A 55,225-nucleotide genomic window follows, 5' to 3' on the forward strand; every position below is an offset into this window, starting at 1 on the left:
TAGCCGAGGTGAGCGTGGTCCCGGTCGGGACCGAAAAGACCGGCGTGAGCGAGTACGTCGCCGCCGCGGTGAGCGCCTTCGAGTCCTCCGGGCTCAGGTGCACGCTGGAGGCGATGGGCACGACCGTCGAGGCAGAGAGCCGGGAGGAGTTCTACCGGGCGCTGGACCGGGCGCAGGAGGCGGTCTTCGAGGCCGGGGCGCGGAGGGTCTACACGGTGGTGAAGATGGACGAGCGCCGCGACGAGACCGACCGTTCCCCGGAGGAGATGGTCCGCGCGGTGCGCGAGCGGCAGGGAAGGGCTTCCTAGCCCTTCCCTGCCGCAGCCTTTCTCCGGAGGAGCGAGAGGGCGTAGCCCAGCTCCTCGGTCCGGAGCAGGGCCGCCACCGCCAGGTAGACGGCGAGCGAGACGCCGCCGACCCCGACGAGGACGGCGGCGTGCCCGAGGAGCCCCGGGCCCGGCCCGGTCAGGGCGAGCCCCGCGCGGGCCGTGACGTACATGCCCGCCGCGGAGAGGACGATGCGCGAGAAGGAGCGCAGCATCCCCCTGCCGCCCAGGCGTTTCAGTACCCGGCGCATCGCCAGGAGCAGGGCGAGGGCCAGGATGGTGTAGGAGATAGAGAAGGCCAGCGCGACCCCGACGAGCCCGAGCCACCTCAGTAGGAGGTGTCCGAGCACGACGTACAGGACGAGGAGCCCGGCGTTGAGGGTCGCCGGAGCGCGGGTGTTCTGCCGCGAGTAGAACGAGCGGACGAGCACGAAGTAGGCTGCGTAACCGAGCAGCCCGACCGCGTACGCGGCGAGCAAAACCGAGACCGAGAGCGTATCCCGGCCGGTGAAGTTGCCGTGTTCGTAGAGCAAGCCGACGATGGGGCGGGAGAGCGCGATCATTCCTACCGCGGCCGGAGCGAGGACGAAGGTCATCGTCCTCAGGCCGAAGGAGAGGGTGGAGCGGAACGACGCCGCGTCCCGGCGGGCGTAGCTCTCGGAGAGCTCGGGCATCAGGGCGGTCGCCATGGAGACGGTGAAGATGCCGTAGGGGAGCTGGAAGATCATGAACGCGTACCAGAGGTCCGAGACGCCGCCCGCCGCCGACCCGAAGTAGTTCGCCGCGACCTGCACCCCCACCGAGCAGACGACGAAGACGAGCATCGGCCCGGCGAGCCTGGCGGCGGGCGCGAGCGAGGGATGACCGAACACCAGGCGCGGGCGGTAGCCGAGCCGCAGGACGGCCGGGAGCATCGCGAGCGCCATCGCCGCCACCCCGAGCGTGGTCCCGAAGGCGAGCACCCGCAGCGCGAGGGAGGGGTGTGCTCCGGAGAGCAGAGCGTAGCCCCCGAAGGAGGCGATGACGATCAGGTTGTTCAGGACCGGGGTGAACGCCGGGAGGAAGAAGCGCCGGTGGGCGTTGAGGATGCCCATCTCGAGCGCCGCGACGCCGTAGAAGAAGATCTGGGCGGCGAAGACCCGGAAGAGGAGCACCGCGAGCTCCGTCGTCCTCTCTGCCTCGGCGGGGGAGAGGGAGCTGGACGCCTTCCAGTCGGTTATGAAGCCGACGAGCGCGGGGGCGAAGACGATCCCGAGCAGGGTGATGAGCGCCAGGAAGGGGACGACCAGCGTGGCGAGGGCGTTCGCCAGCAGCCGGGCGTCGCGCTCCCCGTGGCGCGAGAGCCGCTCGACCAGGAGCGGGATGAAGATGGAGGAGAGTATCCCGCCCATGAACAGCTCGTAGATCTGGTTCGGCAGCGAGTTGGAGTAGGTGTAGGCCTCCGCGACGACCGTGCCGCTCCCGACGACCGCGGCCTGGGTGAACGTCCTCACGTAGCCGGTGATGCGCGAGAGGGCCGTCGCGGCCGACATCGAGAGCACCGATCTCAGGATGGCTGCCATGCGCCCGATGTTAGCAGAGAGGGAGCCGCCGACGAAGCTCTCAGCCGCCTCCCGCGAGCTGCGTGAGGGCGTGCATCGCCTCCCGGTTCGCCTCGTAGAGGGTGCGGTAGATCCGGTAGTACTCCGTGTAGAGCCTCGCCCGCTCCGGATCGGGACGTGTGACCTCCCCGCGCAGCCTCACGCGTGAGACGGCCTCCGCGACGTCCCCGTAGACCCCGGAGGCCACCCCGGCCAGGAGCGCGGCCCCATATGCCGGACCTTCGTCTGAGGTGGTGCGTACGATCTCTTCCTCGTAGATGTCCGCTTGCAGGCTCCTCCACAGCGGGCTGCGCGCCCCACCGCCGGTCGCCCGGATCTCTTCCACCCCCACCCCGAGGGAGCGCAGGATCTCCAGCGAGTCCCGCAGGCTGAAGACGACCCCCTCCATCAGCGCCCGGGTCATGTGCTCCACGCCGTGGCGGATCGTGAGCCCGACGAAGGCCCCGCGCGCCCCCGGGTCGAGGTGCGGGGTTCTCTCGCCGGAGAGGTAGGGCAGGAACAGGAGCCCCTCGGCGCCGGGCTCCACCCCCGATGCGGCCTCGACGAGCTCGTCGAAGTCCCTGCCCAGCTTTTCCCTCCACCAGGAGAGCGAGCCTCCCGCGGAGAGGGTCACGCCCATCAGGTGGTAGGCCCCGGGGACGGCGTGGCAGAAGGCGTGCACCCGCCCGGACGGGTCGGGTGTGAAGGTGCCGGTGTGGGCGAAGAGGACCCCGCTCGTCCCGACCGACGAGCTCAGGATGCCCTCGCGCACCACCCCGACCCCGACGGCCGCGGCCGCGTTGTCCCCGCCCCCGGCGGCGACGGGGATGCCGGCGGGGAGGTTCGTCTGCTCCGCGGCTTCCCTCCGCAGCGTGCCGGTCTTCTCCGGGCCCTCGAAGACCTCCGGGAGCCAGGAGCGATCTATCTCGAGGGCGTCGAGGATCTCTGGCGACCAGTCGCGCCGCTTCACGTCCAGAAGCAGGGTTCCTGAGGCGTCGGAGGCGTCGGTCGCGTACTCGCCGGTGAGCATGAGCCGGATGTAATCCTTGGGCAGCAGGATGCGGGAGAGCCTCGCGTAGTTCTCCGGCTCCTCCTCACGCAACCAGAGGATCTTCGGGGCCTGAAAGCCGGTGAGGGCGGGGTTGCCTGAGATCGCGATGAGCCGCTCCACCCCGACGCGCTCTGAGATCTCGCGGCATTGTCTCGCGGTTCTCTGGTCGTTCCACAGCAGGGCGGGACGGATGACGTGGTCGGCGCCGTCCAGAAACACCGAGCCGTGCATCTGGCCGGTTAGCCCGATCCCCAGGATCTCGTCCTCGACCCGCGCGGCGAGGGCACGCAGCGCATCTGTGGTCGCGTGCCACCAGTCCCCAGGGTCTTGCTCGCTCCATCCGGGACGGGGGCTCGCGAGCGGGTAGCCGGAACCCGCCTCGGCCACCACCTCTCCGGAGTCCGCATCCACCGCCAGCGCCCGCACGCCGCCGGTGCCGACGTCAACACCGATCAGAACGCCCAAGGTTTCAGCCCCTCCTTCTTCAGGTTCGTCCCCGGCATTCTACGGCACGACGGCGACCTTTATCCCCTCACCGCTCGCGGATTTCTCTATGGCCTCCTTCGCCTCCGCGAGCGGGAAGCGGTGGGTCACCATCCCGTCGACCCGCACCCGACCGCTCTCGATCAGGCGCAGCGCGCTCTCGAAGTCCACCCGCCGGGAGTTGGAAGAGCCGGTGACCTCGAGCTCGTTGTAGTGGATCAGGTTCGCCTCGACCTCCGAGAGCCCCCTGCCGGCGAGCCCGGCGAAGACGTTGACCCTCCCTCCGGGCCGCGCGAGGCGCAGCGCGTCGTTCACCAGCTCGGGGATGCCGATGCAGACGATCACCGAGTCCGCCCCGAAGCCGTCGGTCGCCTGCGAGACCACCTCTTCGAGCTCTTCCCTGGTCGGGTCCACGGTGACGTGCGCCCCGAGGTCGGCGGCGAAGCGGCGGCGGGCTTCGGAGGGTTCGCTGACGATGACGGTGCGTGCCCCGGCGAGGAGGGCGAGCTGCAGGTGGAGCATGCCGATCGGACCGCTGCCGAGGATGACGACGACGTCGTCCACGCCTATCCGCGAGCGGCGGTGCCCGTTCACGCAGCAGGCGAGGGGTTCGGCGAGCGAGAGGTGCTCCGGAGGGACGTCCGCGCTCGCGGGGAAGAGGTTGCCTGCGGCGACGGCCTCGGCCGGGATGCGCACGTACTCGGCGAGCCCGCCGTCGGTGTCGTAGCCGAAGATGCGCGGCGAGAGGCAGGCGTTCTCCATCCCCCGCCTGCAGCAGGCGCAGCGGCCGCAGGAGATCACCGGGGCGAGGGCGGCGGGCTGCCCCTCCTCGTAGCCCCTGACGTTCCTCCCGACGCGCGCTATGCGGCCTGCGATCTCGTGCCCTATCACCGTGCCGGGCTTGACGCCTCGCTTCTTCTCGCCGCGCAGGATCCTCACGTCCGTCCCGCACACGGTGTTGGCCCCCACCTCGAGCAGTACCTCGTCGGGGCCTATCTCGGGGTTCTCCACCTCTTTGACTTCGAGCCTGCCCGGTCCTTCGAAGACCGCCGCGATCATTCTCTCTTTCCTCCCTTCTGCCGCCGTTTCGCCATCCGAAGCGCTCCCTGCCTTGTGGGGTCCATCCCCGTCCTGCATCACGCCCGGGCGGTCAGCCACCGGGGAGCAGCCGGTCTATCCTGTCGAGGACGTAGGTCGGGCGTTCGTGTTCCGGCGCCCGCTGCACGTCCTCGATGCCGCTGTCGCCGGTCAGGACGAGGGCGGAGTCCATGCCCGCGTCGGTGGCCATCTTTATGTCGGTGTAGAGCCGGTCCCCGACCACCAGGCATTCTCCCTGCTCGAGCCCCAGGGCGTCGAGCGCGGCCTCGAGCATCACCCTCGAAGGCTTGCCCGCGTTCAGCGTACACCTGGCCCCGGTCGACGCCTCTATCGCGGCGACGATGGCCGCGGCGTCCGGCTCGCCCCTCCCTCCCGGCAATGGACAGTAGCGGTCAGGGTTGGTGGTGACGAGCTCCGCCCGACCGTGGTACCAGATCGCGTCGAAGGCTATCCTGAGCTTGCGGTAGTCGAAGGTGCGGTCGTAGGAGGCGACGACGACCTCTATCTCTTCGGGGTTCTCGGAGAGGTGCACCCCGGCTTCGCGCAGCGCCCGCCGGAGCGGCTCCTCGGCTATGGGGAAGACGGCCGCTCCGGGGCGGTTCTCGACCAGCCAGCGGGTCATGGTCACGACGGTGTTCACTATCTCACGCTCCGGCGTCGGCAGCCCGAGGCGGGTGAGCTTCCCGGCGTACATCGCCGGGTCCCTGGTGGGGTTGTTCGAGAGGAAGACGAGGCGCCTCCCGAGCTCCCTGAGCCTCTCGACCAGCTCCTTTGCCCCCGGGAGCAGCTCGTCGCCGAGGTAGATCGTCCCGTCGAGGTCGAAGATGTAGCCCTCGTAGAGCTTCTCCGGCGGGTGCGGTGAGCCCCCTGCGCTCACCCGCTCACCCCTTACGGATGGCTGTCGTTCGTGATCGCACTTCTTCAGGAGGATACAGCCTCAAGCGGTGAAAGTGTAGGAGGCGCCCGGCGAGGAAGAAGAATATGCCATATGGGGGAGGCGCCTGATCCGGCAGGGATATATGATGCACTTGTCGCGCGAAAAGGGGTGTGCATGGTCCTCCAACCCCATCGGCCGGGGGAGGGAGCCGGTAACGAGGCGCCCATCCTGATCCGGCTTCTCGGCGGGTTCGAAGTCGCCGTCGGTGGGCAGCCCGTCGATGACGGGGCCTGGCGGCTGCGCAAGGCGGCGAACCTCGTCAAGCTGCTCGCGCTCGCGTCGAGGCACCGGCTGCACCGGGATCAGGTGACGGAGGTCCTCTGGACGGAATTTGACGTGAGATCCCAGGCCAACAACTTCCACCGCGCACTGTACTTCGCCCGCCGGGCGCTCGGGAGCGCCGGGGAGCGATCTTCCCGGTACCTGCAGTTGCGAGGAGGGGTGATCTCACTGTGTCCGGACGGTTCGCTACGGGTCGATGTCGAGGCGTTCGAGGGTGCTGCCGCCGTCGCCCGCCGCCTCCGGGAGCCCGCCGCCTACCGCCCGGCGCTCGACCTCTACGCGGGAGATCTCCTGCCGGAAGACCGCTACGAAGCCTGGACGGAGGAGAGGCGGGATGCTCTGCGCCGGCTGCGGGTCGAGCTGCTGATGGAACTCGCTGCGCTGCACGAGGAGCGTGCGGAGTACGGCGACCAGATCGAGGCGCTCGAACTGGTGCTCCGCGAGGTGCCATACGAGGAGGAGGCCCACGCGGGGCTCATGCGTGCGTACGCGGCGGAGGGACGGCGCGGTGAGGCGCTCCTCCAGTATGAACGGCTCAGGCGGGTGCTCGCGGAGGGCCCCGGTATGTCTCCAGAGCCCACGACCCGGCTGCTCTACGAGAGGATAAGGTCCGGCGGGATACCCGCTCCGTTGCTGCACGGCCGCCACCGGAGATCGCAGGGTGGGAATCGTGCGGCTCCCGTGCGGCACAACCTGCCGGCCTCCCTGACCAGCTTCATCGGCCGTGGGGCGGAAGTGCGGGAGATCGAGCGTCTCCTCGCGATGAGCCGCCTCCTGACCCTGACGGGGGCCGGTGGTTCGGGTAAGACGCGGCTCGCGTTGGAGGTGGCCGGGCGGGTGGCTCCCCTCTACCCGGATGGGGTGTGGATGGTGGAGCTGGCCTCGCTCTCCCACCCTGCTTTCGTCGTGCAGGCGGTGGCGACGGCGCTTGGCGTGTCGGAGCGGGCCGGCCGTCCGGTGGAAGGGTTGCTCGAAGAACACCTGCGCGGGAAAGCCGTCCTCATCCTGCTGGACAACTGCGAGCATCTGGTGGAGGAGGCGGCCCGCCTGTCGAATGTCCTGCTGCGTGCCGGGGCGCGGGCCAGGATTCTGGCGACCAGCCGGGAACCTCTGGGTATCCCCGGAGAGACTGTCTGGTCGGTGCCCACCCTCTCCCTACCCTCTGCCGGTGAGGAGGTAACCGTGGGGGAGCTCATGACCTCGGAGGCCGCACAGCTCTTCGTCGAACGGGCTCGCTCCCGGTTGACCTCCTTCGAACCAACTCAGCACAACGCCCCCGCCGTAGCGAAGATCTGCCGTCGGCTCGACGGCCTGCCGCTCGCCATCGAGCTCGCCGCCGCCCGGGTGGGGTCGCTCCCTCTGGAGAAGGTCGCCGGGCGGCTCGAGCAGAGCCTCGAGATTCTCCCCTCCGGGATGGACCGGGACGCCGACCCGCGCCACCGCACGCTGCGGGCGACGCTGGACTGGAGCCACGAGATGCTCGACGGGGATGAACGGGCGCTGTTCCGGCGGCTCTCGGTCTTCGCCGGACCCTTCCCGCTGGAGGCGGCGGAACTGACGTGCGGGGGTGGAGAGCCGGAGGTACTTGAGGTGCTCCCGCGGTTGGTGGACCGCTCGCTGGTCCTTATGCTGCGCGACGCCACGCTCCGCTACAGGATGCTCGAGCCGGTGAGACGCTACGCCGCCGGGAAGCTCCGGGAGAGCGAGGAGGAGGAGCGGATACGCGGTCTACACGCCCGCTATTACCTCGCCCTGGCCGAGAGGGCGGAGCCCGGGCTGATCGGTGCGGGGCAGGCCGCATGGCTCGGGCGGTTGGAAGGAGAGTACGGAAACCTGCGGGCCGCCCTCGGCTGGTGCCTGGACGGGGGGGACACGGAGCGTGCCGCGATGGGCCTGCGGATGGCGGTCGCGCTGGACCGTTTCTGGGACGCCCATGGTCCGGGTGAGGGGCGCCGGTGGATGGAGAGGGGGCTCGCCGGGTGCTCTCCTCCGGCCGCCTTGCGGGCCGGGGCGCTGGTAGAAGCCGGGTTCATCGCCGTCTACCAGCTCGACTCCCGGGCGGTGGGGATGCTCGAGGAGGCTCTAGGGATCTACAGAGAGCTCGGCGATGAGGTCGGACAGGCGCTCGCGATCAACTACCTGGCGCACGCCGCGGGGATCCTGGGCAACCTCGGGCGGGTGGAGACGCTGCGTGTGGAGGCGGAGGGGTTGCTCGAGCGTACGGAGGATCCCCGCGCCGCCGCTCACCTGTTGCTCACGCTTGGTATGCTCGCCACGCTCGATGCGGACCACGCGCAGGTTCTGGCCAGGACCGGAGAGAGCCTCGCGCTGTTCCGGGAGGTGGGGGACCTCCGCAGCTGCGCCCAGTGCCTCACGATCATGGGTCTCAACGCGCTCGCCCGGCGAGACGCCGGGCATGCCGCCCGGATCTTCCGGGATGATGTCCTGCTCCTGCGGGACCTCGGGGACAAGGTCGGCACCGTGGTCGGGCTGCTCGGGCTGGCCGGGGTGGCTGCCCTGGAGGGGCGCCACGTTCGTTCGGCGCGCCTCTTCGGGGCCGCGGGCGCCCTGGGGGAGTCCATCGGCCATCCCCCCGTCCCCCTCGTCCGGACGCACTACGACTACGAGGGCTACATCGCCGCGGTGCGGGGGGCTCTCGGCCATACGACCTTCGAGGCGGCTTACGACGAGGGGAGGAGCATGTCCCCGGATCGGGCCATCGAGTACGGGCTCTCCGCGGAGGAGCCCGCTCCTTCGGAGGCTCTCCTCACCCCCCGCCAGCGGGAGGTGGCGCTCCTGGTCGCCCAGGGCCTTGCGAACCGTCAGATCGCCTCGGAGCTCGGGATCTCCGAGAACACCGTAGCCAACCACGTCGCCGCGATCATCCGCAGGCTTGACGTACCCGCCAGGTCCGGGATAGCCGCCTGGGTGGCCGGACAGAACCCGCGTGAAACGAAAAATGGCCAGAAATACCTGCGCCTGACACACCCCAGGTAAGAGCCTGGTAAGAGGCACCCTCTACCGTTCTAGTTGGTAGAAGGGTCGACGTATTGAGGCGAGCGCGGCGGCGCGTGATACGGACGCTCGCGGTACCCGCCCTCAAGGAAGGAGGAAAACGATGGTAAAGACCGTGCTCTCCAAAGTGTTGCAGGTAGGGCGGATAACCGCCCTTGCTCTGGGCGTGGCAGTTATGCTTGCCCTGGTTGTGGGCATGGCTTCGGCGGCCCTGGCTGGTACAGGCATCGGTGCCACGTTCAACCTGGGCAAGGTCAACAGCGTCAACAAGATAAGCGCGCTCGTCGGCTCGACGAAGAGCCCGATGCTCGGCGTTGCGAACAAGGGCAATGGTACTGCGCTGAACCTGCGCGTGAAGAGCGGCAAGCCGCCTATGACGGTCAATTCTGGCAGGAAGGTAAAGAATCTCAACGCGGACAAGCTCGACGGTCAGGACTCCAGTGCGTTCGTGCAGACGAATACGAATGCTTTCGTGAGGAACGACATCTACAAAACGGAGAGTGCGATAGGCCCGGGAACGCAGATCGGCGACGGCACCTTCGTCGCCAACGAAGCGTGTGATCCCGGAGACATCCTCCTCTCCGGAGGTCCGGCTAACATCAACGCCACCTCGACCCTTCTTGAGAGCTTCCCGACACCGGGTACCACGAACTCTTGGTCGGTACGGATAAACAAGAATGGTCAGGCGGACAACTTCAACGTGGTGGTTCTCTGCGCTAACCAGTAGGAGAGCAGGAAGATGGTTGTCGAGCAGGGACCGTTCGTCGTGCGGTCCCTGCTCTTCATCTTCGGGGGGTTGCGTGCCGGCGAACCGGCTGCCAGAAGTCTGCGGGACGTCCAGGTGCTGGCCCGGACCGGATTGACGCTTGAGCTCAAAGAAACGAAAGGACCAACCAATGGTGTGGATGAAATCAAAAACAGCAGCGGGGCAGAGAATTCTCGCCTGCTTGCCACTGGTGGCCGTCTGCCTGGCGATGCCTGTGTTCGCTACCCCGGCCTTCGCCGACACCTACACGGTGAGCCGGACGGACGATCCCACCCCGGGCGGCTGCCAGCAGTGGGATTGCTCGCTCAGGGAGGCCGTGATCGCGGCGAACGGGCACCCGGGAACGGATGAGATCGACCTGCCCGGCGGCACCTACACGCTCGCGATCCCCGGTCCCGGCGGCGCCTCGCAGGGCGATCTCGACGTCACCGAGAGCCTCGTCATCGACGACACCGGCCAGGGCGCGGCCGTTGTCAACGGCAACGGGGCCGCGACCCACGACCGGGTCTTCGAGGTCGCGGGAGGGGTGCTCGAGCTGCACGGGATCACGGTTGAAGGGGGCGTCGCACCCGTCGACGCGGACGGGGTGGCCCGCGGCGGCGGCATCCGGGTCGACTCCTCCGCCGGGGGCCTCTACATGTTCGGCGGCAGTGTCATCGGGAACTCGGTGCCGGGCACGGGCCACCTCGGCGGCGGCATCTACAACGAGAGCCACGCGGTGCTGCAGCGCGTCGAGGTCTCGGGCAACACCGCGACCGGCCCGCCCAACGGGCTCGGCGGCTTCGGCGGCGGGATCTACACGCTCAGCCCGGGGCTGACCGAGGTCTACAACTCCAGGTTCTTCGACAACCAGGCGTTCGCCGGCGCGGCCATGGCCGCGTCCACCGCCTCCGGGAGCAACACGAGCGTTATCGTCGTGGGCTCTCAGCTGGCCCGCAACGTCGCAAGCTCCTTCGGTGGCGGCGCCTACCTCACGGGTAGCCAGCAGGGCACAGGGAGCTATCGCTTCACCAACACGACGATCAACGGCAACGCGGCCGGTGAGCTGGGCGGCGCCATACGCGTCCGCGACGCGGCGCTCACGCTCAAGAACGACACGATCACCGCCAACAACTCCGGCGACGGCGGCGGGATCGCAGCCCAGGACGATGGCCAGGGCATAACCTCGGCCACGCTGGCCGACACGATCCTGGCCGGCAACCACGACACCGACGCCTCGGGGCTGGGCACGTTCGACGACTGTCTGGACCAGAACCTGAACAACGGCGGCGTGGTGCGCTCGTCGGGCTACAACCTCGTCGGCGAGAACGGCAACCCGACCAGCGCCTGCATCAACGACCCGGCGACCGGCGACCAGCTCGGCACACCTGCCTCGCCGATCAACCCGCTGCTCGACCCGTCCGACCACTTCAACGGTGGCCCCTTCATTCGTATCTTCACCTACACCTTGCTGCCCGGCAGCCCGGCCATCAACCGCGGAGATCCCGCCTCCGGCGGCTGTGAGCTGGTCGACCAGCGCGGCGTCCCCCGGGCTCTCGGCGGCCGCTGCGACAGCGGGGCCTACGAACGCGTCAGGGTCCACGGCACCGTAGTCAACCGCGTCGGCACTTTTGGGGCTGACAGCTCCACCAAACCCGAGCTTACGCCGACGGCCGGCGCGGATGGGTTCCTGGGCCTCGACGGAGACGACTCGCTGCGGGGTGCCGGCGGCAACGACGCCCTCTCCGGCGGCAAGGGTAATGACACCCTCTTTGGAGGCTGGGGCGCGGACTTCCTCGGCGGTGGCAGGGGCAACGACGCCCTGAACGGCGGCCCGGGAGGCGACGTGCTGAGCGGCGGTCCGGGGACCGATCACCTGAACGGCGGTGACGGAAACGACGACATCAACGCCCGCGACCACCACCGCGACGTCATCACCTGCGGCAAGGGTGCCGACCATGTGTCCGCCGACCGCGTGGATAAGGTCGCGAGCAGCTGCGAGAAGGTGAAGCGCGGTTGACCACCTTACAAGAAGGGGGCAGAACCGGCGAGACGTATCGGAACGAGCAGGGGATCGGGACGCGGAACCCTCGTCCTGAGCTTCCTGGTTTCTATCGGGGCGGTGGACTGCCAGCCCTTCACCGTAAGGCCCGACGGCTCAAGCCCCGGGCAGCTTACGGCCACAACCTCCGGATACGATTACTGGCCGGCCTACTCCGCCAGGGGCGGCAGGATCGTCTACGATCACGAAGACACAGGCAGCGTGATATCTGCTCGATCTCCGCTGCAGGAGGCGTGCCAACCCAGATCACCGCTGGCACCAGCTACAACTACGGTCCCGACTGGCAGCCCAACTTCCCGCCCGCGGTAACGAAGCCTTCTCCAAAGCCCGGCAGGTCGGTGCGCGACCGCACACCCACCATCGCGGCCATCGTGCGCGACGGGCAGCAGTACCTCGGGAAGAAGAGCGTGAGGCTCAGGCTCGACGGGCGCAAGGTCACCACCTTCTCCTGCGATCGCTCGACCGGGCGGCTCGGCTTCACCCCCGAGAGCAACTTCTCCTTCGGCACCCACCGCGTGAGGGTCGGTGCCGGAGACGGGTTCGGACTGACGACCTCGCGCTTCGTGGAGCTTCGAGGTGTTGCGCAGCCAGCGTGCTCGAGACCGGGCTTAAGCGGTGCCGGGCGTGACGCAGACCTTGAGCCCGGCTCCTGCCCGGTGCACCTCCCACGCCTCGTCGAAGCGGTCGAGCGGCAGCCGGTGGGTTATGACCTTCCGCCAGTCGATCCGTCCGGAGGCGAGCAGGGCGAGCGAGCGCTCCATCGTGAACGGGTTGGTGTAGGTGCCGCGGATGGTGAGCTCCCGACGGAAGATATCGTAGGGTCGGATGGATACCTCGGCCTGAGGCGGGGCCACCCCGACCCAGACGATCGTACCTCCCGCTCTGGCCGACTCCACCGCCTGGCGCATCGTCTCCGGACGCCCGACGCACTCCAGCACGACGCCGAAGTCTCCCTGTCCGTCCAGCTCTTCGGGGGAGATGGGCGTGGCCCCGAACTCCCGGACGCGTTCGCGGCGGTCGGGGTCCGGCTCGCTCACGAGTACCCCGGATGAGCCGGCGGCGACGAGCAGCGCGGCGGCGAGCACCCCGATTGGACCCGCCCCGAGGACCAGAGCCCTCTCGCCCGGTAGTATCCCCGAGAGATCGACCGCGTGCAGCACGCACGCCAGAGGCTCGGTGAGCGCGGCGGCCTCGGGGGGCAGGCCCTCCGGCACCCGGTAGAGCTGGGAGGCCGGGACGGTCACCGCCTCCGAGAGCCCGCCGTCGCGGGTCACGCCTATCGCCTGCGGGTGCTCGCAGAGGTGGGGGCGACCGCCCTGGCAGTGGGGGCAGGAGCGGCACGGGATGTTCGGGTCCACCACCACCCGATCTCCGGTGGAGACGTTCTCCACGCCCTCACCGACCTGCGCGACGGTGCCGCAGAACTCGTGCCCGAGCACGACACGGGGGCGGGCGAGCGGGTATTCACCCGAGGCTATGTGCAGATCGGTGCCGCACAGCCCGCACGCCTCGACCGCCAGACGCACCTCTCCGGGGCCTGGGGGTGGAGCCTCCCGGGAGGTGCGCTCGATGCCCTGCGCCCCGTTCCAGACGATGCTCGTACCCATCTCCCTAAGCCCCCGGTCTCACGACCGGCTTGACGTTCGCCGGGTCCCTGCGTGGAGCCTGAAGAGCGGCCTCTGTCTCCGCGAGGCCGTAGTGGCCGGTCACGATCGCCTCCACGTCCACCCTCCCCGTCGCGGCGAGCTCTATCGCCGCCGGGTAGGTGTTCGCGTAGCGGAAGGTTCCGGTCAGCCAGATCTCACGGTTCTGGATCAAAGCGAGCGGCACCGTAGCCTCCTCTCCCGGACCCATCCCCACGACCACGGCGGTCCCGGCGGGCCTCAGGCAGCGGATGCCGCCGGCGAGAGCCCGCTCGTTGCCGGAGCATTCGATCAGGGCGTCGACCTCGAGCCCATTCCCTTCGAGCGGCTCCTCCGAGACGTTTATGGCGCGGGTCGCTCCGGTCTTCTTCGCCAGCTCGAGCCGCTCGGGGACGACGTCGGTGATGGTGACTTCGGTCGCGCCGTTGGCCAGGGCGACCTGCATCGCCAGGAGCCCTATCGGGCCGGCCCCGGTGATGAGGACGTGGTCTCCGGCCTCGACGCCTGCCTTGCGGCACGCCCAGATCCCGACCGAGAGTGGCTCCATCAGAGCCCCGGCGTCGTCGGAGAGGGAGTCGGGCAGCCTGAAGGCGAAGTCCTCGTGGATCGTGACGTAGCTGGCGAACGCCCCGTCGATGGGCGGGGTGGCGAAGAAGCGGACGTTCGGGCACAGGTTGTAGCGCCCGGCGCGGCATTCCCGGCAGGTCCCGTCGGGCACCCCCGGCTCCAGCGCGACCCGCTCCCCGATCTCGTGTTTTGTCACCCCTTCACCCAGGCCGACGATCACACCGGATGACTCGTGCCCCAGGACCAGGGGTTCCTCCACCACGTGCGAGCCTATCCTGCCGTGCTCGTAGTAGTGGATGTCCGAGCCGCAGACCCCTACGGATCTTATCTCGACCAGGACCTCCTTCGGTCCCGGCTCGGGCATCGGCCGCTCCTCCAGCCGTACGTCGTGGGGAGCGTACATCACGGCGGCCTGGTTGCCGTCTCTCATCGCTTCTCACCTCCGAAGAAAGTCTCCCAGGGCATCTCGAGCGGGTGGTCCAGGGTGACCACCTCATGCAGATGGCGCATCAGCGGAAAGTCATCTGAAGAGACGATTCCGCGTCCGGTGAGTTTGGAGAGCGCACCGCCCATCACCTGGATGGCCGCAACCCCTTCCAGCGTCACGCCCTGCATCAGTTCGTCCCTCACCTTCGAAAACGGTACCCCGGCTCCGACGTACCGGCCAGCCCTCACGTTGCGGCCGCCCATGCTGGTCACGAACATGTCCCCGACTCCGGCCAGCCCGTAGGGTGTCTCCGGCCTGCCTCCGAGAAGCTCCATCCACCTCCCCAGCTCTCGCGTGGCCTGCCCGAAGAGTGCCGCTCCGTAGTTGTAGTTGCGGTAGCGCCCCCCGGACTCGCCCCTGCCGTCCAGTATGCCTTCCATGAAGCCCGCCCCGAAGGCGTAGCAGTTCTTCGCCGCCGCGCACACCTCCACCCCGGTGAAATCGGTGTCCGTCCAGACGTGGAAGTAGGGGGTGCGGAAGAGCGAGGCGAGATATTCCAGTACCCTGGCGTCACGGCCGGTGAAGATCACGCAGGTGTCTCTTCTGACTGCCACCTCACCGGCTATGGAAGGCCCGGCTATCGCGGACCACGAGACCCGGTCCCGCAGGCTCTTTGGAACCTCCTCTGCCAGCACTTCGGGCAGGATGCGCAGATCCCCCTCCCCGTTGGCCTCCATGCCCTTGGTTATGGAGAGCACGTGCATCCCCGGTTCTAGCAGGGAGGCGAGTTGTCGCCCCGCCCAGCGCACCCCGAAGGAGTTGACCCCGCTCATCGCGACCTCCGCTCCTTCGAAGGCTTCTTTCGCCTCCTCGAGCTGGTAGGTACGCACGGTCTCCGGGATCTTGAGGCCCAGGTTCGGGTGGACTCCACTCTCGCGGATGGAGTCGATGATCTCGCGGTCGAGATGGGTGCCGACGAGCCTGACCTCATGTCCGTTGTCCGTCAGCGGGAAGGTCAGGGCCGTTGCCATGACGCCCGATCCCAGGATGGTCACTCGCGCCAAGTCTACCTCCAGGACAGAGTTGCTCGTCCTACGGTCTGCATTCTTCCGGTCTCCTGACCGATTCCCGGCCAGTCTTGTCCGGTCACCTGTCTCCTTTCGGTTGGATGCCGTGGAGAGCGTACATCATGGCCTCCGCTCAGGACATCCTGCCCTAGTCCCAGACGATCACCGTCTTTCCGGACTTGCCGCTGTCAAAGATCCTGTATGCCTCTGCCGCTTCGGTGAGAGGGTACCGGTGGGTCACTATGTTCTCGGGATGCAGGTCCCTGCGTGCCAGAAATCCCAGCAGGTCTTCCATCTGCGCCAGCCCGCACACCCAGGATCCCATCAGCGTGAGCTGTTTGTGCAGCAACAGGGGACTCGGCTCGAACGTCAGGCTGCCACCTTCGCCGACGTAGACGACCCGCCCCCAGTCGCGGGCGGCCTCAAGGCACAGGTGTCGGCCGGCTTCGCTGCCCGAACAGTCTATGCCGACCTCCGCGCCCTGACCGGCTGTGAGCTCCAGGATGGCTCCTTTGGTGTGCTCGTCCGGGACGAGCAGATGTGATGCGCCCACCTGCCCGGCCAGCTCCAACCGCTCGGGCCTCGGATCTACACCTATCACCTCGGCGCCGCTGGCGGCCGAAAGCTGGGTGACGCCCAGCCCCACCGGTCCCAGCCCTACGACGAGGACGCGGTCGCGTCCCGAGACCCCGGCACGCAGTACCGCCTGGTAGGCGGTGCCGTAGCTGCAGGCTGCGAGCGCTCCGTCGGTATAGCTCAGCTCGCCGGGGAGGTGGATGAGGGTGCGTTCCTCGGCGAGCATGTAATCCGCGTGTCCGCCGTCGCGCTGCCAGCCGTAGGCTGCGCGCTCCGGCGAGGTGCAGCCGATCATGAACCCCATCCGGCAGTTGCGGCAGCATCCGCAGCCCACGATGTGGTAGATGGCGACCCTATCGCCCTCGCTGAAGCCGCGCACGCCCGGTCCGACCGACTCCACGATGCCACACGGCTCGTGGCCTGCTATGCAACTCTGGTAACGCTCCGCACCTTCGCCGGCATGCTCGTGGTATATGGCCCGCAGGTCGCTGCCGCACAGCGCCGAAGCCTTCATCCTCACCAGCACCTGTCCGTGTCCAGGCTCCGGCGTGGGAAACTCTTTGAGCTCTACTCGCTCCTGCCCGGGCAAGACAGCTCCCAGCATAACGAAGCACCCTCCCTTGCTATTTGACCGCTCCGCTGGTAAGCCCGCGCACGAGCTGCTTCTGGGTCAGCCAGCCCACGACGACCGGCACTGCTATCGCCAGGGTGGTGAACGCGGAGAGCTGCGCCCAGAACTGCCCCCGGGAGGTCTGCTGGGCTGCGACGGCCACCGAGAGAGGCTCCCACTTGATCGCCGTGAACGAGACGCTGAAGAGGAACTCGTTCCAGGCGAAGATCACGCACAACATCGCCGTCGCCGCGAGCCCGGACCGCGTGAGCGGGATGACTATCCGCCAGAGCATGCCCCAGAGGCGCACCCCGTCCACCTGGGCGGCCTCTATGATCCCGGGTGGCAGATCCTTTATGAACTGGTACATCATCCAGACCACTATCGGCGTGTTCATGCCGGTGAAGACGATGATCAGGGCCCACGGCGTGTCCAAAAGTCGCAGCTCCCTGAAGATGACGAACAGCGGGATCATGACCGCTACCGGCGGCAGCGCCTTGGTGGTGATGAACCAGAAGACTATGCTCTCGTTACGCCTGCTCTGATAATGGCTGAGGGCGAAGGCTGCCGGAACGCCGAGTATCAGGCTCAGTATCGTCGAGATCCCCACCATGAACACGGAGTGGAAGAACGGGGCCCAGAAGCTTTCGAGCGCTCCATGGTACTCGACCAGCGTGGGTGAGAAAAAGACCTTCGGCGGCATCGCGTAGGCGTCGGCCTCGGTCTTGAAGCTGGTCACGATGAGCCAGAAGATCGGACCGAAGATTACGATGACTGCCAGGTACAGAATGAGGTTCTGTACGTGGTGGCTCCATCTCACGCCACGCCTGCTTTTGGCTCTCGTGGTAGTTGCGCTGTTCACGTCACTCCTCCCTGGCTACGGCGTTCATCGTCCTGAGCAGTACCATCAGGATGACGAGGGTGATGATCAGGGTGGCCACCCCTATCGCCGAGGCGGCACCCACCTGCCAGCCCACGAGCCCGGTCTGGTATACCAGGTAGGGCAGGTTCATAGAGCTGTTGCCCGGCCCTCCGGCGGTGGAGACGTAGATCTCACCGAAGATCTGCAGGATGAAGAGGCTGCCGAGCAGGATGACCACCCGGTAATAGGGCATCAGATGTGGCAGTTCGATGTGGCGGAAGATGCCCAGCCTGCTGCACCCATCGAGCTGGGCTGCCTCTATCTCCTCCTCGTTTATCGCCTGCAGTCCGGCCAGCAGCACCAGCATGAAGAGCGGTTCCCACTCCCAGGCGACCATCGTCGCGATCATGACGAGCGAGTGCTGGTCCATCGGATCGAAGTGCTCTACCCCGAGGAGCCTGGCGAAGTAGGTGATCAGCCCGAAGCTCGGGTTGAACAGCTCATTCTTCCATATGAGGCCGGTTACCGTGGGCATTATGAAGAAGGGCGTGACGAGCAGCGTCTGGATGAGCCCTTTCCCCCGGAAATCCCGGTTGAGAAGGAGCGCGAGCCCCAGCCCGATGAGACAACACAGAGCGAGCGCTACGAACGAGAGGATGAGCGTCTGGACCAGGATGATTCCGAACCCACCGGAGAAAACCTGTTCCGCGTAGTTCCTGAAGCCCACGAAGTTCCTGCCGAGGTCGGGGCGTATGAGCGTCCACGACTGGGTGCTCAGGTATATGGTGAGCAGGAAAGGCACCTGCGTTATTATGCCCACCGCTACCAGTGCGGGATACAGTAGCGTGCGTCTGTCTCTCGCCGGAGATCCTGGCATCCTGCGTGGTCTGAATACGCCCGCCCGGCTTGCTGCCTGTTCTGAAACTCTGGTGTCCACGGACCCCCTTTCCAGCATGTCTGCGTTACTTCTTCAGGTATCCACCCTGCCTTACGGCAGTGAGTACCTCCTGCTGTGCCTCTTTTACGAACTGGTCGACGCTGATCTTCCCGGCGATCAGCGCCGCCAGGTACCTGCCGACCGCATCGCCGAAGTCCTGAAACTCTGGTATCTCGACATATTGGATTCCGGTGTACGGCACGGGTTGCTTGGTCGGATGTTGGGGGTCGGCGGTGTTGATGGAGTTGAGTTCTATCTCGGCCCAGGGTTTGTGCCTGTACGGAGTGCTGCGATACGTGTAATACCGGGTACCGGGCGGAACCCGCTCCCACCCGAGTTTCCTGCCGACGAGATCCAGGTACTCCTTGCTCGTCGCCCACTTGATGAACTCGAAGGCTGCGTCTTTGTGTCTGCTGGAAGACTCTATCGCCAGCGCCCACGACCACAGCCAGTGCGCACCGTGCGGGGTGACCGCAGTCGGACCGTAGGCGAAACCGAGCCTGTCGGCCACCTTGGAAGACTTGGGATCGCTGAGATAACCCGCGGCGGAGGTCGCATCGTACCACATCGCCCCGTTGCCGCCGGCGAACGCGGTCTCACACTCGGGGAAGTTGTCCGAGGTGGCACCGGGCTGGCCATACTTCTGCAGGAGCGTGGAGTAGACCTGGGCTGCTTTTTTGACCTGCGGGGAAGTGAGCTGTGGCTCCCAGTTCATGTTGAACCAGCGCCCGCCGTAGGTGTTGATGAACGTGTCGAAGGGGGCCATGTTCGCTCCCCACCCGGGCTCTCCACGCAGGATGATGCCGTGCACGCCGGCGCTGATACCGTTCAGCTTTCTGGCGAAGCCCATAACCTCTTCCCACTTCGGATGATCTGGCATCTTCAGCTTCGCCTTCTCGAAGAGATCCCTGCGGTAGAAGAGCATCGAGCTCTCGCCATAGAAGGGGAGCGCGAAGAGACGCCCGTTGCGCGAGAGGAGGGACCGGATGGGCTTGAGCAGATCCTTCAGGTCATACCTCTGCCGTTCTGTCCCGCTCATCCGCGAGAAGAAGGGATCGAGCGGGACGATCCACTTGTACTTGGCCCAGATCGGTGTGTCGTAGCTGCCGATGGTCACCACGTCGAAGTCCCCGGCGTTCATCGCCACGTCCTGAGTCACCTTTTGCCTCAGGTTGTTCTCTGGTAGCGTCAGAAACCTCACCTTTATGCCGGTTTGCTTCGTGAAGCGCCCGACAAGGCTCTCCATGTCGGTCATCTGGGAGTTGCTGACCGTTGCGACGGTGACCGTGGTCCCCGCGAGATCCCCTTTTGAGATCTTGCCTGATGCACCGCTGCCACAGCCGGAGAGCAGGGACGGTGCCGCCGCGCCCGCGCCTGCCAAACCCCCGAGCTTCAGAAATTCTCCCCGGGTGAGACCACACTTCTCCCTTTTATCCCCGGTGGGCCTGGTGCTTTTCCCACCCATCGATGTCCTCCTTCTTGAAACCACCCTGAGTCTAGACCGGTCCAGATGTTTGTGTCAAGGGTGAAAAGCTTGCACATTTGTGCAGAGTATGTAAAATAGTGCTCATGATGTGGGAAATCTGTCTGGTATTCGACGGGACGAGCGGGAGGTAAGGACTGGTGGGACGTAGCGTGAGGAGTACGGTGGGGGACCGGGTGTTGCTTCTGTCTGAGGTGGCGCGTCTCTATTACGTGGAGGATCTCACCCAGGCGGCGATAGCACGGCGGATGGGGGTGTCACGTTCCAACGTCTCACGCATGCTCAAGGAGGCGCGCAAAAGAGGGCTGGTCGAGATACGGGTGCGTTCGCCGTTCAGAATGGTGGACAAGCTACAAAATGCACTCAAGGAGAGCCTCAATTTACAGGATTGTCTTGTACTTGCTCATATGGAATATGACGGGGGTGAAAACGAGCCATCCGGTTATGAGTATGGGATCGGAGCGCTGGCGGCTCAGTATCTGCAGGATAATCTAGCCGAGGGTGGCACCATAGGCGTGGGGTGGAGCAATGCCGTTTATAGGGTAGTAACCAGCAAGCGCTGGAGGCCACGGAAAGACGTCACGGTGGTACAGCTCATGGGTAGTATCGGAGGTACTATCCCTGAGCTCAACGGAGTACACATTGCTGCACAGCTGGCAAGCGCCCTGGGAGCGAAGGTTCATTACTTGCACGCGCCGATGGTGGTGGCTGATACGGGAGTGCGCAACGGGCTGTTACGTGACCAGCACATCTCCAGAACTCTGGAGATGGCACGCCGCGCTGACATCATGGTGGTAGGGATTGGAGCTATAAACCGGGATTCTGGTCAGTATCGGGCTGGATACCTTAACGACGCTGACCTCGAGTATATCCGAGGAAACGGAGTGGTGGGTGATGTATGCGGAGCCTATTTCTCGCTCGGTGGTGAGGTGTTGCATCTCGAGATGAACGATAGAACTGTGGCGCTGGATCCCGAGAGCGTGAAAGGCATCCCCATACGGGTGGGGGTAAGCTGGGGGGAGAAGAAGGTCGTTCCCAACATCGGAGCTGCGCGCGCCGGGCTCATCAACGTCCTCATCACCGACGAAGAGACCGCCTCCGGGATGCTGCGATTTCTGGAGCGAGAAAAGCGGGTGTAAGATAGCCCTGCTGATGGGCCAAAGTTCCAGGGAGGTGTTTTGAACGGAGCAGAGATGAGGCTGGGCAGGCTGTTCGACCGGCAGAGCGGCAACGCGTTCGTCGCCGCCTTCGACCACGGGCTCACGCTCAGGGTGTCGCCGGAGAACCCCGTCAGTGTGGTCGAGAGGATCGTCTCCACCTGCGAACCCGAGGGGGTCCTGCTCTCGCCGGGGATGCTGAAACGAACCGCCCACCTCTTCGCCCACCGCGGCGCCCCGGTCCCGCTCGTGCGATGCGACTTCGCGCTCCTGGACGACGACCTCAAGGCGAGCGGGGAGAGCTACCGCGTGATCTGTAGCCCGGAGGAGGCTGCCTCTTTGGGGGCCGGATGCGCGGTGATGTTCCTGATCCTCGGTGTCGAAGAAGGCGACCTCTTCGCCGAGAACGCCGCCGCCGTGGCCGAGGCTGCCTCCGCCTCCCAACGGGTGGGTATCCCGCTCATGGTCGAGGCCACCCTCTGGGGCTCCCGGATAGATGATAAGCGTGATCCCGAGCTCCTCGCCTTCGCCTGCCGGATGGCCGCCGAGCTCGGGGCCGACGTCATAAAGACAGAGTACACCGGGAGCGTGGAGACGATGCGGCGGGTCATCGAGGGCTGCCCGGTCCCCATCCTGACGCTCGGCGGGCCAAAGACCGACTCCGAGGATGCGCTCATCGAGGCGACCCGCGGCGCGATCCTGGCCGGTGCCCGCGGGGTCGTCTACGGCAGGAACATCTGGCAGGCCGACGACCCGCGTAGGATCTCCTCCGCGGTCCGCGAGGCCGTCCACGGCGTCTACGCCGGGAAGTAGCGTTTTGGAGATGTTCGCGGTCGGGCGCGAGAGGCTCGCCCGCGCCTGTAAGCTCTGCATCGCCCTCGCCGGGGCGATAGAGCCCCTGTGGCCATGTCTGGAGGGCGAGGTGTGATCCTCTTTTGCGGTGGGACCCCGGCGATGCAGCGCACGCTGCGCCTCCGCTCCCTCGTACCCGGTGCGGTCAACCGCGCCTACGAGGTCCGCGTCACCGCCTCCGGAAAGGTCTCGAACGCGGCCCGCATCGCCACGACCCTCGGCGGCGAGGCGCTGGCGGTGACTTTCCTGGGTGGTGATCCCGGACGCTTCGTCTCCGATGCTCTCGCGAAGAACGGCGTGCGGTGCGAGCCGGTCTGGGTGGAGGAGGCGCCGACCCGCACCTGCGTCACGCTCGTGCCGGACGAGGGGCCGGTGACCGAACTCGTCGAGGAGGCTCCGCGCGTCCCGAAACGGGCCGCACGCGAGCTGGAGGAATCGGTGGCCGCCCGTCTCCCTGACGCTTCTGCTCTCTGCCTGATCGGGACGATGCCCCCAGGTGTACCGGAGGACATCTACGCCCGGCTCGTGTGCGAAGCGAGAGAACGCGGCGTCCCCATCCTCCTCGACGCGCAGAAAGACCTGCTCACACGCGCCCTCCGGGAGCGACCATTCCTCGCCAAACCGAACCTGGATGAGGCGGCATCGGCGCTCGATCTCTCGCGCACGGACGACCCCCTGCGGGACGCCGGGAAGGCGGCGCGGGCTCTGCTCTCGGCCGGGGCGGTGTGGGCGCTGGTGACGGTGGGGGAGAGGGGGGCCGTGCTCGCCGGACCCGAAGGTGGACCCTGGCGCATCCAGCCCCCCCGCATCGAGGCCGTAAACCCCATCGGCTCCGGCGACGCCCTCGCCGCCGGGCTCCTGCTCTCCATGACGCGCGGGGCCACCCTCCCCGAAGCCGCGGCCTACGGGACCGCCTGCGCCGCCGCCAACGCCCTCACGCTCACCGCCGGGGTGGTGCATCCCGACGACGTGGAGAGGCTGCTGCCGCAGGTTCGTATCGAAGAGTTGCGACGATGAGACGTTAGGTCGTTTTCTGCTCTCCCGAGCGCAGCTCGCGGTGGCGCCTTGCGACCTCCTCTTCGAAGGAGCGATCCAGGCCCAAAGAGGCGTAGACCGCCTTCTGGGCGGAGAGGGCGTCCGCGTTAAGCTTGGCCTCCTTGAGCGCGGCGCGGTCTATCTTCTTCGCCAGCTCCCAGATGAACTCCCAGTGCAGGATGGCGCGGCGGACGGCGGCCACCTGGTCTTCGGTGTAGGGGTAGAGGTCGAAGCCGACCCGCTCTCCGTTCTCGCCGTAGCCCACGTCCTGCAGGGTCTGGGCGAGCTCGAGGGTCTGCATGAAGAAGTTGGTGCCGACCACGTTGTCGTCGTCGAAGGAACCCCAGCCGTCGTTTCCGTGCTGGTGGCCGAGCTTGTTCTCCGAGGCGAGAAGGGCCGCGTACTCGGCCAGATTCTCTCCGTTCATGATCAGGTGCTGCCAGTCCATGTTCACGAGCAGGTTCCGGGTGTCGACCCCTAAAGCCTTCACCTTCTGGATGGTGAAGAGCGTCATCCCGATGTTCTGCATCAGGATCTTCATCGCCGGCTCAGAGTTCTTGTGTTCGAGGAAGACCTTGATGCCCCGCTCGTTGGCGTGGTCCGTCAGCTCGGCTATGGCTTCGACGAACGCCCGCCAGGTCTCGGCGTAGGGCCGCTGGAAGGGGTAGTTGTACCCCTCGGCGCCGGGCCAGATGATGAAGTTCGCCCCCACCTCAGAAGCGAGGTCTATCCCTCGCTTGAGGGTGTCTATGCCCTTGCGGCGCAGCGAGGGGTCGGGGTTTATGAAGGCGCCCAGAGAGTAGGTGGGGTCGGTGTGCAGCCCGGCGGCCACGGCCGGCAGGTCCATGCCGTGGTCCTCGAGGATGCCGGTCACCTCCTCTGCGTTATCCTCGTTGATCTCGCCGGGGTAGTGGTATTCCAGCCCGTCGAGGATGTCCGAGAGCCCCTCGCAGACCCTTTTTGTCTTCTCCTGCATCGACTCCCTGGCAGCCTCGGGGTGGTAGCCCGGGGGGACGAAGCGGGTAACCGCCGGGCCGAACGCCCAGATCCCCACGCTGTTCTTGAGCATGCCTTGGCTCCTTTCCATCTCGGACGGTTTTCCCGGTTTGTTGTCCCTATTGTCCCGCAGCGGGAAGCTTCGCGTGGCGGGAGAGTATCTCCGCGAGCCGGGTGCGCTGCACGCAGTTCTCGAAGCGGAACGACTGCATTATTTCGTCTATCTCCTCTTCGGAGATGCCTCGGAAGCGCTCGGCGAACTCCGGGACCAAAGGTTCGGAGATGAGGATGTGGCGCACGAGCTGCTCTATGTCCCGCTGGGCGCCGAAGGGGAAGGGGGAGTAGTCCGGGAACTCCCGCTCGAAGAGGCGTTCGATCGGCTCCATCACGTCCCGGATGTGCTCGTCGGTCGTGCCCCAGGAGTCGGCGCCGAGGCGGATCTTCTTCTCCAGGACGGGCCTTATACGCTCCAGGTAGGGGGAGTCAGGGGCGGCGTAGACGATGCCCTGCAGCCCGATGTCCTTGTAGAGCCAGATCGACCAGCTCACCTCGTGGCGGTCGTAGATCTCGAGCTGGTCCTCGAGCACCCGGTAGCGCGACTCGTGGCTCTCGGGGTCCCACTGCGGGTAGACGGGCCCGAACTCGCCCACCCAGATATGGGTCCCGTGCTCGAGCATGTAGCGGCTCCTTCTCAGGAAGGTCTCCTCGAGCACCTTCCTGTCCACGTACTCGCCGCGGGAGACGCCGGGGTAGGGACCGCCGTCGACGAAGCCTGGCAGCGCGTAGTCGTGGTTGGTGTAGATTACGCCCTCCCACGGCTCATCGAACATGTGGAAATCCTGCGAGTAGCGGTTGCCCTCCAGGAAGATCAGGTGGTTCGGGTCCGCCGAGCGGATCGTCTCGTAGAGCCTCCGGTAGACCGGAAGGATCATCTCCTCCGTGGGATCCGCCGGTTCGTTGATCGGGTTGTAGCCCGCGACCCACCGGTTGTCCTTGTAGCGGTCGGCGATGACCTCCCACAGGTGCGCCGCCCTGTCCTGGAAGTGCCGGTGCTTCCAGAAGAAGGCCTTGTGGGTCGGGTTGTCCGAGTGCCAGTGCTGGTTCTGGTAGCCGGGTAGCGCGTGCAGGTCGATGATCGTGTAGATGTTGTGCCGGGCACAGAGGTCTATCACCCGGTCGAGGTGCCGGAAGCCCTCCTCCTTTATCTCGAAGGGGGCCAGGTCGTCCTCGAAGTGGCGGTAGTTGATGGGTATCCTCAGGCAGTTGAGGCCGAGCGAGGCGATGAAGCGGGCGTCCTCCTCCTCGAAGAAGTACTGTAGGAAGCGGTCGAAGAAGAGCTCGTACTTCTCTTCCCCGAGTACCCCGCGGATCGCCTCGCGCTGCGCCTCCTCGTTCGCCGGGTAGCCGGTGATGAAGTTCTCCATGTTCATCCAGCCGCCAAGCCCGAACCCGCGCAGCAGGACGGGGTTGCCCTCCCCGTCGAGTATCTGTCGACCCCGGATGCTCAGGAAACCGTCGGACAACGTCGTTGCCTCCTTCTAGCCGTTTTGGATCTACTTGCCGAAGCCAGCGGTGAGCCCGCCGAGCAGCTGGCGGCGTGCGACCACGTAGAGCACGATGATCGGCAGCACCGAGAGGAAGACCGCTGCCATGAGCCCCGGCACGTTCACGCCGTACTGACCCTGGAACTGCTGCAGCGCCAGCGGCAGGGTCTGGACGTTGGAGCTCTGCGTCAGGATGAGGGGGAAGAGGAAGTTGTTCCACACCTGAAGCGCGTTGTATATGACGACCGTGATAAGGGCGGGACGGGAGAGGGGGAAGACCAGGTTCCACAGTATGCGGAAGTGCCCGCTGCCGTCGAGGACCATCGAGTCGTAGAGCTCGTTCGGGATGTCGCGGATGAAGTTCACCAGGATCAGGACCGTAAGCGGTATCCCGAAGGCGACCTGCGGCGGGATCAGACCGTAGAGCGTGTCGTAGAGCCCGATGCGGACGATGAGCACGTAGATCGGGATGATCGCCGCCTGCAACGGGATCGCGAGCCCCAGAAGAAACATCCTGAAGGTGAACTGGACCACCCTGCTCCTGATCCTGGCTATCGCGTAGGCCGCGAGCAGCGAGACCGCCACGATGAGCACCACGCTTATCACCGTGACGAAGGCGCTGTTCAGGAAGTAGAGGCCTATCCCGTTCTGGATGACGCCCAGGTAGTTCTCTATCGTCGGGTTCGAGGGCGGCAGCCACAGGCTCCCGCTCAGAAACCCCGCCTGGGTCCTGAGGCTGGTGATGAACATGTAGTAGACGGGGTAGAACGCTATGACGAACCACACCAGCCCCAGGACGAGCGGGATGGGGTTGGGGAGCATGCGCCTCAACCGCGCCGGTTTTGCCGCCTCCCTCCGGGCCGTGCTCTGCCCTACGGCCATCCTAGAGGCCCTCCGCCTGGCTCTCCATCCTGCCGAAGCCGGTGAGACGGATCATGATCAGCGAGAGGAGCACACCGACCACGGCCAGGATCACGGCGATCGCGCTCCCGTAGCCTATCTGGGCGTCCTGGAAGGCGGTTATGTACATCTGCAGCGGGAGGGTGCGGGTGGCATAGCCGGGCCCGCCTCCGGTCATGACGTAGATCACGTCGAAATAGGTGAGAGATCCGGTGAGGATCAGGATGGTCGAGGTCACGACCGTGTACTTGAGCTGCGGAAGCGTTATGTAGAAGAACTGCTGCAGCGTCCCGGCCCCGTCTATGCGCGCCGCCTCGTAGAGGACCTGCGGGATCTGACGGGTCCCGGCCTGGTAGAGCAGCGTGTGGAACGGGATGAACTGCCAGGCGATGACGGCTATCACGGCGTAGAGCGCTATGTTCGGGTTGCCGAGCCAGTCGTTGGTCAGGGAAGAGGCGCCTATGGCCTGAAGGAAAGAGTTCAGCGCCCCGTTCGCCGAGAGCATCGAGGAGGCCCAGATGAGCCCTATCGCCACCGCCGAGAAGAGCAGCGGCAGGAAGTAGAAGACCCCGAGCAGCGCCCGGTAGCGCTGCCTGCCGGCGAGGAATACCCCGAGCAACAGGCTGATCGGGGTCTGCACGATCCAGGAGAGGACCATCACCTGCACCGTGAGAAAGATCGAATGCAGCGTCACCGAGTCGGTGAAGGCTTTCGCCCAGTTGCCAAAGCCCACCCAGTGCGGGGTGGATATGCCGTTCCAGTCCAAAAGGCTGATGTAGACCGCGGCGATCATCGGCCCCAAGGCGAAAACCACGAAGAACGCGACCGCCGGCAGGAGCATCAGCGAGATTGACCAGCTCAGTCTCCCAGACATGGCCTTTCTACAACCCCATGGCTTTGTTCATGTTCTTCGAGAACTGCTGCGGTGTGATCTTCTTCAAGAACAGCAGATCCAGGTTGGTGAGCAGCGCCTGTGCCGCTCGCGCCGGGAGCGCCTGGTCCCAAGAGAGGTCGTAGTAGGGGGCGTTCTGCGCCAGGTCGTAGACGAAGAGCAGCCAGTCGGAATCTTTCTGCTGCTTGAGTTTGGACTGGATGCCCTTTACGGGCGGTACGAGGCCTATCTTGATCAGCCCGTTTATCTCGTAGTCGTTCATTATCCCTTTGCTGAGGAAGGTTACGGCCGCCTTCTTGGCCTTGGAGGCCTGGGTGACCGAGTAGTAGTTCGTGAGGTTGCCGGCGACGTTTTGGGGGTTACCCTTGCCACCCTCGACCTTCGGGAACGGGAACCATCCCAGTTTGCCGCTCTTGATGAACTGCGGGGCGTTGGAGAGTATCGCCTGGTAGTCCCAGGCTCCCATGAGCTGCATCGCGGCTTTGCCGGTGTAAAGAAGCTGGGTGGACTGGCCCGTGTCGTAGTTCAGAGAAGCGAAGTTCGAGGGGAACGCCTTCATGGAGACGAGCTGCTGGATCATGGTGTTGGCCTTTATGAAGGCCGGGTCCGACCACGCCTTGGGCTTCTTGTCCAGCACGTTCTGGAAGGGTTTGGGGCCGCCGATCCTGTTTACCAGGTACTCCTCGTACATGAGATCGGGCCACTTGTTCTGCCCGGCGAGCGATATAGGGGTTATGCCCTTCTGGCTTAAGGTCTTTACTATGCTGAGAAGCTCCGACCAGGTCTTCGGCGGTTTGAGGTTGTATTTGCCGAAGATCTCCTTGTTGTAGTAGAAGAGCACCGGCTGGGTCCCCAGCATCGGGACGCCGTAGACTTTGCCGTTGAAGGTGACCGGGCGCATCACCGAAGGGAAGAACTTGTTGGTGTCGATGGAACCCTGCGGGAGTGCGTACACCTTGCCCGCATCCACGTAGGACTTGAGGATGCCGCCGCCCCACCCGAAAAAGATGTCCGGCGGGTTGCCGGCGCCCATGGCGGTCCTGAGCTTGTTCTTGTACGGGTCGTTCTGGAAGAACTGTACCGAGACCGAGATGTCCTTGTGGGTGGAGTCGAAGCGGGCCACCGTGTTCTTGATGAGCTTCTGCTGGTCGCCGGTGCTGATGTCCCAGATGGTTACGCTCTTGCTCCCCCCGGAACCGGCGGCCTTCTGCTGGCCGGTTCCGAAACTGCACCCCGCCGCCAGAGCGGCCACCGAGGCCGTCCCGCCCGCCGCCAGAAAGTCGCGCCGCGTCAGCTTCTTCATCTTTCTCTGCTCCTTTCCCGGTTCACGAAGGTGACCATCGACCTTGCAGGAATGGTCGTCCTGAAAGTTCCTCTCCTCACCGCAAGCGGTTTCTTTTTGCTCAGGCTGTTGAGCCCGTTGGTCAGGTAGGGTGTGATCCATCTGCCAACCCCGGCGTGACGTACCTCCACCTCCACCACAGCATCCGAACCCGAGGTGTTGATGGCCTGCACGCTCAGCCGCTCTCCCCTGCCGCGGAAGGCGGTCACCTTGAGGTTGGGGTTGCGGACATGGCTCTCGAGCCTCACGTCACCGGGCCTCACGGAGCGGATGTAGCCAGCGAACGCCCAGAGCCTTTTGGAGACGCTGTAGGAGTCGCCTTGTAGCCGTATGAGGCCCTCGTTGTCGTCTTTCTCGTGCGCCCCCCACCAATAGAAGAAGGCGTTGACGCTGGCCTCCGAGAGCGCGGTGCTGATGCGCGAGGCCCATGATAGTCCTGAGCTCTCCGATCCATCATCCCATGATGTGTTCCAGGAGTCGAAGGTAGACCACTCTGACTGCCATACAGGTCTCCCGTCGGACTCGATAGGGAAGCTCGGCCCGTCCGCGTAGCCATGTCCCGTAACGAGCGAGAGATGCTCCGCGGCCTCAGGATCGGAGAGTATTTGCTGCGCCATCTTGTCTGCTTCCTTCCACCCCACAGAGTCGCTGCAGGATATCTTCGTCCCAAGCCCGGAACGCTCCAGGGTGGGCCCCAAAACCTTTATGAAGTCAGCAGCCTGTTTCCCATCGGAGAGCATGCTGGCATACGAGGTAGCGAGCTCCGGCTCGTTCAGAAACCCTACATAGGTTATCTCTATGCCTTCCTGCTCGTAGAACCTCAGATACTGCACCAGGTAGTTCGCGTACGCCTGCCTCCAGTCATACGGGCAGGAGGTTCCCGGTACCCCGCAGAGGTAGCCCCCGTCCTTGTAGGAGCCGTTTGTCTTCATGTAGCCCGGAGCGCTCCAGGCGTCGGCGTAGATGGTCCTTACCCCGTATCTCATGGCTTCTTTGGAGAGCCACACCTGGCTGTTGTCCGAGCCGTCCCAGACGTAGTGCGGCTTTGCGGTGGGGCTTCCGGGGCTTGTCGGTTCGATGGACCTCATGTGGTCGAAGGTGTTGTCTGGGGCGGAGCCGATCTGGTTGCGCAATATGCTGAATCCCGCTCCCTTTTCTGTGTCGAAGAGCAGGTCCAGCACCTCCCGTTGTTTCTCCTGGGAGAGCCCTTCAGAGCCGTGCAGGATGTTTGCCCTCTGGAAGGCTTCGGAGAAGCCGAAGCCATCGATTCTCTGCAGACGGCTCGCGCCATCGACGAGGATGTCTGCTTTTGAGGTTCTGAGTGGTTTTGCCGAGGCATAGGGGCCCGAGCCGAGGGCGACCGAGGCTCCTGCCGCGGCCCCGAGTTTCAGGAACTCCCTGCGTGCGAGCTTTTTCTCTCCCATCTATACCTCCCCCGAGTCTGCTGTTTCCGTGACCAACTGTTCCGCAGTAGACGGCTCCATCCGCGTGACGGAGACGGCGAAGAGCTCCCTCAAGACCAGAGCGGCCGCCCCTATTGCCCCGGCATCCTCCCCCAGCGTCCCCCTCACAACTCGCACCCTGTTCGCCGCATGCTCCAGGGCATGCTTGCTGACCATCTCCCGGGCTGGCTCGAGCAGCAGTTCCCCGGCTTCCGCCGTAGAGCCTCCGACGACGACCAGCTCCGGGTCGAAGGCGTTCACCGCGTTTGCTATCCCCACACCCAGATACCGTCCGCTCTCCCGGATCACTTCCTGTGCCAGGGCATCTCCTTCGAGCGCCGCCCTCACCACGTCCTGGGCTTTGATCTCTTCGGGGGGCTTCCCCCCAAGCTCCTCCCTCCCGGAGAGCTTCATGAGCTTTCTCGCCCTCCTGGCTATCGCAGCCCGCCCCACGAACGCCTCGAGACACCCGTACCTGCCACACCCACACCTCGGACCATCGGGGTCTATCATGGTGTGGCCTATCTCCCCGGCTCCTCCGCGCGCCCCCCTCCTCATGTCTCCATCCATGATGATCGCCCCGCCAACACCCCTGTGGCAGATCACGTAGAGCATCTCACCGATCCCCTGCCCCACCCCGAAAAGATGCTCGCCTATGGCCCGGGCGTTGGCGTCGTTGTCCACCAGCACCGGCAGCCCATACTCCTTCTCGAGTCGCCCCCCCACATCGAGCTCACCCCACCCGGGAAAACTCGGTGGGCTGAAGCGCGCCCCGGAGGAACCCACGACAGGAGCAGGCACCGCAACCCCTATCCCCAGGATGAGCCCCCGTTTTGCCAGCGACCCCTCGTTCATCTCCTCGAGAGCCAGCCGCAGCTGCTCATAAGTAGCCTCAGGCCCCTCCGCCATCCTCGAAGGAACCAGAACCCGATGCTTCACCCGCGCCCTCAGGTCGGTGAGAACAGCGCTGAGCGTCCTGGTGCCCACCTCCACCCCGAGCGCATACCTCGCATCGTCGACCAGCTCCAGAAGCCTCGGAGGCCTCCCCCCCGTAGAAGGCCCCCACCCACCCTCCCGGATCAAACCCTCCTCGCAAAGCCTGCCGGTGATCTCCATGATCGCAGCAGCACTCAAGCCCGTCCTTCTCGCCAGCTCAGCCCGCGAGATGGGACCTTCCGTCCTGATCAACTCCAGAACAACCGCCCGGTTGTGCCGCCTCACATCCCCAGACGCTCTTCCTACCGAATTGTTCGCTGCTCGGATCTCCACCTTTACCCCATTACTTAAAACAGTAAATTAAGTAACCGGCCAATATGTACCAGATCTCGCCGGGTGATGCAATGTTTGCGCGGTGTGTTCGCCGACTTTTTTAAGCGAAAGTATTTAGTTTCGCGTAAAACTCATCGATTGACAGTCAGTCAGTAAGCGGGGTATCATTGGTTCGGAGTTCGTTGGATACGAAGGAGGGGAGATGGCCGGTTACTCGTCGGCGCGGGAGTACTTCGAGCGGATGCGGGACGAGATCACCGAGGAGCAGGCCAGGCAGCTCGCTGGCGTCTACGAGTTCGACATCAGGGACGCGGGCAGGTTCCGTGTGCGGTTCAACGAGGACGGGACGCTCGACGTTCTGGACGAGAACGACGAGACGAAGCCCGAGTGCACCCTGATGGCGAACGAGAAGGACTGGCTCTCGATAGTCTCCGGCGAAACCAAGCCGATGAGTGCCTTCATGCGGGGCAAGCTCAAGGTGAAGGGGAGCACCGGGAAGGCGATGAAGCTGCAGAAGGTGCTCCTTTAGGCGCGTCGTCTTCTGCGCGGGCCGCCCCGCTTTTCCTGCGGGGCGGCCTCTTTGTCAGGCGTAGATCTTCTGGACGAGGTCCTGGTTCTTCGAGAGGATCGCCTTACGCTTGAGCTTGAGGCTCGGGGTGAGCTCTCCGCTCTCTTCGGTCCACTCGTGCGGCACGAGCTCGAATTTCTTCGGGCGCTCGTGCTCCTGGAAGTCGCGGCAGGCTTCTTCGATCTCGGAGGAGATCAGGTCCCTCGCGCGCCGGTCGGAGCAGAGCTTCTCATCCGGGAGGTCTTCACCGAGCGTCCTGCGTAGGGCGTCGAAGTCCGGGACGAGGAGGGCGGAGACGAACTTCTTCCCCTCGCCGACGAGCATCGCCTGGGAGATGTGGGCGGTGTTGGCGAGGGCGGTTTCTATCGGCTGGGGGGCGACGTTCTTGCCGGTGTCGAGGACCATGATGTCCTTGGCGCGGTCGGTTATCTTCAGCCTCCCGCCCTCGTCGAACTCTCCGACGTCTCCGGTGTGGAACCAGCCGTCCTCGAAGGCGGCCTCGTTCTCGTCCGGGAGGTTGTGGTAACCGCGGGTGACGCTGGGGCCCCGCACCAGGATCTCCCCGTCCTCCGCCAGACGCACCTCGACGTTGGGCAGCGGCGGTCCGACGGTGCCGAACTTCAGATCCTCGAAACGGTTCACGGCGATGACCGGGGAGGTCTCGGTGAGGCCGTAGCCCTCGGCGACCGGGATGCCGGCTCCGTAGAAGAACTCACCGAGCCAGGGCTCCAGGCGTGCGCCGCCGCTGACGCAGAACTTTATCCTCCCGCCGAGTCCCTGGCGCACCTTGCGGTAGACGAGCAGATCGTAGAGGCGGAACATCGCCTGCTCTCTTGGTCCCATCTGGCGTTCTCCGGCGTCGGCGAGATACCTGTTCCGGGCGGTGCGTACGGCGCTCTCGAAGATCCTGGCCCGCACCGGGTTCGCGGTGCCCTGGGCGCGTATGACGCCGAAGATGCGCTCGAAGACCCGGGGGACGGCGAGCAGGACGGTGGGTCTGACCTCCTGCAGGTTCTGCTGCACCCTGTCCACCGACTCGGCGATGTAGTTGGTCCCGCCGCCGACGAGGTTCAGAAACTGGCTGCAGGTCCTCTCGAGCACGTGCGAGAGGGGGAGGATCGAGAGCCCCACGTCGTCGTCCGAGATCGGGACGACCTCTATTATCGCTTCGAGGTTGGAGAGAATGTTGCCGTGGGTCAGGATCGCCCCCTTCTGCCTGCCGGATGTCCCGGAGGTGTAGATGATGGTCGCTACCTGATCCCGCCCGAGACCGCGCCAGGCCTCCTCCCACCCGGCATACTTCTCCCGCCTCCCACGCTCCTCGACCTCGGAGAATCGCAGCGTACCCTTCCCGGCCGCACCCTCGTCCAGAACTATCGTGTGAGCCACCTCGACCCCGGAACCCCGCACCGCCTCGAGCTGCTCCCCGCCTTCCACGATGACGATGCGGGCCCCACAGTCTCGCAGTATGTGTTCCACCTGCCCGGGGCCCAGCGTGGGGAAGATCGGCGCCGCCGCGGCCCCGAGGCTCATGATCGCGAGGTCCGCTACCGTCCAGCCCACCCGGTTGGTCGACATGATCGCAACCCGTTCCCCCTCCCGAACCCCGAGCCCCCGCAGACCCGCCGCGAAATCCTCCACCCTCCGGTAGAGCTCCCGGAACGAGTACTCCCTCCACCGGCCGCCATCCTTCTCGGCGAGGGCCGTCTTGTCCCCCTTCTCCTCGACCGTGAGCCAGAACGCCTCCAGGAGGCTGTGAGACTCCTTTACCCTCTGCACCACCGCTCTCGCCCGTTCCTCGTCACGCCGGATGCTCAGCAAGGCTCATCACCCCCGCTCTCTTCCCCCAGCCGTCGGGATACGATTTCAACTTCTCAATATAGCATCAGATGATAATCAAGCAAGCCGTCGACTTGACGCTGATCCAGAACCCCTCTACACTTTATGACTGATCATCAGTCAATTGCAAGGTCAGGAAAGGGAGAGGCCGATGTCCGGTCTGGGGCGCGGGGTGATATCGAGATCGCCGGTGATCGTCGCGGGTTTAGGCATTGCGGCTTCGCTCTATGCCGGGCGGCGGTGGCTCGGGCTGGTGGACGTACCGGCCGGGGAGCTGGAGGGCAGGTATGGGGGGGAGGGGTCCCGCTTCGCGCTGGTTCGGGGAGCGAGGATCCACTACCGGGACGAAGGGAGGAGGGACGGGCCGGCGCTTCTGATGCTGCACGGGGTGTTCTCGTCGCTGCATACCTGGGAGGGGTGGGTGGAGCGGTTGCGGGACAGGTACCGGCTGGTGCGGCTCGACCTGCCGGGGTTCGGGCTGACGGGGCCGGTGGACGACCTGGTGGGGATGGTGAGGGATCTGGCGGGTGTGCTGGACGAGTTCGCCGACGTGGTCGGGATCGGGAGTTTCAGCCTGGCGGGGAACTCGCTCGGGGGGTACTTCGCCTGGAGGTACGCTCTCGCGCGTCCGGAGAGGGTGGAGCGGATGATCCTCGTGGACTCCGCCGGGTATCCTTTCGGGTTGCCGCCGGTGCTCAGGCTGGCGTCGGCGCCGGGGGTGGGGAATGTTTTCAGGTTCTTCACGCCGCGGGTGATGGTGGCGATGAGCCTGCGCGAGGTCTATGGGGATGCCGGCAGGATCCGGCCCGGCACCCTCAGGCGTTATCACGAGCTGATGCTCCGTCCCGGCAACCGCCGCACGCTGCTTCTGGCCGGGCGCGAGATGGAGCGGCAGTTCAGGCGGTACAGCGGGGAGATCCGACACGTCTCGACCCCCACGCTCGTGATGTGGGGGGAGGAGGACCGCTGGATCCCTCCCGACCACGCCCGCAGGTTCGCGCGCGACCTGCAGGATGCCCGGCTCATCACCTATCCTGGCGTCGGACACGTGCCGATGGAGGAGATCCCCGAGCAGAGCGCCGCCGACGCCGACGCGTTCCTCTCGGGGGTGTAGTTTCGGGGTGAGGTTTTGGTCTTCGATCTCTGGGAGAGGAGGAGGGTTTGACCAGGATATCCGGGAAGACGGCGCTCGTCACGGGTGGAGCCAGCGGGATGGGCCGGCTCATGGCCATGAAGCTCGCCCGACGCGGAGCGCGGGTCGTCATCTACGACCTCGACGAGGCTGCCATAGAGGAGGCCGTACGGGAGGCCGGGGCGTACAACGGGGGCCGGGCCTACGGTTACGTCTGCGACGTCTCGGATCGGGAGATGGTCTACGAGGTCGCTGACAGGGTGCGCCGGGAGGTCGGGGACGTCGAGATCCTGATAAACAACGCCGGCGTCGTCACCGGCAAGACGCTCATGGAGGCGCCGGACGAGCAGATAGAGCGGGTCTTCAAGGTCAACGCGCTCGCGCTCTACTGGGTGACCAAATCTTTCCTCGGACCCATGATGGAGAAGAACGAGGGGCACATCGTCACGATCGCCTCCGCCGCCGGGATAATCGGGGTGAGCAAGCAGACCGACTACTCGGCGAGCAAGCATGCGGCGGTCGGTTTCACGGAGTCGCTCAGGGTGGAGCTGAAGCGCTACGGGTACCGGGGGATAAGGACGACGATCGTCAGCCCCTACTACGTGGACACCGGGATGTTCCGCGGGGTGAAGACCCGCTTCCCGAGGGTGCTCCCCATCCTCGATCCCGATCGGGTCGCGGAGAAGGTGATGCGCATGATCGAGAGGAACCGCCAGGAGATAAAGATGCCGTTCATCGTGACCACGGTCCCGGCGCTGCACGTGCTGCCGGCGAACCTGCTCGATCGGATAATGGACTTCTTCGGCGTAAACCACTCGATGGACGAGTTCGTCGGGCGCGAGGGGGAGCCGGAGAGACCCGTCCCCGTGAAGGAGCGGGCATGAGAACCGGAGAACGCCTCATCGCCTCCGACGGCGACCTCCAGCGCGCCTCCGGGACCCGTGCGCTCATGGCCTCCACCGGGAGGCTCGACCCCGACGGCTTCCTTGACCTCGCGCGGGAGGCGACCGCGAGCGGGGAACCGCTCGACGTGGAGTGCCCGTTCACCGGGGAGGTGTTCGCCCGCGTGCCCCGATCGACCCCGGAGGACGTCAGGGATGCCTTCCGGCGGGCGCGACGGGCGCAGCCGGGTTGGGCGGCGCTCTCCTTCCGGGAGCGCGGGGAGGTGTTCCTGCGCTTCCACGACAGGCTGCTCGAGCGACGCGAGGAGCTCCTCGACCTGGTGCAGCTCGAGGCCGGGAAGGCCCGCCTGCACGTCTTCGAGGAGCTTCTGGATGCGGTGATCGTCGCCCGCTACTACGCCCACACCGCCGGACGCCACCTGAAGAGCCGCCGCCGGCAGGGAGCGATCCCCCTCCTCACGTCCACGGTGCAACACCGCCATCCGGTCGGTGCGGTCGGCTTCATCGTGCCGTGGAACTACCCGCTCACCCTGGCGATCACCGACGCGATCCCGGCGATGATGGCCGGAAACGCCGCCGTTATAAAACCCGACCACAAGACACCCCTCACCGCGCTCTGGCTCGCCCGGCTCCTGCGCGGGTGCGGCCTGCCTCGTGACCTCATCCAGATCGTCCCCGGCGAGGGCGGGACGGTCGGTGAGAGGCTCGTGGAGGAGGCGGACTTCGTCATGTTCACCGGCAGCACCGAGACCGGCCGCCGGGTCGCCGCGAAGGCCGCCGGGCGGCTGGTCGGCTCCTCGATGGAGCTCGGCGGCAAGAACCCCATGATCGTCTTCGAGGACGCCGACCTGGACCGCACGGTGGAGGGCGCGATCCGGGCCTGCTTCGCGAGCGCCGGACAGCTGTGCATCTCTGCCGAGCGGCTCTACGTGCACGCCGCGGTCTACGATCGGTTCCTCCCCCGCTTCGTGGACCGCACGCGGAACCTGCGCCTGGGCGCAGGCCTCGACTACTCCTCCGAGATGGGCTCCCTCGTCTCCGCCGCCCAGCTCGAGCGGGTCCGCTCCCACGTCGAGGAGGCCGTGGAGGGCGGCGCGCGCGTCCTCGCCGGGGGACGCCCCCGGCCGGACCTCGGACCGTACTTCTACGAGCCGACGATCCTCACCGGCGTCAGAGAGGGGATGGCTCCCTTCTCCGAAGAGACCTTCGGCCCGGTGGTCTCCGTCTACCGTTTCCATACGCCGGAGGAGGCGGTCTCGCTCGCCAACGCCACCCGCTACGGCCTGAGCGCGAGCCTCTGGACCCGCAGCACCCGCTGGGCCGAGCAGGAGATCGCCCCACGCATCCAGGCCGGTACCGTGAACATAAACGAGGCCTACGCCGCCTCCTGGGCCTCGACCGACTCCCCGATGGGCGGCTTCAAAGACTCCGGCCTCGGTCGCCGTCACGGCGAGGAGGGAATAACCAAGTACACCGAATCCCAGACCGTCACCACCCAGCGCCTCATCCCCCTCGTCGCCCCCTTCGCCGGGATCGAAGGCAGAGCCTACGAGCACCTGATGGTCTTTTCCATACGCCTCCTGCGCCACCTCCCGGGGATCAAATAGGGGCAGGCGGCTTGACTTGTCCGCCTCAGCCCGTAAAATCCTCCTCGAGTGATGACTGAGTGTCAGTCAGAAGGGGTGGGATCGTAAGTGGGGCTCGAAGAGCGGGTCGGGGTGGTGATAGCGGGGAGTGGGTTCGCCGGGATCGGGATGGCGATCCGGCTGAGACGTGAGGGGATCGAGGACTTCGTGGTGCTCGAGCGTGCGGGGGATGTGGGGGGGACGTGGCGGGACAACACCTATCCCGGGGCGGCTTGTGACGTACCCTCGCACCTGTATTCTTTTTCGTTCGCGCCGAACCCTGACTGGGAGCACAACTTCTCGCGGCAGCGGGAGATCCGGGAATATCTGCGGAGGTGTGCGCGGGAGTTTGGGATCATGGCCCACCTGCGCTGCGGGGTGGAGGTGCTGGAGGCGCGCTGGGACGAGGAGCCTGCGGAGTGGGAGGTCGAGACGAACCGCGGGGTTATACGGGCGCGGGTGTTCGTGAGCGCGATGGGGGCGCTGAGCGAGCCGAAGATCCCCGGGATTCCCGGGCTCGAGGGGTTTCCGGGGAGGGTGTTCCACTCGGCGCGGTGGGATCACGGCTACGAGCTGCGCGGCAGGAGGGTCGCGGTCGTGGGCACCGGGGCTTCTGCGGTGCAGTTCGTCCCGGAGATACAGCCGGAGGTTGAGAGGCTCTACCTCTTCCAGCGGACACCCCCGTGGGTCATCCCACGCAGGGACAGGCGGTACACGGCCTTCGAGCGGAGGCTCTTCCGCCTCGTGCCGGGGTATCAGCGGGCGCTCCGGGGGCTCATCTACTGGGGGCGGGAACTCTACGTCCTCGGGTTCGTCTACGACCGCAGGATCATGAAAGGCCTCGAGCTGCTGGCCAGGCGGCATCTCGAGCGGCAGGTATCGGATCCGGTGTTGCGGCGCAAACTCACACCGGATTACACGATAGGGTGCAAGAGGATCCTGCTCTCCAACGAATACTATCCCGCGCTCTGCCGGCCGAACGTCGAGGTGATCTGCTCGGGACTCTCCCGGGTGCGGGGGAGCCAGGTCGTCGCGGCCGACGGTACGGCGCGGGAGGTGGACGCCATCATCTTCGCCACCGGCTTCCATGTGACCGACATGCCGGCCGCGGGGTTCATCCGGGGCCGCGGCGGGGTAACGCTCGCCGGGAGCTGGAAGGACGGGATGCAGGCCTACCGGGGGACGACCGTCGCCGGGTTCCCCAACTTCTTTCTGCTGCTCGGACCCAACACCGGGCTCGGGCACAACTCGCAGGTATTCATGATCGAGGTGCAGATAGAGCACGCCGTCGACTGCATCCGGCACCTGCGACGCTCCGGGGCCGCGACCGTGGAGGTGCGTCCCGAGGCGCAGCGAGCGTACAACGAGCGGGTGCAGCGGGCATTCCGGGGCACCGTGTGGACCGAGGGCGGGTGCAGGAGCTGGTACCTGGACGAGCAGGGGCGCAACACCACGCTGTGGCCCGGCTTCACCTGGCGTTTCTGGCTGCGCTCGCGCCGGATGGACCCCGCGGATTACCTGCTGGGAGAGAGGGAGAGGCTCGTAAGAGCGTAAGGAAAAGAAAGGAGAAAGATGACCGCCGACATAGGAAAAGCGCTCGGGACCGACTACTACAAGGTCGAAGAGTGGATGAGCGAGGAAGACCGCAGGATCCGGGACAGGGTCAGGGACTTCTGCGACCGGGAGGTCATCCCGGTGATGGGCAGATACTGGAACAGGGAGGAGTTTCCCTTCGAGCTCGTGCCCAAGCTCGCGGAGCTGAACATCGCCGGGCACGTCATACCCAGGGAGTACGGCTGTCCCGAGATGAGCAACCTGGCCGCAGGTCTCGTCATGATGGAGCTCTCGCGCGGCGACGGATCCCTGAGCACCTTCTTAGGGGTGCACTCCGGGCTCGCGATGACCTCCATCGCCCTCTGCGGGAGCGAGGAGCAGCGGCAGAGGTGGCTGCCGCAGATGGCGCGGCTCGAGAAGATCGGGGCCTTCGCCCTCACCGAGCCCGACCACGGATCGGACGTGGTCATGCTCGAGACCACCGCCGAGAAGGACGGCGACGGGTGGGTCCTGAACGGCAGCAAGCGCTGGATCGGCAACGCCACCTTCGCCGACGTCGTCGTGGTCTGGGCGCGCGACATGGAGGACGGCGAGATCAAAGGCTTCCTGGTGGAGAAGGGCACCGAGGGCTTCGAGACGGAGCGGATAGAGGGCAAGATCGGCAACCGCTCCTCCTGGCAGGCGAACATCACCCTGGAGAACGTCCGGGTGCCCGAGGAGAACCGGCTGGAGAACGCCAATTCCTTCGCCGACACCTCCACCGTGCTCACCAACACCCGCTACGGGGTCGCCTGGCAGGCGCTCGGGCATGCTCTCGCCTGCTACGAGGCCGCGGTGAGCTACGTCAAGGAGCGTGAGATCTTCGGGATGCCCGAGGCGACCTTCCAGCTCACCCAGTACCGCCTGGCGGGGATGCTCGCCGACCTCACCCAGATGCAGCTCGTCTGCTTCCGGCTCGCCCAGCTCATGGACCAGGGGGAGCTCACCCACGGCCGGGCCTCGCTCGCCAAGCTCATCACCGCCAGGAAGGGGCGTCAGATCTGCGCGGAGGCCCGCGATCTTCTCGGGGGCAACGGCGTCCTCGTCGATTACCTCGTCGGCAAGCACCTGGCGGACATGGAGATCATCTACACCTACGAGGGGACAGACGCCGTACAGTCTTTGATCGTGGGACGCTCCATCACCGGCGAGCAGGCGTTCGTCCCCGCCGGCTGAGCCACGGAGGAGATATCCGATATGGCAGAGCAGCGCAACGTCGTTCTGGTCGACGGTGCGAGGACCCCGTTCATGCGGTCCGGCACCGCCTACCTGAGCCAGACATCCTACGATCTGGCCCGCACCGTGCTCCGGGGTCTCCTGGAGCGCACCGCGATCCCGCCGGGGGACGTGGGCTACGTGGTGATGGGCACCGTCATCCAGAACATCCGCACCTCGAACGTCGCCCGCGACGCGTCTCTCGCGGCCGGGATCCCGAACTCCGTCCCGGCGCACACCGTCACGATGGCCTGTATCTCCTCCAACCAGGCCATAACGAGCGCGCTCGAGACTATCCGGGCCGGAAACGCCGCCGCCGCGATCGCCGGTGGGGTGGAGGTCATGTCCGACACCCCGCCCCAGTTCGAGAAGAAGGTGCGCGAGCGGCTCTTCGAGGCGCAGAGCTTCAAATCCCCGCTGGAGTTCCGGAAGCTGCTCTCGGGGATGAGCCCGAGCGACTTCCTCCCCCGCGCTCCCACCATCTCCGAGTACTCCACCGGGGAGCTGATGGGCGAGAGCGCCGACAGGCTCGCCGCCGCCTTCGGGGTCGGCCGAAGGGAGCAGGACGAGTACGCCCTGCGCACCCACACCCTGGCGGCCAAGGCCACCGACAGCGGACGGCTCTCGGAGGAGATACTGCCGATCGCCGTCCCGCCGGACTTCGAGCTCCTCACCGAGGACAACACCATCCGCCGGGACACCAGCCTGGAGAAACTCGCGAAGCTCCCCCCGGCCTTCGTGAAGCCCTTCGGCACCGTGACGGCGGGCAACTCCTCCCCGCTCACCGACGGTGCCTCTGCGGTGCTCCTGATGGAGGAGGAGGCCGCGCGCGCCTCCGGCTACGAGCCGAAGGCGCGCCTTTTGGACTATCTGTACGTGGCGCAGGATCCGGGCGAGGAGCTCCTTCTCGGCCCGGCCTACGCCGTCCCCAGGCTGCTCGAGCGCAACGGACTCTCGCTCTCCGACATAGACGTCATCGAGATCCACGAGGCCTTCGCCGGGCAGGTGCTCGCGGTGTTGAAGGCGCTGGGGTCCGCGCAGTTCGCCTGCGAGAGGCTCGGGCGCAGCCGGCCGGTCGGGGAGGTGGAGATGGAGAAGGTCAACGCCTGGGGCGGCTCGGTCTCCCTCGGGCACCCCTTCGGGGCCACGGGGGCGCGGCTCGTGACCACCGCCGCCCACCGCCTCGAGGATGAGGATGGGACCCTTGCCATAGTCACCGCCTGCGCGGCGGGCGGGCTGGGTCACGCCATGCTGATCGAACGCACCGGGGAGGAGTGAAAGGTGGGTTACCTCGACGTCTACACCGAGGACGGGATCGCGCTCGTCTATCTGGACCAGCTCGACAGCAAGGTGAACACGCTCACCACCGATGCCCTCGGCGAGTTCGAGTCCACCCTCGACGAGCTCGAGCGCGACGACGACATCCTGGGGGCCGTCCTGATCAGCGCGAAGAAGGACTCCTTCGTCGTCGGCGCGGATATAAAGGAGTTCTCCGAACTCGAGAGCCCCGAGGAGGTCAAAGGGATCATACGCAAGGGGCACGAACTGCTCGGGAGGCTCGAATCCTCCCCGAAGCCCGTCGTCGCCGCCGTCCACGGTGCGGCGCTCGGCGGAGGGCTCGAGCTCGCCCTCGCCTGCCACTACCGCATCGCCACCGACCACCCGGCCACCAAGTTCGGCTTCCCGGAGGTGATGCTCGGGCTGCTGCCCGCCCTCGGCGGGACCCAGCGCTTCACCCGGCTCGTCGGGGTGCAGAGAGCACTCGAGATCATAACCACCGGCAAGAACGTCTACCCCTTCCAGGCGAAGAAGATGGGGCTCGTGGACGCCCTGATCCACCCGGAGGGCCTCCTCGAGGCGTCCAAGCGCGCCGCCCGCGGCCTGGCCGAGGGCTCCCTGAAGCCCTCCCGCAGAAGGCTCCCCCTGCGCGAGAGGCTCCTGGAGGAGACCCCCCTGAGCAGGGTCGTCTACGACCGGGCGCACCAGATGGCCGAGAAGCAGGCCCGCGGCAACTACCCGGCGATCCCGAAGATAATAGAGTGTATCCGCGTCGGGCAGAAGGAGGGGATCGAGGCCGGCTTCGAGGCCGAGAGGGAGGCCTTCGCCTCGCTGCTCTTCACCCCGGAGTCGAAGGCCTTGAGGAACCTCTTCTTCCTCAAGACCGCCGCCGAGAAGAACCCTTGCGCGGGACGGGAGAAGGACGTCCGGACCGTCGGGGTGCTCGGGGCCGGGCTCATGGGCGGCGGGATCGCGCAGGTGAGCGCGGTCCAGGCCGGGAGGAAGGTGCTGCTGAAGGACGCGCGCCTGGAGCTCGCCGCGAAGGGGCGCGGCGAGATCTACAAGAACCTCAGCCGCCGCGTCGGAAAGGGGATGAGCGCCTTCGAGCGCGACCGGGCCATCGAGCGGATCGTACCCATCGAAGACTACGCCCCGCTCGCCGGGGCCGACCTCGTCATAGAGGCCGTCCCGGAGGACCTCGAGCTCAAGCGCGAGACGATCCGCGAGCTCGAGGCCGTGGGTAAAGAAGAGCTCGTCATCGCCTCCAACACCTCGGCGATCCCGATCACCGAGATCTCCGCCGGGGCGAGGCGTCCCGAACGCATCGTCGGGATGCACTACTTCTCACCGGTCCCGCGGATGCCGCTGCTCGAGGTGGTGCGCAAGGAGGACACCCCGGAGTGGGTGCTCGCCACCTGCATCAACGAGGGGCTCGCGCAGGGGAAGACCGTGATCACGGTGAACGACGGCCCGGGCTTCTACACCACCCGCATCCTCGCCTTCTACATCAACGAGGCGCTCCTGCTCCTCGAAGAGGGCGCGGCCGTCGACGCCATCGACGAGGCGATGATGGACTTCGGCTTCCCCGTAGGACCGCTGAAGCTCCTCGACGAGGTGGGCATAGACACCGGCGTGAAGATAAACGAGGTGCTCCGCCCGCTCTTCGAGGCCCGCACCCTGCGCACGAGCGACCGGGGCGGCGAGGTGGTCGCCGCCGGCTACAAGGGCCGCAAGAGCGGCCGCGGCTTCTACCTCTACGAGGGCAGGGACAAAGGGAAGGTCAACCCCGAGGTCTACGAGTACCTCGGCACCGGGCGCCGGCAGATCCCCGCCCGCGCCATCCAGGACCGCCTCTCGATGATGATGGTCTCCGAGGCGGTGCGTTGCCTGGAGGAGGGGATCCTCACCTCCCACCGGGACGGAGACGTGGGCGCGGTCTTCGGGCTCGGGTTCGCCCCGTTCCGCGGCGGCCCGTTCTGGTACCTGGACAGCATGGGCCTCGACAGGGCCCTCGTGAAGCTCAACAACCTCCGCTCGGCCTACGGCGAGCGCTTCGCCCCTCCGGCTTTGCTCGAGGAGCGCGCCGCCGCGGGCAAGGGCTTCTACTCCTGAAAGGAGCCGCCGTGCGCCGGAACGTCCTCATCACCGGCGCGGGCTCCGGCCTCGGGCGGGGGATGGCGCGCGAGTTCGCCGCCCGGGGCCGCAACCTCGCCCTCTGCGCCCGCAGGCTGGAGCTCCTGGAGGAGCTTAGAGAGGAACTCGCGGCGCGGCACCCCGGCATCCGCATCGGCGTCCGCCGCCTCGACGTGAACGACCACGAGGCGGTCTTCCGCGTCTTCCGGGAGCTCGATGCCGAACTCGGCGGCCTCGACCGCGTCGTCGTGAACGCCGGCATCGGTAAAGGCCAGCCCGTCGGAGCCGGATACTTCCACGCCAACCGCGAGACGGTCGAGACCGACTTCGTCGCCGCCCTCGCCCAGTGCGAGGCGGCGATGGAGCTCTTCCGCAGGAGGGGCGCGGGGCACCTGGTCGTGATCTCCTCGGTCGCCGCCGTGCGGGGTCTTCCCGGGAACATGACCGCCTACTCGGCCTCGAAGGCCGCGCTGGCCGCGCTGGCGGAGGGCCTCCGGGCCGACGTGTCCGGTACTCCCATAAAGGTCAGCACCCTCTATCCGGGCTACATCCGCACGCAGATGAACGAGCGGGCGGGGAGGATGCCGTTCATGATCGGCGTGGAGGAAGGCTCGCGCCTGCTCACAGAGGCAATAGAGCGCGAGCCCGCCGGGGCCTATGTTCCCTCCTGGCCCTGGCGACCGCTCGCCTTTGCGCTGCGCCGCCTGCCCACAAGCGTTCTGGCCAGGATGCTTCAGAGGTTTCCTTAGCGCTCCTCGAGCACCATCGGCGGCAGTCCCCGCTTCCTGCCGCCGCAGTGGGCGGGGCGCAGCGTCACCGTCGGCCGCAGCGTGACCTCCTCGTTCGGGTCCAGGTAGCGCAGCCGGTACCGGCGGGCGATGGAGGCCAGGATGAGAGGCCCCTCCGTCTCCGCGAAGGGTTTGCCGATGCACTGGCGGGGACCCCTGCCGAACGGGAAATATGCGTAGCGGGGGATCCCATCGGTGGATCCGTCGAGCCATCGCCCGGGACGGAAAGCGAGTGGATCTTCGAAGAACTCGGGGTCGCGGTGGTTCACCCACTGGCTCACGAGCACCTCGGTCCCCTCGGGCAGGGTGTAGCCGCAGACCTCCACGTCCTCCACCGCCTCGCGGCTGAAGGCGTAGATCGGCGGGTAGATGCGCATCGCCTCCCTGAAGACCGCCGAGGCATGGCGCAGCCCCGCCACGTCTTCGGCCCCGGGTTCTCTGTCTCCCAGGACGTCCCTCGCCTCCGCGGCCAGCCTCTCGTCCACCTCCGGATGGTGCGCGAGCAGGTGGAAGCACCACCCGAGCGCGACCGCCGTCGTCTCGTGCCCGGCGGCGAAGATCGTTATGACCTCGTCGCGTACCTGCCGGTCGTTCATCCCCTCGCCGCTTTGCTCGTCTCTCGCCTCGAGCAGCATGTCCAGCAGGTCGCCCTCCTGCCGCTCCTCCCTCCTCTGGGCGATGATCCGGTGGATGATCTCATCCAGCACCTTCATCGACCGCCGGTAGCGCAGGTTGGTCGGCGTCGGGATCGTCTCGGGCACCGGATAGAAGTTCCTTCCCGGACCTTCGAGCCTCTTCCCGATCGGCACCAGCGCCCGCGCCACCTCCCCGGAAACCTCGCGCACGTCCGCCCCGAACATCACGATGTTGACTATCCTCAGCGTCAGCGCGGACATCTCCCGCTGGACGTCCACCACGTCCTCATCGCGCCACCCGTCGAGCATCTCCCGCGTCCACCGGGACATCGTGCGCGCGTACTCCGCGATCCTCTGGCGGTGGAACGCCGGTTGCTCGAGCCTGCGCTGCCGCCTCCAGAAGTCCCCCTCGCTCAACAGGAGACCGTTCCCCATGAACCTCAGGCTGTTCCTCTCCACTATGCCCTTGCGGAAACTGCGGCTCTTCGCCGCGAGTACCTGACCCACCCCCTCCGGGTCGAAGACGAGCCATACGGGAGCCGGAACCCACGTCCGGACGATCCTCCTCCGCCCCCTCGCCTCCTCCAGCGCCCCAAGCGGATCTCGTGACGCCCTCACCGGAAACTCCCGGAAGACCGGCGGTGGATTTCCCAGCATCTTCGCCCCTCTCTATATGACTGACGATCAGTCGGAAATATTATATAGTAGCGGGGTGAGTATTTTCGGGATTTTCTCTGGGGTAGAATCGGGAGGATGGATGAGGTGGTGTCGAAGGTAGCTGACCGCAGGGAGCAGCTTCTGGCTGCGGCGCGGGCGGTGCTCGCCGAGAAGGGTTTGGAGGGGGCGAGGGTCTCTGAGATCGTGAAGCGTGCCGGGGTTTCGCAGGGTACGTTCTATCTGTACTTTCCGTCGAAGGTCTCTTTGGTGGAGGAGTTCAACCGCCAGATGCACCGGGACGTGCAGAGGGCCGTATTCGAGGCCGTGGAGCGGGCGGGGAGCATAGGGGAGGCGATAGAGTCTTCCGTCAAGGTTGCGCTCGAGGAGATGGGCCGCTACCGGGACATACTCGGGGTCGTCATCAGCCGGCTGGGTTTCTACGAGGACTCGGCGCGGCTGGAGGATCTCGAGCTTCCCTACCGTCAGATGGTCTCGCGTCTGATCGAGAAGGGACAGGAGATGGGGGAGGTGGATCTTTCGCTCGACCCCCAGATGACCGCGAGGATCATAGTCGGCCTCATAGAGCGGGCCGGCGCCGACTGTTACGTCTACGAGCCCAGCCTGCCGGCCGATCGGTTCGTCGCCGAGGTCGCCCGTTTCATACGCGGCGCTTTGGGCGTTCGCTGAACGCTCTCACCGCCCGTCCTTGCCGCCAACCACCGCCGCTAGTATAGTCTGCGGAGAAGACCGTACGGCCCGTCTCGGGCGACGCGAGATGCGGAGGTGATATATGGCGCGCGGGAGATCCCCGGACGGTGGTGGTAATCAACGGATGAAATCTTCCGGACGGATGACCGGGGAGCAGCGGCGCAGCATGGTGATAGACGCGGCCATCGCCGAGTTTGCGGTGTATGGTCTGTACGGTGTCTCGACGGACACCATAGCCGACCGGGTGGGGGTTTCGCAGCCTTATGTGATCCGATTGTTTGGCTCCAAGAAGAACCTGTTTCTGGAGGCGGGGAGGCGAGTCTTCGAGCGCATTCTGGCCGCCTTCGAGGAAGAGGTGGAGAAGGATCCGGAGGATACCCTCAGCGCGGTGCAGCGGGCGTATGTGGGGCTTCTGGCGCGGCGGGAGGAGCTTCTCATGCTGCTGCAGTTCTTCGCGGCCTGCGAGGACGACGAGGTGCGGCGAGCCGTGCACGAGGGGATGGAGAAGCTCTACACTTACATAAAGGAGCGGTCGGAGGCGGACAGCGAGACGATAAGGGAGCTGTTCACGCTGGCGATCATGCGCACCGTCTCTGTGGGTGCCGGATTCTCCGAAGCAGCACGAGAGAGCGAGTGGGCGCGGGTGCTGCTCGGGCTCGAGGCCGAGAGCGCCGAGAGGGACGTGAGGTCTTCCTGAGCGTCGGTGTGTCCGCGCTCAGGGGTTCTCCGTACGAGAGAGGAGGCGTCTGATGCGCCCCTTCTTCTTGCGGTTGTGGGTGCTGCCCTCGGGTCTCGGGCCCCAGGCGATGCACAGGCATCCCCCGGTTATCCCGAGGAGCATCCCGATGATCAGACCGCCGAAGGCGCCCATGAGCGAGAGGATCGAGAAGACAAGTCCCACCGCTCCGAAGACCTGAACCCTGGACGGGTAGATCCAACCGAGCACCGCGCTCCCTAGTACGACCAGGCCGATCACCACGCCCCCAAAGGCCATGCTGAAGTGCGCGAACTCCTTCAGGTAGAGGACGAGCGGCATCCAGATTATGAACAGACCGCCCAGCCCCAGCAGCGCAAGCCCGAGCCTCGGCCTCCGGCGTCGCGCCGGTCTATCCAGCGATCTGGTCTTCTCCTCTTCTGCCACTCTGGCGGAAACCCCTTCTCCTAGAGTCATGTCTTACAGGAACCTGGCCGAGACCTTGAGACCCGGCAGCGTTATCGTGTTGGCGAACTGGTAGTCGTCCTTGCTCCTGAAGTTGTTGAGCGTCACGCTCGGCGCAAGCTGGTAGAAGGACTGCTCCCAGCTGCTCCGCTTCGACGGGGGCGCCTCGTCTATCTCGAGCTGGTTGAACGAAGCGGAACTCGCCGATTGCTGCGTGATGTCCTGGATGAGCCCGTTTATCTTCACCGTGCCGCTCGCCGTGATCTCGACCCTGAGCGTCTTGTACGGCGTCGGGATGTCCTTGTAGAGAACCAGCCCGTCGACCTCCGCATGCTGCGCCTGCACCCTCGTCTCCGGCGAGACGTTGCTCGAAGAATTGTCGCCTATGCGCGGCGTCAGCACGAACCCCTGCAGCCGTACCTGATCCGCGTTGACATGGAAATCACCTATCCCCGCGATGGGAACCGCAACCGCCACCCCACCCAGGTAGATCGCAACCCCGATGGCCGCAAGCGCCGCCACCGCCGCCCCAAACGCAGCCGCGAGCCGCCGACGCCTGTAATACATCTCCATGCCTCATCACCCCCTGCTCTCCTCTCCCACCTGGTCCACGATCGGGTTATTGTCAGCAGTTGATAATCACCCGGAATCTAGCAACCAGCCTCCTCTCTGTCAACTTCTCCGAACTCTTCCCGCAGAATAGGTTATCAGTTATTGCCTGATAACTTCAAGGCTGATATATTGCGCTGGAGCGGTTGCACGGGGCCCTGATCGGAGAGAGTCGGGGGTGATGGATGTTGGGTTGCCGCGAGGTTTTTTCGAGGGTGATTCGATCTGCGAGTATGGCACTGCTGTTCGCGGCCGTTCTGGGGGCTTCCCTGGCGGCGTGCGCCACAGAGGCGCACGCCCAGAACGGGTCCGGGTTGCTCGGTCCGCAGCAGCCCTCCGAGCGTGGTGCGATTCCGGGTGTCGGAGGACAGCAACCCTCCGAGCGCGGTGCGATCCCGGGTATCGGCGGTCAGCAGCCATCGGAGCGTGGAGCCATCCCCAATCCAGGAGGGGATCAGCCCTCCCAGCGCGGAGCGATCCCGGGTGTCGGTGGGAGTCAGCCCTCCGAGCGTGGTGCGGTGCCCTCAGCGGGTGGGAAGCAACCTTCCGAACGCGGTGCGGTGCCCGGAACCGGACGGACCCCGAATACGAAACCGTCGAACGTTCAGGGGTCCGGCTATGTCCCTCCGGCGGGGGTGCACGGCGGCAGCTTCTCGGCCGGATCGGTGAAAGGCGCAGGATCGGGAGTTGAGGGTGTTTCACCCGGCGGGGCCGCGCCGGGCGGAGGCGTATCTTCCGGAGCGTCCACCGGGGGTGCCTCCGTCTCCTCGACCGCTTCTCCGGGTGCCACCCCGTCCAGCACCTCCCCCGGGCCCGGAGTACCGCTGCCCAACACCGGCGGACCCATGATCGTCGAGGGCGCCATAATCCTCGCCGCCCTCGCCGGGCTCGGCTTGGTCCTGCGGTACATGATCCGGGATGCCTGAGCCCATCCAGGGCCGCGTTGACATCCCGCACGTTCTCGTATTCAATGATAGTTAGCATCTGATGCCAACAAAACGTCTGGGGAAAGGAGGAGGGCTGTTCTGGGCGTTGCCTGACGAGTACTGTAGAGCTGGGTGGTCTTTGGCCGCTCCTGCGGGGGTGTAGGGGCGGTTTGTCCGGCAGGGAGGGGGCCACGGGAGTTGCGCTGGGGCTACGTCTCTTCGCCGTCGTGCGAGTACGCGGTGGCGAGGGGGTTCGGGTTTTGCGGGGGGAGGCTCCGCGTGGAGAACGGCGCGGGAGGCGGGGGTGGAGGTTTGGGCGTTTCGCGCGGCTCGTGGGGATTCTGGTGCTCGTCGGGCTGACGCTTGCCGTGCGCTCAGATGCCTCGGTGGCGCAGAACTACTCTTTTCCCGGCCGCTTCTTTCTCGAAGCCAGGAAGATAGTCGGGCACGGTCTTACGATCTCGCTCTCCCACCGAGGGGGGAGAGTTCAGCTCGAGTTCGGTTTCGACCGCGCCGAGGTGTACGGGTTGAAGCTCTCCGGAGTCTCCAGGGCTCCCGGTTTTCAGCGGCTGCAGGCGGTGGCGAACGAGAGGGCGGGTGTCGTCGAGCTTCAGGACATGAAGGTCGATGTCTCTTCGTTTCGTTTCGCGGTTTCGGGAGGGTGTTTGCGGGTAAGCAGGCATCCGCTGGATGTGACGCTGAGCAACGCGGCCCTGGAGGCCACCAGGATGAGCGCCGCGGGGGTGAGCTTCCCCGGTGGGGCAGGAGGGGGACCGGCGCTCTCCGTGAGCGCCGGCTTCGAGCCCATCGCGGGGCAGATGCCGCTCATCGGGGTCGGGCAGACCCTGAAGGACGTGAACTCGACGCTCGAAGGGCTCGCCGCTGGAGGGATCTGCGGTGATGGTGGGCAGGACATCTCCGCGCCTCAGGGGCCCGTTCCGAAGGTCACGCGCGGTGAGATCCCACCGGATTATCTGGCTGCCTACCGGGATGCGGCGAAGCGGTATGGACTCGACTGGTCCATCCTCGCCGCGATAGGACGGATAGAGAGCAACCACGGTGAAGGCGGCAAGAAGCATATCTGCGTGCTGGGGCCCTACACGGCGTACGGGAGCGCGGTCGGGCCCATGCAGTTTTTGCCCTCCACCTGGCAGCGGGTGAAGGTCGACGCGGACGGTGACGGGGTAGCCGATCCCTGCGACTACAGGGATGCCATCTTCGGAGCAGCGAAGTACTTGAGGGAGAACGGGGCGCCGCAGGACTACGTGCGGGCCATCTTCGCCTACAACCACTCCTGGCAGTATGTGCGGGAGGTCCTTGCTCTCGCCGCGGCCTACCGCAGGGGGGTGCCGGTGCAGAAGGCGCCGCCGGCCGTGGGCGGCTCCTACAACTGCGATCCGACGCGGGAGCTCCTGGTGGGGGCGGATGAACCACGCCTCACCAGGATCTCCGGCAACGGCCGGGCGGTGTTCCCGCTCCCCAGACGCTACTTCGACTCGTACACGGACTCCTGGGGTGCCCCCCGGCTGCAGAATGCCTCGGTTGGGGCGTCTAGCATGCACGAGGGTATAGACCTCATGGCGCCGAAGGGAACCCCGATCTACTCGGTGACCAGCGGAACGGTAGAGCCCGTGGCGGGCGGCAACAGGGATGGGTGGAACTACCTCGGTGGATGGGCGATCATGATACGCGCCGACCACGACGTCGGTCCCATCCATCGCGGGGACGAGCTGTACTACGCCCACATGGAGCGGCCTTCGGCCCTGAGGCCGGGAGATCACGTACGGGCCGGCGAGCTCATAGGGCACGTGGGTGATAGCGGACAGGGACCGGAGGGTACCGCGGGGCTGTTCCCCCCGCACCTGCACTTCGGGTGGTATGACCCGACGGGGCGCAGGGCGCAGGTTCCTTCGGGCGCGATGAACCCGTACCCGCTGCTCAACTGGCTGCGGCAGAACGGCGGTGTCGCCCGGGGCGGCAGGCTGGGGACCGCCTACGAGGGGATCGCACCTGCCGGCACCTCCTGTCCCGGGCGCTTCCCGGCCGGGGGTTACCCGACCAACCCGCTCCCCGTCCTCACGAGCGGAGGGGGAGGGTTGCCTGCGTCCGCCCCGACCTACGGTGGTGCGAAGGTGGCGGCCCCGGTTCATCATGCTGTGCCGGGGGTGATCCACACCTCGTCCGAGCCCGGAGGGCACCGGGTGGTTCACCACCAGAGCAGCGTCGCGAGCGGTGGCTCCGGCGGGAGCGAAGTGCACCAGAAGGCGGTGGTGAAGGTCACGGGTGGTGGGGGGAACGTCAGCATCCGGCAGAGCGCGCACCAGAGCAGTGGTGGCGGGGCAAACACGGGCTCGAGCTCGCCTTCGAGCAGAGCGAAACCGGCTCCCGGTTCAAGCCCCGCAGAGGGTGGTTCTGCGGGCGAGAGCCCCGCCAGCAGCGCATCGTCGTCGGGGCACGCTTCTCCGGCTTCCTCTTCTCCTGCTTCCAGCGCATCCCCGTCGGCTGGGAGAACCTCCAGGGCCGGTGGTGGCTCATCCGCCTCCAGTTCCTCCTCGGGGAATTCCGGATCGGGAAGCACGACCTCGTCATCGCCTTCTTCCGGTTCCCGTGCGTCTTCGAGTCCGGCCTCCTCGTCGGGAGCTTCGGATTCCTCTTCCTGCTCCTCTTCCCCGCTCGATCTGCGAAAGGTCGTCGACGAAGACGGAGCCGGAAGATGCCATCGGAAAGGCATCCTGCAAGAGCTTCTCGGGCGCTGAGTGCTTTGCGACCAGTTTCTCTAGTATCGCTCCCGGGGGCGCCGCGGGGCACCTTTCGGAGGAGGCCCGGAGTCCCTTTTTGCAGAATCCTCCGTCCAGCTCGCACGCCGGGCATCGGCGATGGCGAGTTCGATCTTCTCCAGCGCCTGCCGGGTTCCCTCGAGGAGGACTTCCCCCGCTTCGGTAAGCTCGGTCCGACGTCCCCTGCGCCGGAAGAGTTCGATTCCCAGCTCACCTTCGAGCTTGCTGATCTGCTGGCTCACCGCGGAGCAGGTCAGGTAGAGCCGTCTGGCGGCGCCGGCGCGGCTGCCCTCTTCGGCGACCGCGACGAAATATTTCAGGCGTTCCAGTTCGACCTCGGGGAGGATGCTGCCTGACCGGTCCCCCGACCAAACGCCACCGTCTCTGGAGGGCAGGTTCATCTCGTCCGGATCGCACGCTGCAGAGGATGGAGCCCATCCGCACCCGCGGAAGCTGGTATCCACTCGCCGTCCGGTCCCAGGTAGCGCACGGATATCTCCCGACTTTCCTCGGGGAAGAAGTAGCGGAACCAGTAGGGACCAGACGTGGAGCCATCTGGATGCTTCAAGAGCTCTCGGCTCAGGACCGCCCCCGGAATCCTCCTGGTCTCTATGACCTCCCTGTCCCGGAACCTGCGGTGTTCGCGCAGCTCGCGCTCTATCAGCAGCGCATCGATCTGCCGCCGGAGGTGCAGGAGCTCGTCGCTGTCCATGCTCTGCAGGTCTTCGACGTCCATGAGGGGACCTCCAGGTATCTTCCCGTGCGTCCCCCCCCTCCCGAGATCCAGAGTTTACCCCATTCGGTGCGAGCGGGTAGCCTTTATGGGGATTTGCCGTCACACAATGGCCCGATTTGCAGTATGAACGCAGCCGACTCCGCCGGCGGCGCGCTGGACGCGGTCACTGTCCGCGATGCCCGGGGATTCTTCGGGCGCCGCGGCTGCCGCGCTCCGGTGCAGCAGGTGACGTCCGCCTGGAGTCCGGCGAACAGCGGCTCCGGGACCGGTGGCATGGAGAGCGTCCCGGCGTCTTGCCTGTCGCCTCACCCTCCCGCGATCTCCAGGAAAGGGTTCTCGATGGTGAGGCTTTCGATCCTCTGCCCGTGCTGGAGATCCTCGGTCAGAATGCGGTCCGCCCCTCCACGGAGCGCGGCCTCCACGATCAGAGCGTCCCAGAAGGAGAGCGCCAGCTCCCGACTGCGATGGGCCGCTCCGACCACCATCCGGGCATCCTCGGCTATCGGTGAGAACCTGGCCAGATAGCCGACCGCCTCTACGGCCTTCCCGATCGGGAGCGGGTGCGCCAGTTTTCGGGTTGCAGAGTAGAACTCCCGCAGGACCTGCACCGAGAGCATCCCGTCGCCCTCGATGAGATGCTCGCTCACAAGCCTGCGAGCCACCTCGCGTTTCTCCGGCTCCCCTTCGTCGAAGGCGTAGACCAGTACGTTTGTATCCAGGAACGCAGGCACGTCGCTCACCTAGAGCGGACCCGCGGATCGGCCGCGCGCGATTTTGCGGTCATACAGGTCTTCCCGCCCGGGCAACCCCTTGCCTTCGCTGCTCATGCCGGAGTCTTCGGCAAGCTCCAGCAGCCTGCGGCCAGCCTCCCGCCTCTCCCGCCTCCTGCCGGCGTACTCCTCGAGGTAGTCCCGCAGTACCGCGTTCACGGACGTGTCCTCCTCCAGGGCACGCATCCTCGCCTTCTTCAGCGTCTCGTCGTCTACCGTGATGGTCAGGTTCGCCATGCCACCTCCTTGCTACACGGAATCAGTGTAGCACGAGAATCGTGGACCCGGGGTGCGCCGGGAGACCGGATCACGAAGGAGGGCATGTTCTTCATCGGCGCAACCCGTGCCACCGCAGCGTTCCCGGAACCGCCTTTGCTTCTCCGTTCTCGATGAAGCCAGCTTAGCGGGGCGCTCCTCGCGGCAGAAGGAGTCGACGAAGACCTTGAGCAGCCGCGATCCGCGCAGGATGTCCGGGTCTTCGGGGAGGTGGTCCACTACCTCCCGCGAGACGAAGACGATGAGCTTCGCCCGCGGCCGGGAGGCCATGACGTTGAAGCGGTTTGCGCTCATGAGGAACTCGTCTTCGTCGGCTATCGCGTCGGGGTCGCCGAGGGCGTAGGAGGCGATGATGAGGTCCCGCTCCTGACCCTGGAAGCGCTCGACGGTGTCTACGGCGTCCCGGATGAGGTTGGGGTCTTCGTCCGGGAAAGCACGCTGGAGCCGGCCTGCGATGAGCCCCTGCTGCGCCCGGTGGGGGGTGACGACCCCGACCGCCTTCTTCCAGAACTCCGGTGGAGAGTAAGGTTTATCCTGGCGGGGCCGCATATCCCCGGTTGCGGGATCCCGCTCGCCCGAGAGCCCCGCCGCCCTTCCGCGGAGCAGCGCGATGATGGCGGCGACGGCGTCGGCCTCGAACCGGTTCCACTGGCTGCTTCGGCCCTCGGGGTAGACGAAGCAGAGGGCCGGGAGGTTGGGATCCAGCAGCGACGCCCACTCCGGGGTCCAGTAGAGCTCCTCGGGCCATCCATCGGGGCGCTCCTGCGGCAGGGGATCGAGGAGGTTGAGCCTGAGTTCGGGGGAGAAGCTTTTGAGCGTGCGCCGGTAGCCGGCCTCGAGCGAGAAGCCGACCAGCATGGAGCTTGAGCGGTAGTTTGTATCCAGCATGATGGGCTCGACGCCGTGGACGTCCTCGCAGAAGGCGAAGACCGATCCGACCATCGACTCGAGGCCGAGCGGGGGGCGGCCTGCCGGATGGGGGGCAGTTGCCTGAAATCATGATAGCGAAAGTCCCGGCGTGGTTTTTTGATACTTAGGTTGCATCACTACCATACTGCGTCCCAGACCAGATCGTCGTCGCGGATGCAGAAATATCCCTGCTTCTCGAGAGTCAAGTCTCGAAGTTTCTATAATTTTCTCCAAGATGCGAATCTGCTCTCATCGCCGCGTGAGGATCGCCACCTCCTCCGCTCCTGGCTCTGTGTGGTGCCGCTCGGCGAGCACGCTCATGTCCAGGTAGCGCCTCCCTGTAACCTGCTCCTCCGATTGCTCGACGGCTAAGGCTGTGACCAATCTCAGGCACGGCTCCCTGTTAGGGAAGATCCTTGCCACTCTCGTCCTGCGCTTTATCTCCTGGGTGAGCCTCTCTAGACCATTGGTAGTGCGGATGCGCCTGCGGTGGCTCTCGGGGAAGGCCAGGAAGCTGATGTACTCCTCGATGTGCTCGGCCACCTTTGGATGACTCCTTCGCCACCGATCAGCCAGCTCCTGGGCAGCTCGCAAAGCCAGCTCCCTGCTGGGAGTAGAGCGAAGACTCCTCGCAAGCCCTCGGCAAGTTCGACGCGCTTGTCATTGAGCCCACCATTCCCAAGAAGTTTTTCGCGTAGTGGAACTGGCGGCGCTGGTGACCCAATCCCAGAAAGTGGCGCTCTCTAACGCTCTTTAGCCCCTCGTGCTCGTCGAGGAGATGAGCGGGATCAGCCGGAGAGGAGGATAAAA

At 65.9% G+C, this 55,225-nt stretch carries 50 protein-coding genes (1 of these 50 only partly in view); 20 read left to right on the forward strand and 30 right to left on the reverse strand.

The genetic code is table 11. The features are described 5' to 3' along the window. Positions 1-308 carry the 3' portion of an MTH1187 family thiamine-binding protein gene (locus AC6EKW_RS06610; protein WP_498513971.1) on the forward strand. It extends 7 nt beyond the left edge of the window, so the window shows 308 of its 315 coding nt (coding positions 8-315); its start codon lies beyond the left edge, outside the window; the stop codon is at positions 306-308. Here the strand turns inward: AC6EKW_RS06610 and murJ are convergent. The 4 genes from murJ to AC6EKW_RS06630 all read right to left on the reverse strand — a co-directional run bounded on the left by murJ (position 305) and on the right by AC6EKW_RS06630 (position 5,415). Beyond that, a complete protein-coding gene (murJ, locus tag AC6EKW_RS06615) occupies positions 305-1,888 on the reverse strand; it encodes a murein biosynthesis integral membrane protein MurJ (protein WP_498513972.1) in 1,584 nt (527 codons plus the stop codon). The genes AC6EKW_RS06610 and murJ overlap by 4 nt on opposite strands. 40 nt (positions 1,889-1,928) lie before the next feature. Further along, a complete protein-coding gene (gene xylB, locus AC6EKW_RS06620) occupies positions 1,929-3,422 on the reverse strand; it encodes a xylulokinase (RefSeq protein ID WP_273887926.1) in 1,494 nt (497 codons plus the stop codon). A 39-nt stretch (positions 3,423-3,461) separates the two neighbouring features. Next, entirely contained in the window at positions 3,462-4,499 is a 1,038-nt protein-coding gene (locus AC6EKW_RS06625) for a zinc-binding dehydrogenase (RefSeq protein ID WP_273887927.1), read from the reverse strand. Between the two features lie 91 nt (positions 4,500-4,590). Further along, the gene (locus AC6EKW_RS06630; protein ID WP_273887928.1) at positions 4,591-5,415 is read right to left on the reverse strand and encodes an HAD-IIA family hydrolase; all 825 of its coding nucleotides are present in this window, start codon (positions 5,413-5,415) and stop codon (positions 4,591-4,593) included. 174 nt (positions 5,416-5,589) lie between these two features. On the opposite strand from AC6EKW_RS06630, the gene AC6EKW_RS06635 reads away from it, so the two are divergent. The 3 genes from AC6EKW_RS06635 (at position 5,590) to AC6EKW_RS06645 (ending at position 11,537) form a co-directional block, all read left to right on the forward strand. Beyond that, entirely contained in the window at positions 5,590-8,754 is a 3,165-nt protein-coding gene (locus tag AC6EKW_RS06635) for an ATP-binding protein (RefSeq protein WP_498513973.1), read from the forward strand. A gap of 121 nt (positions 8,755-8,875) precedes the next feature. Continuing rightward, on the forward strand, positions 8,876-9,499 hold the full coding sequence (locus tag AC6EKW_RS06640) for a hypothetical protein (RefSeq protein ID WP_273887930.1): 624 nt from the start codon (positions 8,876-8,878) through the stop codon (positions 9,497-9,499). A 229-nt stretch (positions 9,500-9,728) separates the two neighbouring features. Next, positions 9,729-11,537 carry a choice-of-anchor Q domain-containing protein gene (locus tag AC6EKW_RS06645; protein ID WP_498514011.1) on the forward strand — a complete coding sequence of 603 codons (1,809 nt, stop codon included), beginning with the start codon at positions 9,729-9,731 and terminating at the stop codon, positions 11,535-11,537. A gap of 310 nt (positions 11,538-11,847) precedes the next feature. Here the strand turns inward: AC6EKW_RS06645 and AC6EKW_RS06650 are convergent, their stop codons facing one another. The 8 genes from AC6EKW_RS06650 to AC6EKW_RS06685 form a co-directional block, all read right to left on the reverse strand. After that, a complete protein-coding gene (locus AC6EKW_RS06650) occupies positions 11,848-12,087 on the reverse strand; it encodes a hypothetical protein (RefSeq protein ID WP_498513974.1) in 240 nt (79 codons plus the stop codon). A gap of 100 nt (positions 12,088-12,187) precedes the next feature. After that, positions 12,188-13,186, reverse strand: coding sequence for a zinc-dependent alcohol dehydrogenase family protein (locus AC6EKW_RS06655; RefSeq protein ID WP_498513975.1), 999 nt, complete (start codon positions 13,184-13,186; stop codon positions 12,188-12,190). A 4-nt stretch (positions 13,187-13,190) separates the two neighbouring features. Continuing rightward, entirely contained in the window at positions 13,191-14,219 is a 1,029-nt protein-coding gene (locus tag AC6EKW_RS06660; RefSeq protein WP_498513976.1) for an NAD(P)-dependent alcohol dehydrogenase, read from the reverse strand. Further along, positions 14,216-15,280 (reverse strand): NAD(P)H-dependent glycerol-3-phosphate dehydrogenase, encoded by a 1,065-nt coding sequence (locus AC6EKW_RS06665; protein ID WP_498513977.1) that lies wholly within the window; start codon positions 15,278-15,280, stop codon positions 14,216-14,218. Before AC6EKW_RS06665 ends, AC6EKW_RS06660 begins: the two co-directional genes overlap by 4 nt. Before the next feature lie 151 nt (positions 15,281-15,431). After that, complete coding sequence (locus AC6EKW_RS06670) at positions 15,432-16,463, reverse strand: zinc-dependent alcohol dehydrogenase family protein (RefSeq protein ID WP_498513978.1); 1,032 nt, start codon at positions 16,461-16,463, stop codon at positions 15,432-15,434. 19 nt (positions 16,464-16,482) lie between these two features. Then, a complete protein-coding gene (locus AC6EKW_RS06675; RefSeq protein ID WP_498513979.1) occupies positions 16,483-17,289 on the reverse strand; it encodes a carbohydrate ABC transporter permease in 807 nt (268 codons plus the stop codon). A 43-nt stretch (positions 17,290-17,332) separates the two neighbouring features. After that, the gene (locus AC6EKW_RS06680; RefSeq protein ID WP_498513980.1) at positions 17,333-18,151 is read right to left on the reverse strand and encodes a carbohydrate ABC transporter permease; all 819 of its coding nucleotides are present in this window, start codon (positions 18,149-18,151) and stop codon (positions 17,333-17,335) included. A 142-nt stretch (positions 18,152-18,293) separates the two neighbouring features. Beyond that, positions 18,294-19,733 (reverse strand): ABC transporter substrate-binding protein, encoded by a 1,440-nt coding sequence (locus AC6EKW_RS06685; protein WP_498513981.1) that lies wholly within the window; start codon positions 19,731-19,733, stop codon positions 18,294-18,296. A gap of 158 nt (positions 19,734-19,891) precedes the next feature. Between AC6EKW_RS06685 and AC6EKW_RS06690 the strand changes: the two genes are divergently transcribed. The 3 genes from AC6EKW_RS06690 (at position 19,892) to AC6EKW_RS06700 (ending at position 22,777) form a co-directional block, all read left to right on the forward strand. Continuing rightward, on the forward strand, positions 19,892-20,890 hold the full coding sequence (locus AC6EKW_RS06690; protein WP_498513982.1) for a sugar-binding transcriptional regulator: 999 nt from the start codon (positions 19,892-19,894) through the stop codon (positions 20,888-20,890). Positions 20,891-20,929: 39 nt separating this feature from the next. After that, entirely contained in the window at positions 20,930-21,721 is a 792-nt protein-coding gene (locus AC6EKW_RS06695) for a class I fructose-bisphosphate aldolase (RefSeq protein WP_273887943.1), read from the forward strand. Between the two features lie 111 nt (positions 21,722-21,832). Then, positions 21,833-22,777 (forward strand): 1-phosphofructokinase family hexose kinase, encoded by a 945-nt coding sequence (locus AC6EKW_RS06700; protein WP_498513983.1) that lies wholly within the window; start codon positions 21,833-21,835, stop codon positions 22,775-22,777. A 4-nt stretch (positions 22,778-22,781) separates the two neighbouring features. Here AC6EKW_RS06700 and AC6EKW_RS06705 read toward each other — a convergent pair whose 3' ends face one another. Genes AC6EKW_RS06705 through AC6EKW_RS06735 form a run of 7 tightly spaced genes read right to left on the reverse strand, consistent with a single transcriptional unit; the run spans position 22,782 to position 31,180 of the window. Continuing rightward, on the reverse strand, positions 22,782-23,864 hold the full coding sequence (locus AC6EKW_RS06705) for a sugar phosphate isomerase/epimerase family protein (RefSeq protein ID WP_498513984.1): 1,083 nt from the start codon (positions 23,862-23,864) through the stop codon (positions 22,782-22,784). A gap of 46 nt (positions 23,865-23,910) precedes the next feature. Beyond that, on the reverse strand, positions 23,911-25,314 hold the full coding sequence (locus tag AC6EKW_RS06710) for a glycoside hydrolase family 5 protein (protein WP_498513985.1): 1,404 nt from the start codon (positions 25,312-25,314) through the stop codon (positions 23,911-23,913). A gap of 30 nt (positions 25,315-25,344) precedes the next feature. Then, entirely contained in the window at positions 25,345-26,217 is an 873-nt protein-coding gene (locus AC6EKW_RS06715; protein WP_498513986.1) for a carbohydrate ABC transporter permease, read from the reverse strand. A gap of 1 nt (position 26,218) precedes the next feature. Next, on the reverse strand, positions 26,219-27,109 hold the full coding sequence (locus tag AC6EKW_RS06720) for a carbohydrate ABC transporter permease (RefSeq protein WP_498513987.1): 891 nt from the start codon (positions 27,107-27,109) through the stop codon (positions 26,219-26,221). A gap of 7 nt (positions 27,110-27,116) precedes the next feature. Further along, a complete protein-coding gene (locus tag AC6EKW_RS06725; RefSeq protein ID WP_273887951.1) occupies positions 27,117-28,430 on the reverse strand; it encodes an ABC transporter substrate-binding protein in 1,314 nt (437 codons plus the stop codon). Then, on the reverse strand, positions 28,427-29,893 hold the full coding sequence (locus AC6EKW_RS06730) for a glycoside hydrolase (RefSeq protein ID WP_498513988.1): 1,467 nt from the start codon (positions 29,891-29,893) through the stop codon (positions 28,427-28,429). The genes AC6EKW_RS06725 and AC6EKW_RS06730 overlap by 4 nt, the downstream gene beginning before the upstream one ends. Next, on the reverse strand, positions 29,894-31,180 hold the full coding sequence (locus tag AC6EKW_RS06735; protein WP_498513989.1) for an ROK family transcriptional regulator: 1,287 nt from the start codon (positions 31,178-31,180) through the stop codon (positions 29,894-29,896). It lies immediately after the preceding gene. 202 nt (positions 31,181-31,382) lie between these two features. Between AC6EKW_RS06735 and AC6EKW_RS06740 the strand changes: the two genes are divergently transcribed. Next, positions 31,383-31,709, forward strand: coding sequence for an SCP2 sterol-binding domain-containing protein (locus AC6EKW_RS06740; RefSeq protein ID WP_273887954.1), 327 nt, complete (start codon positions 31,383-31,385; stop codon positions 31,707-31,709). A gap of 54 nt (positions 31,710-31,763) precedes the next feature. On the opposite strand, the gene AC6EKW_RS06745 is transcribed toward AC6EKW_RS06740, so the two are convergent. Continuing rightward, complete coding sequence (locus AC6EKW_RS06745) at positions 31,764-33,569, reverse strand: AMP-dependent synthetase/ligase (RefSeq protein ID WP_498513990.1); 1,806 nt, start codon at positions 33,567-33,569, stop codon at positions 31,764-31,766. A 169-nt stretch (positions 33,570-33,738) separates the two neighbouring features. On the opposite strand from AC6EKW_RS06745, the gene AC6EKW_RS06750 reads away from it, so the two are divergent. From AC6EKW_RS06750 to AC6EKW_RS06785, 8 genes are all read left to right on the forward strand, one after another. Further along, the gene (locus tag AC6EKW_RS06750) at positions 33,739-34,701 is read left to right on the forward strand and encodes an alpha/beta fold hydrolase (protein WP_498513991.1); all 963 of its coding nucleotides are present in this window, start codon (positions 33,739-33,741) and stop codon (positions 34,699-34,701) included. Positions 34,702-34,748: 47 nt separating this feature from the next. Further along, complete coding sequence (locus AC6EKW_RS06755) at positions 34,749-35,603, forward strand: SDR family oxidoreductase (protein ID WP_498513992.1); 855 nt, start codon at positions 34,749-34,751, stop codon at positions 35,601-35,603. After that, the gene (locus AC6EKW_RS06760) at positions 35,600-37,228 is read left to right on the forward strand and encodes a succinic semialdehyde dehydrogenase (protein WP_498513993.1); all 1,629 of its coding nucleotides are present in this window, start codon (positions 35,600-35,602) and stop codon (positions 37,226-37,228) included. Before AC6EKW_RS06755 ends, AC6EKW_RS06760 begins: the two co-directional genes overlap by 4 nt. An 87-nt stretch (positions 37,229-37,315) precedes the next feature. Beyond that, positions 37,316-38,800, forward strand: coding sequence for a flavin-containing monooxygenase (locus tag AC6EKW_RS06765; protein ID WP_498513994.1), 1,485 nt, complete (start codon positions 37,316-37,318; stop codon positions 38,798-38,800). An 18-nt stretch (positions 38,801-38,818) separates the two neighbouring features. Continuing rightward, a complete protein-coding gene (locus AC6EKW_RS06770; protein ID WP_498513995.1) occupies positions 38,819-40,015 on the forward strand; it encodes an acyl-CoA dehydrogenase family protein in 1,197 nt (398 codons plus the stop codon). A gap of 21 nt (positions 40,016-40,036) precedes the next feature. After that, positions 40,037-41,332: a thiolase family protein gene (locus tag AC6EKW_RS06775; protein ID WP_498513996.1), complete on the forward strand. Its 1,296-nt coding sequence runs from the start codon at positions 40,037-40,039 to the stop codon at positions 41,330-41,332. Between the two features lie 3 nt (positions 41,333-41,335). Then, positions 41,336-43,444 carry a 3-hydroxyacyl-CoA dehydrogenase NAD-binding domain-containing protein gene (locus tag AC6EKW_RS06780; RefSeq protein WP_498513997.1) on the forward strand — a complete coding sequence of 703 codons (2,109 nt, stop codon included), beginning with the start codon at positions 41,336-41,338 and terminating at the stop codon, positions 43,442-43,444. An 11-nt stretch (positions 43,445-43,455) separates the two neighbouring features. Beyond that, positions 43,456-44,214, forward strand: a complete 759-nt coding sequence (locus AC6EKW_RS06785; RefSeq protein ID WP_498513998.1) for an SDR family oxidoreductase — start codon at positions 43,456-43,458, stop codon at positions 44,212-44,214. Here the strand turns inward: AC6EKW_RS06785 and AC6EKW_RS06790 are convergent. Beyond that, positions 44,211-45,545, reverse strand: a complete 1,335-nt coding sequence (locus tag AC6EKW_RS06790) for a cytochrome P450 (protein ID WP_498513999.1) — start codon at positions 45,543-45,545, stop codon at positions 44,211-44,213. The genes AC6EKW_RS06785 and AC6EKW_RS06790 overlap by 4 nt on opposite strands. A gap of 96 nt (positions 45,546-45,641) precedes the next feature. Between AC6EKW_RS06790 and AC6EKW_RS06795 the strand changes: the two genes are divergently transcribed. Both AC6EKW_RS06795 and AC6EKW_RS06800 read left to right on the forward strand, forming a co-directional pair. Beyond that, the gene (locus AC6EKW_RS06795) at positions 45,642-46,232 is read left to right on the forward strand and encodes a TetR/AcrR family transcriptional regulator (protein ID WP_273889016.1); all 591 of its coding nucleotides are present in this window, start codon (positions 45,642-45,644) and stop codon (positions 46,230-46,232) included. A 103-nt stretch (positions 46,233-46,335) separates the two neighbouring features. Beyond that, positions 46,336-46,950 (forward strand): TetR/AcrR family transcriptional regulator, encoded by a 615-nt coding sequence (locus AC6EKW_RS06800; protein ID WP_498514000.1) that lies wholly within the window; start codon positions 46,336-46,338, stop codon positions 46,948-46,950. Positions 46,951-46,968: 18 nt separating this feature from the next. On the opposite strand, the gene AC6EKW_RS06805 is transcribed toward AC6EKW_RS06800, so the two are convergent. Further along, the gene (locus AC6EKW_RS06805; protein ID WP_273889018.1) at positions 46,969-47,394 is read right to left on the reverse strand and encodes a DUF6114 domain-containing protein; all 426 of its coding nucleotides are present in this window, start codon (positions 47,392-47,394) and stop codon (positions 46,969-46,971) included. Positions 47,395-47,427: 33 nt separating this feature from the next. Continuing rightward, on the reverse strand, positions 47,428-47,979 hold the full coding sequence (locus AC6EKW_RS06810; protein WP_273889019.1) for a DUF6230 family protein: 552 nt from the start codon (positions 47,977-47,979) through the stop codon (positions 47,428-47,430). Between the two features lie 275 nt (positions 47,980-48,254). Here AC6EKW_RS06810 and AC6EKW_RS06815 point away from each other — a divergent pair, with 275 nt between their 5' ends. Together AC6EKW_RS06815 and AC6EKW_RS06820 are read left to right on the forward strand one after the other, a co-directional pair. Next, positions 48,255-48,947, forward strand: a complete 693-nt coding sequence (locus AC6EKW_RS06815; RefSeq protein ID WP_498514001.1) for a ribosomal eL19 family protein — start codon at positions 48,255-48,257, stop codon at positions 48,945-48,947. A gap of 170 nt (positions 48,948-49,117) precedes the next feature. Then, positions 49,118-51,703 carry a peptidoglycan DD-metalloendopeptidase family protein gene (locus AC6EKW_RS06820; protein ID WP_498514002.1) on the forward strand — a complete coding sequence of 862 codons (2,586 nt, stop codon included), beginning with the start codon at positions 49,118-49,120 and terminating at the stop codon, positions 51,701-51,703. Positions 51,704-51,723: 20 nt separating this feature from the next. Here the strand turns inward: AC6EKW_RS06820 and AC6EKW_RS06825 are convergent, their stop codons facing one another. The 7 genes from AC6EKW_RS06825 to AC6EKW_RS06855 form a co-directional block, all read right to left on the reverse strand. Beyond that, complete coding sequence (locus tag AC6EKW_RS06825; protein ID WP_273889022.1) at positions 51,724-52,125, reverse strand: LysR family transcriptional regulator; 402 nt, start codon at positions 52,123-52,125, stop codon at positions 51,724-51,726. Further along, positions 52,122-52,460, reverse strand: coding sequence for a hypothetical protein (locus tag AC6EKW_RS06830; RefSeq protein WP_498514003.1), 339 nt, complete (start codon positions 52,458-52,460; stop codon positions 52,122-52,124). Before AC6EKW_RS06830 ends, AC6EKW_RS06825 begins: the two co-directional genes overlap by 4 nt. Before the next feature lie 305 nt (positions 52,461-52,765). Then, positions 52,766-53,200, reverse strand: coding sequence for a PIN domain-containing protein (locus AC6EKW_RS06835; protein ID WP_498514004.1), 435 nt, complete (start codon positions 53,198-53,200; stop codon positions 52,766-52,768). Next, the gene (locus AC6EKW_RS06840; RefSeq protein WP_498514005.1) at positions 53,201-53,467 is read right to left on the reverse strand and encodes a hypothetical protein; all 267 of its coding nucleotides are present in this window, start codon (positions 53,465-53,467) and stop codon (positions 53,201-53,203) included. 12 nt (positions 53,468-53,479) lie between these two features. Continuing rightward, positions 53,480-54,448, reverse strand: coding sequence for an AAA domain-containing protein (locus tag AC6EKW_RS06845; protein WP_498514006.1), 969 nt, complete (start codon positions 54,446-54,448; stop codon positions 53,480-53,482). Positions 54,449-54,664: 216 nt separating this feature from the next. Next, positions 54,665-55,009, reverse strand: coding sequence for a transposase (locus tag AC6EKW_RS06850; RefSeq protein WP_498514007.1), 345 nt, complete (start codon positions 55,007-55,009; stop codon positions 54,665-54,667). Further along, positions 54,984-55,225, reverse strand: a 242-nt coding sequence (locus AC6EKW_RS06855; RefSeq protein ID WP_498514008.1) for a hypothetical protein, incomplete at its 5' end; no start/stop codon positions are given. The genes AC6EKW_RS06855 and AC6EKW_RS06850, both read right to left, overlap by 26 nt.

The organism is Rubrobacter sp. M3-4, from assembly GCF_059772285.1.

What these genes read in the sequence shown, in the direction of transcription:
- AC6EKW_RS06760 (WP_498513993.1), top strand. Translation starts at nt 35,600, where the DNA reads ATGAGAACCGGAGAACGCCTCATCGCCTCCGACGGCGACCTCCAGCGC.
- AC6EKW_RS06655 (WP_498513975.1), bottom strand. Translation starts at nt 13,186, where the DNA reads ATGGGTACGAGCATCGTCTGGAACGGGGCGCAGGGCATCGAGCGCACC.
- AC6EKW_RS06830 (WP_498514003.1), bottom strand. Translation starts at nt 52,460, where the DNA reads ATGGACGTCGAAGACCTGCAGAGCATGGACAGCGACGAGCTCCTGCAC.
- AC6EKW_RS06810 (WP_273889019.1), bottom strand. Translation starts at nt 47,979, where the DNA reads ATGTATTACAGGCGTCGGCGGCTCGCGGCTGCGTTTGGGGCGGCGGTG.
- AC6EKW_RS06775 (WP_498513996.1), top strand. Translation starts at nt 40,037, where the DNA reads ATGGCAGAGCAGCGCAACGTCGTTCTGGTCGACGGTGCGAGGACCCCG.
- AC6EKW_RS06840 (WP_498514005.1), bottom strand. Translation starts at nt 53,467, where the DNA reads ATGGCGAACCTGACCATCACGGTAGACGACGAGACGCTGAAGAAGGCG.
- AC6EKW_RS06730 (WP_498513988.1), bottom strand. Translation starts at nt 29,893, where the DNA reads ATGGGAGAGAAAAAGCTCGCACGCAGGGAGTTCCTGAAACTCGGGGCC.
- AC6EKW_RS06795 (WP_273889016.1), top strand. Translation starts at nt 45,642, where the DNA reads ATGGATGAGGTGGTGTCGAAGGTAGCTGACCGCAGGGAGCAGCTTCTG.
- AC6EKW_RS06800 (WP_498514000.1), top strand. Translation starts at nt 46,336, where the DNA reads ATGGCGCGCGGGAGATCCCCGGACGGTGGTGGTAATCAACGGATGAAA.
- AC6EKW_RS06685 (WP_498513981.1), bottom strand. Translation starts at nt 19,733, where the DNA reads ATGGGTGGGAAAAGCACCAGGCCCACCGGGGATAAAAGGGAGAAGTGT.
- AC6EKW_RS06770 (WP_498513995.1), top strand. Translation starts at nt 38,819, where the DNA reads ATGACCGCCGACATAGGAAAAGCGCTCGGGACCGACTACTACAAGGTC.
- AC6EKW_RS06790 (WP_498513999.1), bottom strand. Translation starts at nt 45,545, where the DNA reads ATGCTGGGAAATCCACCGCCGGTCTTCCGGGAGTTTCCGGTGAGGGCG.
- AC6EKW_RS06705 (WP_498513984.1), bottom strand. Translation starts at nt 23,864, where the DNA reads ATGCTCAAGAACAGCGTGGGGATCTGGGCGTTCGGCCCGGCGGTTACC.
- AC6EKW_RS06725 (WP_273887951.1), bottom strand. Translation starts at nt 28,430, where the DNA reads ATGAAGAAGCTGACGCGGCGCGACTTTCTGGCGGCGGGCGGGACGGCC.
- AC6EKW_RS06660 (WP_498513976.1), bottom strand. Translation starts at nt 14,219, where the DNA reads ATGAGAGACGGCAACCAGGCCGCCGTGATGTACGCTCCCCACGACGTA.
- AC6EKW_RS06720 (WP_498513987.1), bottom strand. Translation starts at nt 27,109, where the DNA reads ATGTCTGGGAGACTGAGCTGGTCAATCTCGCTGATGCTCCTGCCGGCG.
- AC6EKW_RS06625 (WP_273887927.1), bottom strand. Translation starts at nt 4,499, where the DNA reads ATGATCGCGGCGGTCTTCGAAGGACCGGGCAGGCTCGAAGTCAAAGAG.
- AC6EKW_RS06750 (WP_498513991.1), top strand. Translation starts at nt 33,739, where the DNA reads ATGTCCGGTCTGGGGCGCGGGGTGATATCGAGATCGCCGGTGATCGTC.
- AC6EKW_RS06640 (WP_273887930.1), top strand. Translation starts at nt 8,876, where the DNA reads ATGGTAAAGACCGTGCTCTCCAAAGTGTTGCAGGTAGGGCGGATAACC.
- AC6EKW_RS06845 (WP_498514006.1), bottom strand. Translation starts at nt 54,448, where the DNA reads ATGGTCGGATCGGTCTTCGCCTTCTGCGAGGACGTCCACGGCGTCGAG.
- AC6EKW_RS06670 (WP_498513978.1), bottom strand. Translation starts at nt 16,463, where the DNA reads ATGCTGGGAGCTGTCTTGCCCGGGCAGGAGCGAGTAGAGCTCAAAGAG.
- AC6EKW_RS06815 (WP_498514001.1), top strand. Translation starts at nt 48,255, where the DNA reads ATGGCACTGCTGTTCGCGGCCGTTCTGGGGGCTTCCCTGGCGGCGTGC.
- AC6EKW_RS06825 (WP_273889022.1), bottom strand. Translation starts at nt 52,125, where the DNA reads ATGAACCTGCCCTCCAGAGACGGTGGCGTTTGGTCGGGGGACCGGTCA.
- murJ (WP_498513972.1), bottom strand. Translation starts at nt 1,888, where the DNA reads ATGGCAGCCATCCTGAGATCGGTGCTCTCGATGTCGGCCGCGACGGCC.
- AC6EKW_RS06740 (WP_273887954.1), top strand. Translation starts at nt 31,383, where the DNA reads ATGGCCGGTTACTCGTCGGCGCGGGAGTACTTCGAGCGGATGCGGGAC.
- AC6EKW_RS06715 (WP_498513986.1), bottom strand. Translation starts at nt 26,217, where the DNA reads ATGGCCGTAGGGCAGAGCACGGCCCGGAGGGAGGCGGCAAAACCGGCG.
- AC6EKW_RS06635 (WP_498513973.1), top strand. Translation starts at nt 5,590, where the DNA reads ATGGTCCTCCAACCCCATCGGCCGGGGGAGGGAGCCGGTAACGAGGCG.